The 57671-nt window shown below is 40.6% G+C and carries 47 protein-coding genes and 4 pseudogenes (1 of these 51 cut by a window edge); 44 read left to right on the top strand and 7 right to left on the bottom strand.

Translation table 11 applies throughout. From position 1 onward, the window contains the following. The 12 genes and pseudogenes from MHB64_RS19860 to MHB64_RS19810 form a co-directional block, all read left to right on the top strand. Nucleotides 1-896, top strand: partial view of a hypothetical protein gene (locus MHB64_RS19860; protein ID WP_341135216.1) — the 3' portion only. Its footprint begins 382 nt before the window's first position; the window shows 896 of its 1278 coding nt (coding positions 383-1278); its start codon lies off the left edge, out of view; its stop codon occupies nt 894-896. Nucleotides 897-1017: 121 nt separating this feature from the next. Then, nucleotides 1018-1428 carry a DUF6855 family protein gene (locus MHB64_RS19855; protein WP_094869311.1) on the top strand — a complete coding sequence of 137 codons (411 nt, stop codon included), beginning with the start codon at nt 1018-1020 and terminating at the stop codon, nt 1426-1428. Between the two features lie 182 nt (nt 1429-1610). Next, nucleotides 1611-2120 (top strand): annotated as a pseudogene (locus MHB64_RS19850) (FAD-dependent oxidoreductase); the annotation flags it as partial. Next, a pseudogene (locus MHB64_RS19845) lies at nt 2119-2499 on the top strand (malic enzyme-like NAD(P)-binding protein); the annotation flags it as partial. The pseudogenes MHB64_RS19850 and MHB64_RS19845, both read left to right, overlap by 2 nt. Nucleotides 2500-2956: 457 nt before the next feature. Beyond that, nucleotides 2957-3211: pseudogene (locus MHB64_RS33925) on the top strand (alpha/beta fold hydrolase); the annotation flags it as partial. A gap of 23 nt (nt 3212-3234) precedes the next feature. After that, a complete protein-coding gene (locus tag MHB64_RS19840) occupies nt 3235-4851 on the top strand; it encodes an AraC family transcriptional regulator (RefSeq protein ID WP_094876263.1) in 1617 nt (538 codons plus the stop codon). A gap of 114 nt (nt 4852-4965) precedes the next feature. Then, on the top strand, nt 4966-5970 hold the full coding sequence (locus MHB64_RS19835) for an ABC transporter substrate-binding protein (RefSeq protein WP_256989749.1): 1005 nt from the start codon (nt 4966-4968) through the stop codon (nt 5968-5970). After that, entirely contained in the window at nt 5971-7026 is a 1056-nt protein-coding gene (locus tag MHB64_RS19830; RefSeq protein ID WP_341135215.1) for an NAD(P)/FAD-dependent oxidoreductase, read from the top strand. A 383-nt stretch (nt 7027-7409) separates the two neighbouring features. Beyond that, entirely contained in the window at nt 7410-9212 is a 1803-nt protein-coding gene (locus MHB64_RS19825) for an SgrR family transcriptional regulator (RefSeq protein ID WP_256989757.1), read from the top strand. Between the two features lie 141 nt (nt 9213-9353). Continuing rightward, nucleotides 9354-9827, top strand: coding sequence for a hypothetical protein (locus tag MHB64_RS19820; RefSeq protein WP_143812103.1), 474 nt, complete (start codon nt 9354-9356; stop codon nt 9825-9827). 183 nt (nt 9828-10010) lie between these two features. Then, complete coding sequence (locus MHB64_RS19815) at nt 10011-10613, top strand: YkoP family protein (protein WP_445671617.1); 603 nt, start codon at nt 10011-10013, stop codon at nt 10611-10613. A gap of 78 nt (nt 10614-10691) precedes the next feature. Next, on the top strand, nt 10692-11342 hold the full coding sequence (locus tag MHB64_RS19810; RefSeq protein WP_179281547.1) for a polysaccharide deacetylase family protein: 651 nt from the start codon (nt 10692-10694) through the stop codon (nt 11340-11342). 21 nt (nt 11343-11363) lie between these two features. On the opposite strand, the gene MHB64_RS19805 is transcribed toward MHB64_RS19810, so the two are convergent. Continuing rightward, a complete protein-coding gene (locus tag MHB64_RS19805; RefSeq protein WP_341135214.1) occupies nt 11364-12203 on the bottom strand; it encodes an AraC family transcriptional regulator in 840 nt (279 codons plus the stop codon). A gap of 271 nt (nt 12204-12474) precedes the next feature. Between MHB64_RS19805 and MHB64_RS19800 the strand changes: the two genes are divergently transcribed. Then, nucleotides 12475-13347: a chitosanase gene (locus MHB64_RS19800; RefSeq protein ID WP_341135213.1), complete on the top strand. Its 873-nt coding sequence runs from the start codon at nt 12475-12477 to the stop codon at nt 13345-13347. 89 nt (nt 13348-13436) lie between these two features. Continuing rightward, entirely contained in the window at nt 13437-16025 is a 2589-nt protein-coding gene (locus MHB64_RS19795) for a metallophosphoesterase (protein ID WP_341135212.1), read from the top strand. A gap of 95 nt (nt 16026-16120) precedes the next feature. Here MHB64_RS19795 and MHB64_RS19790 read toward each other — a convergent pair whose 3' ends face one another. Beyond that, complete coding sequence (locus MHB64_RS19790) at nt 16121-17470, bottom strand: lytic polysaccharide monooxygenase (RefSeq protein ID WP_341135211.1); 1350 nt, start codon at nt 17468-17470, stop codon at nt 16121-16123. A 584-nt stretch (nt 17471-18054) separates the two neighbouring features. On the opposite strand from MHB64_RS19790, the gene MHB64_RS19785 reads away from it, so the two are divergent. From MHB64_RS19785 to MHB64_RS19750, 8 genes are all read left to right on the top strand, one after another. Continuing rightward, the gene (locus MHB64_RS19785; protein WP_341135210.1) at nt 18055-19380 is read left to right on the top strand and encodes a glycosyltransferase family 2 protein; all 1326 of its coding nucleotides are present in this window, start codon (nt 18055-18057) and stop codon (nt 19378-19380) included. Nucleotides 19381-19424: 44 nt separating this feature from the next. Further along, the gene (locus MHB64_RS19780; RefSeq protein WP_094869319.1) at nt 19425-20525 is read left to right on the top strand and encodes an acyltransferase; all 1101 of its coding nucleotides are present in this window, start codon (nt 19425-19427) and stop codon (nt 20523-20525) included. A 4-nt stretch (nt 20526-20529) separates the two neighbouring features. Next, a complete protein-coding gene (locus MHB64_RS19775; RefSeq protein ID WP_280786618.1) occupies nt 20530-21666 on the top strand; it encodes a glycoside hydrolase family 18 protein in 1137 nt (378 codons plus the stop codon). A gap of 131 nt (nt 21667-21797) precedes the next feature. Then, nucleotides 21798-23438 (top strand): alkaline phosphatase, encoded by a 1641-nt coding sequence (locus MHB64_RS19770; protein WP_094869320.1) that lies wholly within the window; start codon nt 21798-21800, stop codon nt 23436-23438. A gap of 728 nt (nt 23439-24166) precedes the next feature. Next, nucleotides 24167-24787 carry a DsbA family protein gene (locus MHB64_RS19765; RefSeq protein WP_094869321.1) on the top strand — a complete coding sequence of 207 codons (621 nt, stop codon included), beginning with the start codon at nt 24167-24169 and terminating at the stop codon, nt 24785-24787. Between the two features lie 124 nt (nt 24788-24911). Next, nucleotides 24912-25733: a cytoplasmic protein gene (locus MHB64_RS19760; RefSeq protein WP_341135209.1), complete on the top strand. Its 822-nt coding sequence runs from the start codon at nt 24912-24914 to the stop codon at nt 25731-25733. A 4-nt stretch (nt 25734-25737) separates the two neighbouring features. Further along, nucleotides 25738-26136: a nuclear transport factor 2 family protein gene (locus tag MHB64_RS19755; protein ID WP_341135208.1), complete on the top strand. Its 399-nt coding sequence runs from the start codon at nt 25738-25740 to the stop codon at nt 26134-26136. A 154-nt stretch (nt 26137-26290) separates the two neighbouring features. Next, nucleotides 26291-26458 (top strand): hypothetical protein, encoded by a 168-nt coding sequence (locus MHB64_RS19750; RefSeq protein ID WP_179283624.1) that lies wholly within the window; start codon nt 26291-26293, stop codon nt 26456-26458. 52 nt (nt 26459-26510) lie between these two features. Here MHB64_RS19750 and MHB64_RS19745 read toward each other — a convergent pair whose 3' ends face one another. Then, nucleotides 26511-27557, bottom strand: a complete 1047-nt coding sequence (locus tag MHB64_RS19745; RefSeq protein WP_341135207.1) for a DUF418 domain-containing protein — start codon at nt 27555-27557, stop codon at nt 26511-26513. Nucleotides 27558-27722: 165 nt separating this feature from the next. Here MHB64_RS19745 and MHB64_RS19740 point away from each other — a divergent pair, with 165 nt between their 5' ends. From MHB64_RS19740 to MHB64_RS19725, 4 genes are all read left to right on the top strand, one after another. Continuing rightward, nucleotides 27723-28892, top strand: coding sequence for a VanZ family protein (locus tag MHB64_RS19740; protein WP_445671616.1), 1170 nt, complete (start codon nt 27723-27725; stop codon nt 28890-28892). 172 nt (nt 28893-29064) lie between these two features. Beyond that, nucleotides 29065-29832 carry an ABC transporter ATP-binding protein gene (locus MHB64_RS19735; protein WP_341135206.1) on the top strand — a complete coding sequence of 256 codons (768 nt, stop codon included), beginning with the start codon at nt 29065-29067 and terminating at the stop codon, nt 29830-29832. After that, on the top strand, nt 29819-31738 hold the full coding sequence (locus MHB64_RS19730) for an ABC transporter permease (RefSeq protein WP_341135205.1): 1920 nt from the start codon (nt 29819-29821) through the stop codon (nt 31736-31738). Before MHB64_RS19735 ends, MHB64_RS19730 begins: the two co-directional genes overlap by 14 nt. A gap of 5 nt (nt 31739-31743) precedes the next feature. Then, on the top strand, nt 31744-32097 hold the full coding sequence (locus tag MHB64_RS19725) for a YxeA family protein (protein WP_094869328.1): 354 nt from the start codon (nt 31744-31746) through the stop codon (nt 32095-32097). A gap of 82 nt (nt 32098-32179) precedes the next feature. On the opposite strand, the gene MHB64_RS19720 is transcribed toward MHB64_RS19725, so the two are convergent. Further along, on the bottom strand, nt 32180-33571 hold the full coding sequence (locus MHB64_RS19720) for a sensor histidine kinase (protein ID WP_341135204.1): 1392 nt from the start codon (nt 33569-33571) through the stop codon (nt 32180-32182). Between the two features lie 6 nt (nt 33572-33577). Then, a complete protein-coding gene (locus MHB64_RS19715; protein ID WP_341135203.1) occupies nt 33578-34279 on the bottom strand; it encodes a response regulator transcription factor in 702 nt (233 codons plus the stop codon). An 88-nt stretch (nt 34280-34367) separates the two neighbouring features. Here MHB64_RS19715 and MHB64_RS19710 point away from each other — a divergent pair, with 88 nt between their 5' ends. The 14 genes and pseudogenes from MHB64_RS19710 (at nt 34368) to MHB64_RS19640 (ending at nt 48496) form a co-directional block, all read left to right on the top strand. Then, nucleotides 34368-34634, top strand: coding sequence for a hypothetical protein (locus MHB64_RS19710; protein WP_341135202.1), 267 nt, complete (start codon nt 34368-34370; stop codon nt 34632-34634). 165 nt (nt 34635-34799) lie between these two features. Further along, nucleotides 34800-35015 carry a hypothetical protein gene (locus tag MHB64_RS19705; RefSeq protein WP_341135201.1) on the top strand — a complete coding sequence of 72 codons (216 nt, stop codon included), beginning with the start codon at nt 34800-34802 and terminating at the stop codon, nt 35013-35015. A 123-nt stretch (nt 35016-35138) separates the two neighbouring features. Continuing rightward, nucleotides 35139-35681, top strand: a pseudogene (locus MHB64_RS33920) (hypothetical protein); the annotation flags it as partial. 305 nt (nt 35682-35986) lie between these two features. Continuing rightward, nucleotides 35987-36850, top strand: a complete 864-nt coding sequence (locus MHB64_RS19690; protein ID WP_094869335.1) for a MurR/RpiR family transcriptional regulator — start codon at nt 35987-35989, stop codon at nt 36848-36850. Between the two features lie 573 nt (nt 36851-37423). Next, a complete protein-coding gene (murQ, locus tag MHB64_RS19685) occupies nt 37424-38329 on the top strand; it encodes an N-acetylmuramic acid 6-phosphate etherase (RefSeq protein ID WP_036688725.1) in 906 nt (301 codons plus the stop codon). Nucleotides 38330-38386: 57 nt separating this feature from the next. Next, on the top strand, nt 38387-39841 hold the full coding sequence (locus MHB64_RS19680; RefSeq protein ID WP_341135199.1) for an ABC transporter substrate-binding protein: 1455 nt from the start codon (nt 38387-38389) through the stop codon (nt 39839-39841). 104 nt (nt 39842-39945) lie between these two features. Continuing rightward, on the top strand, nt 39946-40848 hold the full coding sequence (locus MHB64_RS19675; protein ID WP_042189608.1) for a carbohydrate ABC transporter permease: 903 nt from the start codon (nt 39946-39948) through the stop codon (nt 40846-40848). An 18-nt stretch (nt 40849-40866) separates the two neighbouring features. Further along, nucleotides 40867-41727, top strand: coding sequence for a carbohydrate ABC transporter permease (locus MHB64_RS19670; RefSeq protein WP_042129105.1), 861 nt, complete (start codon nt 40867-40869; stop codon nt 41725-41727). After that, the gene (locus MHB64_RS19665; protein WP_341135198.1) at nt 41727-42947 is read left to right on the top strand and encodes an anhydro-N-acetylmuramic acid kinase; all 1221 of its coding nucleotides are present in this window, start codon (nt 41727-41729) and stop codon (nt 42945-42947) included. The genes MHB64_RS19670 and MHB64_RS19665 overlap by 1 nt, the downstream gene beginning before the upstream one ends. Continuing rightward, entirely contained in the window at nt 42948-43919 is a 972-nt protein-coding gene (locus MHB64_RS19660) for a GNAT family N-acetyltransferase (RefSeq protein WP_341135197.1), read from the top strand. Nucleotides 43920-43921: 2 nt separating this feature from the next. Next, a complete protein-coding gene (locus tag MHB64_RS19655) occupies nt 43922-44629 on the top strand; it encodes a PIG-L deacetylase family protein (RefSeq protein ID WP_341135196.1) in 708 nt (235 codons plus the stop codon). A gap of 98 nt (nt 44630-44727) precedes the next feature. Next, on the top strand, nt 44728-45870 hold the full coding sequence (locus tag MHB64_RS19650; RefSeq protein ID WP_341135195.1) for an exo-beta-N-acetylmuramidase NamZ family protein: 1143 nt from the start codon (nt 44728-44730) through the stop codon (nt 45868-45870). Nucleotides 45871-45887: 17 nt separating this feature from the next. After that, entirely contained in the window at nt 45888-47450 is a 1563-nt protein-coding gene (locus MHB64_RS19645) for a glycoside hydrolase family 3 protein (protein WP_341135194.1), read from the top strand. 128 nt (nt 47451-47578) lie between these two features. Continuing rightward, nucleotides 47579-48496 carry an N-acetylglucosamine kinase gene (locus MHB64_RS19640; protein ID WP_341135193.1) on the top strand — a complete coding sequence of 306 codons (918 nt, stop codon included), beginning with the start codon at nt 47579-47581 and terminating at the stop codon, nt 48494-48496. 96 nt (nt 48497-48592) lie between these two features. On the opposite strand, the gene MHB64_RS19635 is transcribed toward MHB64_RS19640, so the two are convergent. Further along, nucleotides 48593-49801: a GNAT family N-acetyltransferase gene (locus tag MHB64_RS19635; protein WP_341135192.1), complete on the bottom strand. Its 1209-nt coding sequence runs from the start codon at nt 49799-49801 to the stop codon at nt 48593-48595. Nucleotides 49802-50293: 492 nt separating this feature from the next. Between MHB64_RS19635 and MHB64_RS19630 the strand changes: the two genes are divergently transcribed. Then, nucleotides 50294-51283 (top strand): aldo/keto reductase family protein, encoded by a 990-nt coding sequence (locus MHB64_RS19630; protein ID WP_341135191.1) that lies wholly within the window; start codon nt 50294-50296, stop codon nt 51281-51283. A gap of 8 nt (nt 51284-51291) precedes the next feature. Here the strand turns inward: MHB64_RS19630 and MHB64_RS19625 are convergent, their stop codons facing one another. Continuing rightward, nucleotides 51292-52191 carry a LysR family transcriptional regulator gene (locus tag MHB64_RS19625; protein ID WP_341135190.1) on the bottom strand — a complete coding sequence of 300 codons (900 nt, stop codon included), beginning with the start codon at nt 52189-52191 and terminating at the stop codon, nt 51292-51294. Nucleotides 52192-52435: 244 nt separating this feature from the next. On the opposite strand from MHB64_RS19625, the gene MHB64_RS19620 reads away from it, so the two are divergent. The 3 genes from MHB64_RS19620 to MHB64_RS19610 all read left to right on the top strand — a co-directional run bounded on the left by MHB64_RS19620 (nt 52436) and on the right by MHB64_RS19610 (nt 57625). Further along, on the top strand, nt 52436-53278 hold the full coding sequence (locus tag MHB64_RS19620; protein ID WP_341135189.1) for a sugar phosphate isomerase/epimerase family protein: 843 nt from the start codon (nt 52436-52438) through the stop codon (nt 53276-53278). A 456-nt stretch (nt 53279-53734) separates the two neighbouring features. Continuing rightward, nucleotides 53735-54334, top strand: a complete 600-nt coding sequence (locus MHB64_RS19615; RefSeq protein WP_445671643.1) for an ankyrin repeat domain-containing protein — start codon at nt 53735-53737, stop codon at nt 54332-54334. A gap of 168 nt (nt 54335-54502) precedes the next feature. Continuing rightward, complete coding sequence (locus MHB64_RS19610) at nt 54503-57625, top strand: ATP-binding protein (protein ID WP_341135187.1); 3123 nt, start codon at nt 54503-54505, stop codon at nt 57623-57625. The last annotated feature ends 46 nt before the right edge of the window (nt 57626-57671 follow it).

The raw sequence follows: 57671 nt of genomic DNA, 5'->3' as shown, positions 1-57671 counted from the left end.
ATTTTATTGAAAAAATAGGTAGCATACCAGTCACTCCTGGTGGACGGATCGAGCTTCGCTTCGATGCGGAAGGCAGGCTTGTTTTTTACAGTGTATATGGCCAGTTTCCTTCCAGCTCCTTTGTGCACAAAGAGAACTATATTCTCACACTTCAAACGATAGAGCCCCAGGCGAGGAAACAACTACAACTTATAGAATATCCGGTGTACGAGACGAAGCAACTCCTGCTGATCTATGGGATAGAAGAGATCTACATTACAAATGACGGAACAACCACCATCCCATTTGAGTTTATATCAGGTACGAGAGCACGATTCAATATAGATCAGGTAATGCATTGGGAGCAACAGAATACGGAGCTGGAGCCTTTCGAAAGGGCGGAGAAACGTCTACCTGAGGTAGTTACCATTGAGCAGGCAATAGCTCGCGAACCGCATCCGGACTCACTTCCTATCACAGACGCAGAACAAGCCGTATGTATAGCCGCAGTCGAAGCTGGTTTAAGCCAGCTCTATCCGGATGAATCCGGAGAATGGATATTGAAGACTTTACAACGGGAAAGAGGACATATTCAGGCAACACTGAGGATGAAGGCGCCAAGTAATCGTATATTCCAGCGTAAGATCCTCCTGTTCATCGATGTGCAGAATTATAAGGTTATAAATTATATGGATAACAAACCAATGCTCGATATGTTTGATGAGTTCAAGAGCGAAGAGGAAATTGCTGTAAGCCATGACGAAGCTTATGACAAGCTCAAGGGATGGCTCGAATTAACGCCAGTCTATGTGTATGATCCTGGGCAGAAGAAGTATGTGCTGTGCGGGAAGTTAGATTGTAATTATGCTGTGAAGGCCACTAGTGGAGATGTGGTGGAGATGAGTAGTTTGGAATGATAGTGCCAGCTTCCTTATACTGAGTAGGACGAATAAAGGTAATGAAGTATAGTAAGGTGATGCAAACTAATAAAATGATTACAACTTACTAATTTTGTGAGTTACTTTGGGAGTTGAAAATATGTCGACAACTACAGGAACCAAGGAAAATCCTTGGAAATTAAAGACACCACCGCAAACATCCGAGTATGAAATGTACAAGGTCGAAAAAGACGGTAAAGAAATTATAGTTTGCATTGTAGGGAAAACGGTTTTGCATTATGACTACCGCTGTATTGAAGATCTGCACGCCATGCTTATACAAAATGGTGATTGGATGGAGTTAGGAAGTGCTGATGAGCAAAAACCAGCAAAAGAAGGTACCGTTGAAGCATGGGGGCGTTCACCTGAAAACCCTGTTGGCGGTTGGTATGGATTAAAGAAGGGACTTCGGGGGCGATTTGGAATGTATATCCCACCATTGCTCGAAGAATTGGGTCTTGCGGAAGTAGAACATAATCCAAGAAACAATCGGATGAAAGCGATCTTGTAAACGAAGGAGAGCCTAAAGGCTCTTCTTTTTTTGAGCCATGCCCTAACCGGTGGTCTTTCATACACATTGCAGTGATTACTTTAGTTACAAAACGTTTTTTTTAGTTACATAAACTTTCAAGGGCAGGGTCTTTGCCGTTAAGCTGATTGTAAAAATTATTCACAAGGTGGCAAAGCTATAACATGAATAAAAAAGTAACCACTGCTCTTATTCTCGTTCTCTCAGTTATGCTTGTTATCACAGGATGTGGCAACAGCAACAGCAACAGCAGCAACGGAAACGGGAACAAGAACACCAGCAAGAACACCAGCAAGATCAACGAGACAAAGGAAACTGAAGCCGTTTCGGGAGCATCCAAAGCTAGCTATACACCGTACGATCAACTAAAAGATAAATATGACATCATCATTATCGGTGCAGGCGGTGCCGGAATGTCTGCTGCACTTGAGGCGAGAGCAAAAGGGATGAACCCGGTTATTTTTGAAAAAATGCCGGTTGCCGGCGGGAATACAACAAAATCATCTTCGGGAATGAACGCTTCTGAAACGAAATTCCAAAAAGAGCAAGGCATTGAAGACAGCAATGATCTGTTTTATGAAGAGTCCTTAAAAGGTGGCCACGATACGAACGATAAAGAGATGCTTCATTTCTTCGTAGACCATTCCGCAAGTGCGATTAATTGGCTGGATTCTAAAAAGAATGGCTGCTGATCCGATTGTATTTGCCATGGCCAATCCTACTCCGGAGATTGATCCTGAAATTGCGGGGCCTTACGTCAAGGTTATGGCGACAGGGCGCTCCGATTTTCCTAACCAGATCAATAATGTTCTCTGTTTTCCCGGTATTTTTCGTGGAGCCCTTGACTGTGGCGCCACTGAAATCAATGAAGATATGAAACTGGCTGCTGCTGAGGCGATTTCTTCGGTGATTGACGTCAGCGATCTTCATGAAACTTATATTATGCCGAATGCGTTTGATCCACGAGTAGTGGAGCGTATCCGGGAAGCGGTTATTCGTGCGGTGCTCAAGAGTGGTGTGGCAAGAATAGGCGCGTTAATGGAAAACAATTAAAGCTGGACATCCATTCAAATAGAGACAATACGTCCGGTTCGGACTGATGTCTGCGATGGATTAGTGGTTATGGATATTGATCGTTTAGGCCGGGGAGAAAGAATAGCCATAAGCGCTCTGAGTTAATGCCTCTTATTATTAAACTAAGTGAAGAAGTGATTCAAACCCTTAGCTGTCATATAAGGGTTTTTTCTTTTTTTTGAAGGGAATGAAAAACTCGATACACAACAAAAAGTTCTAAAAGACAAGAAGGTGATGCCCCATGACAATAAACAACATACCCAATAGATTAGCCAAGTCATTCCATAGTATAATAGAAAATCAATCAAAAAATCAGTGGTGAGTTTACAACAGCAAGCTATACTGTAGATATTCAAAAAAAAGCACATCAAGTGTGATTTTTATAGCAGGATTAGGTGATTGCAGTGAGACACGGAACAAAGTCCAAGAACGCATAATGCAGGAAACGTCAACATTTTCTTACGATAGAACAAATATCGGTAAAAGCCAAGCAACGTCTGTCCACCGAACATGACTTGACTGGGTAGAGGAGTTGTCTGATTGGTAGCAAGATTATTCGCAAGTCTTTATCCACAGCTTGTTTCTTGTATGATCCTCGTTGACGCCTTATAAGGAATTGGCATACGCAGAAGTTTTGCTTGAAAAGCTTGCTGCGAAGAATCAGGAATATTTTGAAAATCCGATGTTGAACAGAGGAGAATAGGGGGAGAGAATTTGAAAGCACAACCAAATGATCTTGGATGGATCGCTCAATGGGAGTCCACTCAACCGATACCAGCTAAATGGATCACTGTGGAAGCAATTCATTATTTTACTTCAAATACATTAATCATTATTACGGATGGTCAAGCGATTTGGAATATGAATGGGCATCGTGTTCAAGTCTCTTTCGGCAATTTAATTGCTATTGAACCAAACTCATTTATTGAAGTTTTAGAAGGAGGAAATCTGGATTTAGCAGGTTGGCAAATTCAATTTGATACCTATTCCCCGTTCATTGCAGAAGGTAAGGTGTCTAAATTCAATTGGCATGTCCCCGTTGGAAATACCTATCAAATTATACAGTTGACGGGCGGTTTTTTGACGAGTATTAGTGATAGTTTGAATGAGAATTTGGCTAGTAGTGTCAGCGAATCGATGGTCAGAAACCAGCATCTATTATATGGATTGTTGAAACACTTATATCAAAAACAATCGGGTGATGAAGAGACGACAGAAAAAGGAATTCTTCGTTCTATTGACTATATCCAGGAACATTATAGTGAGATGATAACACGCGAGCAATTAGCGCAAATTGCAGGGATAAGTCAGTGGCATTATTCTCGGAAATTTAGTGAGCAATGTGGGAAGCCTCCATTAGACTATCTGGCCAATTATAGGATCTACCGTGCGAAAGAAGAAATATTATTAACTTCAGCGAAATCGCAAGAGATTGCTAAAAAGGTTGGTTTTGAAGATGTGCACTATTTTAGTCGTCGCTTCAAACACTTTGCAGGTGTGTCACCCAGAAATTATGCTCAACAATTGCATCAACGATATATTTTATCGATTTCACCACTCTGTGCTGAAGTTCTAATCGAATTAGGGATAATACCGCATGCTGTAATGGTAACACCGTTACTAGTACCTCAACATCAACGAGAACTATTTAAAAAGCATCACGTTAAACTGTTGGAAGTGCCCCAATATGATACGAATATAGAGTTGATTCAACAAGAGCAGCCAGAATTAATCATTGGACATTTTTTAACAGAAGATATTAAGAAGAAAATGCGCACAATCGCTCCAATCATAACAGGTCTAACTATGGATATAGATATTCTCCTTAGTCAATTGGCCGCTTTATTTCAGATGAAGGAAGAAGCGGAAAAACTCCAAACTCAAATGGAAAATGAGATAAACGAAGCACGGCAACAATTACAGCCCATCGTTCAATCCGGTGCTACAGTAATGGTGTTACGAGTAGAAGCTTTCGGATATCGATATTTAGGAGGGAACTCAAGCGGAGTCTCTCAATTACTCTACACGAAGTTGGAACTATCACTTCCAGAGTTTTTAAAGACAGGCGAGGCATGGTTTAATCCTTGTTCGATAGAGCAATTGTATAGGGCTAATCCTGACTATCTTTTCGTAGAGAAACGTGTGATGGAGAATTTTAGTGCTGAAGAAAATATGGATAAACTTATGGAAAGCGAACCGTGGAGAAATTTAAAAGCAGTCAAAAATAATCACGTTTCCTATATTGATACAAGTCTTTGGGTAGATGGTTGTGGAGTCAATGGGCAGAAGATTATAATTGATCAAATTGTTAGTAACTTAATAAGCCATTAATAGTGTAGAGCACAATAATCCAATTAAATTCGCACCATTCCCTATGGAATGATATCTTCTTATTTGATAATCTTTGATAATGATAATTATTATCAATACAAGGGGAGAGAATAGATGATGTCAAAACGTATATTTACGTTGATAGGAATAACGCTATTAGTGTTTGTCTTAACGGCATGTTCCAAATCAGCAAATAAGCCAGAAGAAGCTTCCACGGAGCAAAAAGTAAGTAATAATCAAACAAACGTAAGTGATGATAAAGAAACAAGAGTGGTAAGTGATATATTTGGGGAGGTCACCATCCCGGCTAATCCTATAAACATTCTTGTCACGAGTTCGAGTTATGCAGAGGATTTAATCGAGATGGGCATTATCCCACAGGTGAGTGTAGTCGTTCCTGAGATTGAACCTGATTATCGGACACCCTATTTGGAACAACACGGAGTTGAACTGATCTCACAAACACAATATGAATACAACCTCGAGCAACTGCTCAGCTTATCACCGGATATGATTATTACGCCAGGTGAAGGCTTGGATACGAAGGTGTATGATGAGTTGTCAAAAATTGCGCCGACAGTCGCTCTAAACGCAGGTGTAGGGGTACATGATGCGGTGAAAGAGCTGGCAGTACTTTTTAATAAAGAAGCCGAAGCGGACAAGCTGTTAACTGCTCTTGATCAGAAGGCGAGTGAGGCCAAAGAAAAAATTCATCAGGCAATTGGCGATAAAACCGTACTCGTGCTTAGAGTAGAACCTAGCCGGTACCGTTATTTAGGTCCAAAAGCAGATGACGATGTTAGTGAATTCTTTTATAAAACGCTCGGGCTGAATAGTCCTGAAGTTACTAAAGATTCCGATGTGTGGTTCACACAGTTTTCATTAGAGATTTTACCGGACATCAAACCGGATTATATTTTCCTGGAAACAAGAAGTATGGTGGATCTTGATAGCTCAGAATCATTAGCAGAATTAGAAAAAAATCCGCTGTGGAAAAGCCTGAAAGCCGTCAAAAATAATGATGTCTTCCCAATACGTACCAATGATTATATTCAAGCCAAAGGTCCAATTGGAACAAGTAAGCTTATTGACTATATCGTAGAAAAGTTGGTGCCTTAAGTGAACGCAAAACAACTCGATATCTATGATATTACGATCATTGGTGGTGGCCCCGCAGGCATGTATGCAGCTTTTTATAGTGGTATGAGAGCCATGCGTACAAAACTAATTGATGCCAAAGAGGAATTAGGTGGATTCATGCGCACCTATCCTGAAAAGTTAGTGTGGGATGTTGGCGGCGTTGATCCAATACGCTGTGAACGCTTAATAGATTCTTTAGAGAAGCAGGCTAGAACTTTTGATCCAACCCTTGTACTAGGACAGGAAATTGCTCATATGGAGCGGCAGGATGATATATTTATTCTGACATCCAAAACAGGCGGACTTCATTATACACGTACTATATTACTATGTGCTGGTCGCGGAATGACGCAAGTTCAAAAGCTGGATATTGAAGGTGCAAACCGTTATGAATTGAATAATCTCCACTACACCGTTACAGATTTATCGAGATTTAAAGATCAACGTGTTCTTATTTCTGGCGGAGGAGATTCCGCAGTGGATTGGGCAAATGAAATTGTGAGTTTGGCGAAGCAAGTCATTATGGTACATCGACGAAATGAGTTTACTGCACATGAGCTGCCTGTAGCCCAAATGAAAACATCCGCTACGGTCATGACACCGTATAGTATCTCTCGCTTATATGGCGTAGGTGAACGCATTGGAACTGTAGCTCTTGAACACGCTGAGACTGGTGAAATAGAACAAATTGAAGTCGATGAAGTGATCGTGAGTCATGGATTTGATCGTGATTTTGGGGATTTACTGAACTGGGGCTTAGACAAAGAAGATTATGGTGTGTCTGTTGATCAGCGGATGCGAACCAGTATCCCCGGGATTTTCGGAGCAGGTGATTTTATTACTTATGGCAGTAAGGTTCGTTTAATTGCTGGTGCCTTTAATGATGCTGTGTTAGCAGTTAATAGTGCCAAACTTTATCTAGATCCGTCAGCTTCAGATATGGCTGGTGTTTCTTCTCATAACGCTCGTTTTTTTGAGAAAAACAAAGCCATTGGAAACGAGGCTTGTGGAAACCTCAATGTCATACAGTCCTAATAGGAGTTGAAAATGAATACATCCCAAAAGACGACGTTCGAGTCGTCTTTTTTTACGTCTATCCTGCAGGAGTTGGTCATGAGGGTTTTGGAAGCCGAAAGCCAGTTTACGAATGGATAGCTGATTTTTGTGTGGTGTTACTTCTTTTAACTTTCCATAAGCAGCTCTGAATTCGCCTCAAAAGTCGCCAACTTATTTCTGCCTCTCGATATTCTCTCAGTTTCTCAATCAGATATGGATGTTCCAACATATGTTCTCCCCCGCTTCCTTATTTCTGTAAGACTTATTATGCGCTGTTCAAAAGGGGATAAAAAGCGTATACTTTCCACACATGATTTCCTCTTTTGAGGAATATAACCGAAAGGAGGCAGAAAAAGGTGATCATGACTGAACGGTATTTTACGCTTTACGACCGCTTCGGTGGGGGGATTAGTGAGGGAATGCCCGTAGAAGCAACCTTGGAGGAGCTGGCGGAAGCGTTGTTCTGCACCACTCGGAACGCGAAGCTTATCCTGCGCAGGCTGGAGGAAGAAGGTCTGATTGATTGGATTCCGGGGCGCGGACGTGGGAATCGCTCGCGGATCGCTTTCAAGACGGACAAGGAAATTTTCCTGCTAAGCTTGATCCAGAGCTGGGCAGAAAAAGGGGATTATAAGCAAGCTTTTGAATGGCTACAATTGTTCGGTGAGGGAACGCTTGCCAAGCCCAAATTCCTTGAATGGCTAAACGGTCAATTTGGCTACCGAAAAGAGGAAGCACGTGATGGTATCTCTACGAGTGACATACTGCGCTTCCCGATTTACAGTCCCATCACGACCTTTGACCCTGCTCAAGTAAGATTTTGCGCTGACGCACATCTGTTGCGGCAAATTTACGACCGCCTCCTCCGGTTTGATGAAGCTGCGGGCAAAATTGTTCCGAGTATCGCTCATCATTGGACGTCCAATGCAGAAGCGAGTGAGTGGACCTTCTATCTACGCAAGGGGGTGCACTTCCATAATGGGCACGAACTGACCGCAAGAGATGTAGCCTTTACGCTGGAGCGTTTGCGCGGAGACACCAATAACCGCTGGTTGCTGCGGGGAGTAGAACGGATCGAAGCGCTAGGCCCGCGTGTAATACAATTGCATTTGAAGCAGCCAAACCGAATCTTCGACAGGTACATGTGCTCCAGCGCAGCATCCATCCTGCCTGCCAACTTGGGTGGTATGGAAGAGACGGACTTCTGGCGGCTGCCGATCGGCACCGGCCCTTTTCGGATCGTCTCGCAGTCATCGCACTGCATCGAGTTGGCTGCCCACACTGCCTATCATGAGGGAAGGCCCTATTTGGATGGTGTGGATATGATTACCATGCCGGAGGAATGTCTTCAGTCAGCAATTAATATTCCCGAGGTGCTGCATCACGAGTTCGTCGAGAATCATCCGCTGGGAAACCATAACGGAGACTGGCAGACGCTAAAGCAATTATCCAATGGCTGTACGATGCTAACCTGGAATCTTCGACGGCCGGGTGCACAGCAGTCGGAGGCGTTCCGCCGGGCGGTACGCATGATTCTGAATACTGGCGACCTGGTCTCGGAACTGGGGGGTGATCGCGTGCTATCTGCCTTCGGTTTCCACCCGGAAGCGAGCCAATCCCGCTCTGTTGAACCGTTCCGTCTAGATCGTGTAAAAACTGTTCTGCGTGAATCGAATTATGACGGTTCAGTCATCCGCTTCACTGCCCATGAGAAGTTTGAGGAAGATGCTCGATGGATTGTGGAAAGACTTGAGCAGTGGAGTATTAAGGTAGATCTAAAGATCATTTCATGGGAAGATAAACCTGGTTGTGGCAGTCCACATCACGACGAAGATTTGATGATCGTAGGATTCGTCTTGGCTGAAGACGAGGTATGTGAGATTGAAGTTTATGAGCATGGGGACAGTCCTTTCCGGGCGTATTTGGACGATGAGCTTCTGAACTGGATTAACGGAAGAATTGACGATGCCTTAAGCGCCGATACGGAAACTGGCAGACGCCAGCATTTGAAGGGGATTGAGGAACATTTAAGCGACGAAGCTTCGGTCATTTTTCTCCATCATAAAGAGTTTCGAACATACTTACATCCTTCAATCCGTGGCGTCCATTTGAATACACTTGGGTGGGTCGATTTTAAAGATATCTGGCTGGAAAAGCTGAGCTAAGCAAGTATCCTTGAACACGTTAGACAAAATTCAGAGAATTGACAACATGAAGAAGCGGCTTTCCTTGAACAGAGATTTCTGCAAAGGGGAAAGCCGCCTTTTTAGTATTTTACCAGTTAGGTCAGGTGAAGAGGAGGCATTATGTTGCGAAAATTACTCATTATTTTGATATTAAATGTGATTAGTATTTTTGCTGTAGAAGGGATGACTTTTAAATATAGTCCTGGTGGAAGTATTTCAGGGAATGGTAACCCAGGTATCATAGCTTTGGTTGTAGGATTATTGTTGTTCACCATTTTATTATTTAATGTAGGTGCTTTAATTAGGGGGTTCAAAAGTAAGAATAAAAGTAAACTTGTCCATGTTACACTCCCTTTAACCTCCATACTTATTATAGGAATAATGATTTGGGGAGAAACATCTAAAATTCGTTCATTATCTAACAATCTCAATGGATTTACTAACCATAAAGACTCCGTGGTGTATCGTTTCGGTTGGATTAACCAATACACAAATAACCTGTTTTTTAATGGGTACATTTTTTTCGGTGGTGTGGCACTAACGGCTTTCATCGTTTGGGTAGTGACTTCCCCACGACAACTCAAAAAATACTAGAAAGAGTAGCTAATGAAAAAAGTTATACGAAAATTTAATATAATCGCAGAGAAATTCCACTGTATGGCGTCCAATAGATGTAGACGTTAAGAAAGTTTTAATGAGGTTCATTATGTTCCTTTGTTGCAGCCGATCCGTTATGCACAATGTATGAAATGAGAGACTATAACCGTTTTAAGGAGGGTGGATGAGTTGGGTTTCAAAATACGTAAAACCACGGTGCAGTCCGTCTGGATGATGTGGGAAAAAGCTTTTGCGTTGCTTTCACATTTTCGTGGAGCGCATAAGTCGCACTTTGGTATATGTACCGTGATGTTAAAAAAGCACCGGGGACAGCCTATTATATGCCAAGACGCCACGGTCATCAACCAAGGCGAGTGGGTGGGAGAGCTCCACCTCGATAATGGAAGTATCCTGAAGTTGATCCAGTCCGAAGGATCGGATCGTGCTGCACTCCAAACGGCTCGCATGCTGCGTAAATCAATGCAGCAAATCAATGAAGCCTTCGAATCGCAGTCCGAGTTCAGGCAGGTCAAGGCTTTATTAGGTATTACACTGCTCCATCGGGGATTAACACATGGTCTTGGTTTTGAACAACAAAATATAAAGTCCGGTTTTTTTGAACGCATCACCACCATTTATCTTCGATTGCTGCTGTCTGCCATGCATCCGGAAGGCAGACAAAGAATCAGTCGGCGAACCGAACAACTGGTCCCGATGTTACTGATTCATTCACGGGCCTCACTGAAGAATCGGTTCTCACCCGGACAGAACTATTCTGGATAAGTCTTAAGCTTGTTATATGGAGGTGTAATTATTCTTACATATCTTATAGGAGGAATACTATGTACTGCCACCCTTTACATGTTTATTCCGAGTTTGATTACGCGAGTGAGCGGCTTTGGTGTCTTTCGCAAAGGAACGGTAAAGAAACAGGTGGCATTCACTTTTGACGATGGACCACATCCGGAATATACGCCGGAATTACTGGATTTATTGAAGTTACATCAAGTGAAAGCCACTTTTTTCGTGCTTGGATCGCGAGCGGAGCAGTATCCAGACCTGATCAGAAGAATGGATCGGGAAGGCCATCAGATTGGCATCCATAATTATTGTCATACCTCTAACTGGCTGATGCTGCCCCGTACGATTAGGCGAGAACATCTGGACCGCTCCGCTGATATTATAGAGTCTATTGTCGGAACCAGGCCCACTCATTACCGTCCACCTTGGGGATTAATCAATCTATTTGATTTCTTTCGATACAAGCAGTATCGAATTGTTCTATGGTCGCTGAAGGCAGGCGACTGGAACACCAGGGTCTGTCAAACCCGGATGCAGGCCATTCTGTTAGATGGAATCACCGATGGCTCCGTTGTCTTACTTCACGACAGCGGTGAGACTGTGGGCGCGGACCGGCATGCTCCTTATTTTATGCTGCAAGCTTTAGAGGAAGTGCTAAATCAACTGCAGGCAAGAAACCTGCAATTTGTTCGTCTTGACGAAATGTCTTGACGCATTCCAGTATTTTTACTGTTATGACTTAAATTGTTTGCGGAAGCAGAGCGGCGAGATACCCATCATTAATTTGAAGGTCCGTCCAAAATGGGAGATGTTATCAAACCCAACCATACCTGCAATTTCAGTAACATTAAAAGAAGAGCCAACGAGCAAATCACGCGCTTCTTTAATGCGGATGTTATTAATATATTCAATAAAACTGAAGCCGGTGGCCTCTTTAAAAGTTCGGCATAGGTAGGAAGAGCTTATGTCGAACTGCCGTGAAATCTCACAGAGCTTAAGCGGTTCCATATAATGTTGATTTACATAATTAACGATGTCCAGGACTTTCTTGTGTGTGCGATTGGATTCCAACATTGGAGCTACACGGCTGTCAAATAGTTTACGATTAAGATAGAGAAGCAACTCCACCAATATTATTTGTTGGTACTGTTCATATCCACGATCTTGCTTCTTTCCCTCCTGGATCATCTTCTGAAAAAGCTGTTCGATGAAATACTGATCCTTCCCGGTCATCTTCAAAGCGCGGTAATCACTTTTGAACAATTCGAGCAGTTCCTCACATTGACCGCCAGTGCAGAAATGCTGCAGGAATTCTTTTTTAAACAGCAGTGTAACCCGTTCATACATATTGCATCCAGAATTGACCAGTTTGTGCATTTCATGAATATCCATAAATAGCAACGTACCGCCCGCAACCTGGTAGGTTCTGTCCCCTATAAAATAATAAAAATCCCCGGATATTAAATACAGAATCTCATAGGCATCATGATAGTGTCTTGAAGGCATGCTGGTGTATAGCTGTTTCTTGCGGCTGATCTCAAAAAGAGTAGACTCATAAAATACCGGCTTCATTCAGCACCTCCTAAGAGGATTGTAGACTTAATCTAGGGTTTGTAGCAACATATGTATAAAATTTAATAATTACAAGAAAATACGTGCTGTTTAGTCAAACTTTATGAGATAAGCTTGAATTGAATTACCAAGTGTTGGAAAAAGGAGGGCTGTCATGCTCAGATAGGTTGGGGATAAGGTTCGCTGCCACTCAAAGTTAAAGCGCTTAAACTATTTAATTAAAGGAGAGATTGCGGTGCTTAATTCAACGAATAGTAAGGTTTCCAAGAAGATGAAATTTTCATTGTTGATTCTGCTCAGTTTTTCAATGATTTTTTCTTATGGCTATCTGTCCAATGCATCTCAACAGAAAAGTTATGCGGCAGGGAACCCGGATTCTAATTTCTCACCGGCAACACTTCAATTCTTGCGCGACAACACAGGTCTGGATGGTGAGCAGTGGAACAATATTATGATGCTTGTCAACAAACCGGAGCAGGACGATCTGAACTGGATCAATTTTTACGGATATTGTGAAGATATTGATGATGACCGCGGATATACGATTGGAATATTCGGTGCGACTACAGGCGGCTTAAATGATACCGGTCCCGACGGTCCGGATCTGTTCAAGGCATATGATGCTGCCAAAGGCGCGAGTAATCCTTCGGTTAAAGGCGCATTGGCCCGGATCGGTGTTAAGGGTTCGATGAAAGGGAAAATCCTCGAAATCAATGAAAGCGAAGAGAGCTTCTGCAGAAAAATCGGCATTTTGCAAAATGATCCCGAGTGGAGAGAGGCTATGTGGAAAACATTCTACAATATCTACATTAAATACAGTGTGGAGCAGGCCCGCAATCGCGGCTTTAACTCGGCATTAACGATTGGTTCCTTCGTGGATGCTGCGCTAAACCATGGTGCTACCGGCGGCTCCGAGACTCTTCAAGGGCTTTTGGGTAAATCAGGAAGCAGCACAGATGAGAAGACTTTCATGACCAAATTCTATAAAGAACGGACCAAGATTGTGGATACTAATGAGTACAACACTCCGCCTAACGGCAAGAACCGTGTGAAGCAGTGGAGCAATTTGCTCAACATGGGAGAGACAGACCTGAAGGGTGCAGATTCGGCAGTCCTTCAAGTCACCGATTGGGAACTTCAATAACAGGAATGCAAGAGTAGACAGAACCGCCGTTCTTCTTGGTGACGGCGGTTCAATGATAAGTAAGATTAATTTAGAGGGAGATGGGCTGAATGGATAACAACCAATCTTATCTCAAAAATAGATTTTACAAGGTAATCAGTCTAATGGTTATAGGTTTGCTGCTTGCCATGGAGTTGACCGGTATTGTCTCAGCAGGAAGGGAGGAAATTGAGGAAGACCTTACAAGTGAAGCAGCGGCAGTTCAGGAAACGATTGCCCAGTGGATTTTTAAAGACAAAGGCGAAAATGGTGTATTTCCGGCTACAGACGGGGTATATCAATCGTCTTCATCCATTCGTGATGTAGGAACTAATACGGATGCATACACCTATGATTCAGGTGAGAACAGCGTACGCAACCAGGGCTGGCATGAAGGAACGGGTCTAAAGTACTGGCTTGCCACGCTTTCTACCCAAGGCTTCGAAGGTATCTTCCTCTCATCACAGCAAACCTCTTCAAGTACAGGACCCAGGGATTTTAAGGTGCAATACAGTATAGATCAACAGGAATGGACAGATGTTACGGGCGGCAACCTTGTTCTAGCCCAGAACAATTTTAATTGTTCCAATAATTCCTGCAAATTAACGAACCTCGCTTTGCCTGCTGGAACAAACAATCAAGATATACTCTATATCCGCTGGGTGGTAAACTCTGCGAAAAGCGTAAGCGGGGGAACGGTGTCCAGCTCAGGCTCAAGCAGAATTAAAGATGTGGTAATTAAAGGAACACGCAGCAGCGGCGAACCTGGGGACGCTCCCACACTTGAGGTAAGCAAAACTCCCGCTTCAGGGGCTGCAGATGTTCCCCTTAACGCAGAGATCACAGTGAAGTTTAACAAAGCCATCAGCCTCGACAGTAGTTATCAGGTTGTAATCACAGAAAACAATGTTCCTCTTAACAACATCTCTGCTTTGCTCCTCGGTCAAGATACAGTCAAAGTCAGCCACCCTAATTTCACTGCCGGCAAAACTTACAACGTGACCATCCCAAAAGAGCTTGTTAAGGGGACTACGGATGGCCGGACACCGGAGAACGATATTACCTGGAGCTTTAAGACGAAGTCTCCGGATACCGGCATCAAAACACCAACGCTGCTGAACATGACTTTTAATGGGGACCCAAAGACAAGTATTGCCTTTGACTGGTATACAGCCGAAACCGTCAGAGGTACAGTAGTGCAAGTAGTGGAAGCTTCCAATGCGGGAGGAAGCGAGTTCCCGAAACAACTGGCAGCTTCTTATGAGGGCAGCGTAACAGTTATTGAAACCTTAATGACATCAGGAGACAGAAGCTCCAAGAAGTATAAAAAGTTCGCTAGCCACAAGGTTATTGCAAGCGGTCTTAAGCCTGGAACCAAGTATATCTACCGGGCCGGTAACGGTGATGCGGACGGTTGGAGCGAGGCGGGTTCTTTTACCACGGACAAGGCGGATAATCAGGACTTCCATTTCCTCTATGTAACCGACACCCAAGGTTCAAGTAAATCGAATTTCGATCTGTGGCAGGATACTTTTAAGCGAGCTATTGAGAAAACGATAGATCCCAAGTTTGTTCTTCTTACAGGGGATCTAACGGATGACGGTGATCTGGAGCAGCTGTGGCAGTGGTTCTTGGGTGTGCCGAAAAAAGAATTTGCCAATGTACCATTTGCACCGATTATCGGTAACCATGAGATAGAGGATTATCCGAATAATAACTTTTATAATCATTTTAATCTACCAAAAGATGTTGGGACGGGTGCTCATGACGGGTCGGTATATGCTTTCGAATACGGCGATGCCCTGTTTATGCAAATCAATTCCCAGTACGAAGGAGAGGTCAAGCCGTACAAAGCAGATATTCAGTTCACGAAGCAATTGGAATGGATGCGGAATCAGGTGGCAAAGACCGATAAGAAGTGGAAATTCGTCTCTATGCATAAGGGAGCTTATTCCTCTGGGGATAATGCTTCGGCAGAAAGCGACCGGGTAGAGTTTTACCGGAAATACCTGATTCCTGTATTTGATGAGCTGGGTGTGGATATGGTGTTTGAAGGACATGACCATATGTATATGAGGTCTTTTCAAATGTTGAACAACGTTCCGATTAAGAATGTTATTACCGATGAGCAAGGAAATGTGCTGAATCCCAAAGGGACCGTGTATCTAATGGGCAACTCAGCCGCTTCGAAATTCTATGCTATTAATCCAGATGCAGACAGTTTTTTTGCAGCAAAAAACGATCAGCCCAACAAGAAAATGTTCGTGGATGTATCCATTACAAGCGACGTGCTGAAATTCACATCCTACACAGCAGTTAAAGATAAACCCATTGCCGTCTATGACGCTTACAGTATTAAAAGGACTGACGTTAAACCCGGCATAGTCCAAAATCCAAGCGCAGTAAGACAGTCCGGGAACCGTGCAGTTCTTTCGTGGAAAGCGCCTGTAAATAGCTCTGAGCCAGTGCGAGGTTACCGGATTTACGAGAAAAATGATAAAGTCAGCACGAACTGGAGCGTGTATGTGCCGGCGGTAAACAGTCAGACAAGTTACAGCTATACATTAAACGGCATAGATTCTGCTAAATCCTACAATTTCGTTATTAAAGCAGTGGGGACAAGAAGTAATTCGCTTCCAGCAGAAGCAGGAATGCAATGAATCCTCAATTGTATTAAAAAGCAAAAAACCACGAAGTACAGTTTCACTGTATCTCGTGGTTTTACCCAATTTAGGGATTTGATTTTTTCACATCATTATTTCAATAACCATAGCGCCGGGGAATTGGCAGGCTCCCAACTGGTTATCGATGTATGGGCTTGACGACATTCATACACAGAACCATTATAGGTTACCAACGCACCGACTGTGTAAGAGGTATTAGGTGCCCAAGCTGGGGTTGTAGACGCTGTCGCAGTTGTTCCATTGATGGTGCTGGCCACTGATTGATTGTCTGCGGCGTCGAAGGCATATACACTGAACGTATATGTTGTTCCTGCACTAAGACCTGTTACTGTATAATCCGTTGTGGCTCCAGGTACAGTGGTGATTAATGTCGTTCCTCTATAAATACGGTAGCCTGTAACACCAACATTATCCGTTGACGGATTCCACATTAACTGAATGCTGGAGGATGTTGGGGTCCCCATAACATGTAAGCCGCCGGGGGCTGTCGGTGCTTGCGTATCATTACCGACGGGTGCATTGGTAGTAACACTGACGGAATTGCTTCCATTTGAGACATTGCCAGCAGCGTCTCTTGCCTTGACACTAAAGGTATAGGCAGTATTCGCGGTTAATCCAGATACGGTGTAATTTAATGTTGTGCCGGATACGGTAGCAACCAAAGAAGATCCGTTAAATACTTGGTACCCTGTTACACCGGTATTATCCGTGGATGCGTTCCAGGCCAAGGAAACGCTGGTGGATGTTTTTGCAGTTGCCGTCAAAGCAGCTGGCGCGGAAGGCGCTTGGGTATCGACAGGGTTGCTTCCGCTAAAGTTGACATCAATGACATTATAGAAGGCGTTCGGAGTATCTGCGACTTCCCACACAGCCAAGATGACGTGGTATCCACTACGTTCCGGAACGTTAAACGTGTCTGAGTAAGAGAAGGGTGGCTGTACACCTCCATAGTTCACCGAATAGAAAGGAGTCAGGTCGAATGAGTCTCGAGTAAGAGCGGCATTAGGATTCCAGTTAGGCTTTGTAATATAGTATTTCCAGCTTGCCGTCGAATGAGCGGCAGTCAGTTTCCAAGTGAAAGTATTTTGTCCAGCAGATATGTTGACTTTAGACCAGCGTGTAGCCGATTGTTCATCAAGCTTGGGAAAAGCTCCGTTAGCGCTTGCAATCTTCCCGTCTGCTGGCCCTGCAGCAGGGAACCCCTTAGGTGCCTCTAGACTTTGGGGCTCATAAACAATCGGGCCACAATCTGTATTTTGTCCGGATTTACAGAGTGCTGCCCTGCTAGCAGGTCCTTCAACATAGCCGTGAGAAAAGGACCTTTCCGGAAATAGCATTACAACCAATGAAATAATCAACATGATACTCCCATAAGCTAGCAGCTTTACCCAAGGTGAATGAGAAATGCGAAAAGATGACATTTTATTCCTCCTCTTTTAATGAAATATGCACTGCGAATGAATGATGCATTCAGACCCGAACGTCTTATCTCAATTACAACTCCTTTCTTTGTTGAACGTAATTATATAAACTCATAAGAGCTCATATATCGACATGAAAGGTAGAGAAAAAAGTGTGTAGGGCTAAATTCATTGAATGATAACAATTGTTGTAACTTCATAGTGATTATATGAAAATAAATGGAATTTGTCTACCATAAATAGAAGAAATATGCTATTTTCTAGTATGAAACGACTTCCTCAGAACCCGATTTACATTTCTCCTATCTTCCTCTTTAATACTTGGAATTTGAAATTTTCTTCTTTCTTCTTTTTTTGTGAAATGAAAATTAATGTATGTAAAATAAAGAGGAAAACTATATATTATTCAGAAAATTACAATAACAACGCTTTCAAAGGTTGCTATTTTTGGTTTTATTTACTATTATTAGTTGGAATTACTAACAAAGGATGTAAGTGATTGAAATTAGTGTGGGATTAACTGTCTGGAGAACAGTTCAATTCATAGAATTATAAGCTTTAGATAGATAAAAAGGAGTGAGGAGATGCAATACTTTTTTTATTTGTTAACCTTCATTTTTATTGGGTTTCAAACTCTTTACACAGTCATCCCTTTATTTTTCAGTAAAGTTAAGAAATTGAATAACGAATGTGATGAAAAATCGATTTCCGTTTTAGTTCCTGCTTATAACGAGGAGCTCACCATTAAGAACTGCATAGATGCAATGGAGGGCCTAAATTACTGTAATTATGAAGTCATCATTATTAATGATGGTTCAAAGGATCAGACGTTTCAAAAATTACATGAGCTTTTGGACTTATCGATAAGTGATAGAGAAGCAGAGGGGAAGCTTTCATACGCTGCTATTAAAGGGATTTATTTTTCGGAGAAATATGAAAAAATATTTGTAATTGATAAAGTCAATGGCGGAAAGGCAGATTCACTTAACGCCGGTATCGATTGTGCGAATACTGATATTGTGATCACGTTGGATGCAGATAGCATGCTGGAAATTAACTCGCTTAAATATGTAAATCAATATTTTCAAGATGATAAGATCATCGCCTTAGGGGGTACGGTAAAGATCGTACAGGGCGCTGAGAAAAGGAACGGCGTTATCCAAGATAAATTTACTGGTAAAGGTATTATAAAAAGCCAAGTTATCAGTTACATCCATGGATTTTATGTTAGAAAACTAACACAATCCGTTTTTAATTCAATTGTCGTTATTTCAGGCGCATTTGGTGCTTTTTATAAGAGTATATTGGTGGACGTTAACGGGTTTAGAAGTACTGTAGGCGAAGATATTGATATTACTTTAAAAATTCACGAGTTCATTAAAGCGAATAACTTGAATAAGAAGCTCGTCTACGCGCCAGAAGCCGTATGCTACACGGAATGCCCAGAAAACTTAAGTAACTTTTATAAACAAAGAATACGCTGGCAAAAAGCCTTTGTAGATTGCATTTTAATCTATTGGTCCAAATTATCACGAAAGTTTAGCATTGGTGTCAGTCTCTTTTTTGCTATCGATGGTTTTGTTCTAGGTACATTAACAGCATTTACAAGCATTTTTTATCTTATACAATCACTCTTTTTAGGTACCAATTTATTTAAGGCTTTTATTCTCATGTTGTCTGTAATTGTCATTAATGCGCTGCAAATCGGAATTTCTCTCTATTTATGCAAAAAATATGGCAGCAATTATTCAGTTAAAGATTATTTTAGAATGTTTTTGTTTAGTCAAGTTGAATTACTAACCTATCGAAATCTGCTGCTTTATATGAATATCGTAGGCACGTTTAAATACTTTGATAATGACGAGGGCTGGGGATTCGTTGAGAGAAAAGGTGTTTCAAGTATCAGCTAGTCTGCTACTGTAACTATCAGCAAACCACTCATCAGGAGGTATTTATGAATCATATATTGAAAGATAAACGAATTGTATTTATAGATGTATTAAGAATAATATCCATCATAGCTGTTATCATTTTGCACTACACTGCAGACTTGCTTACAAGGACAAATGATTTCAATACAACCTCTTGGTGGATTAGCAACATTTTTAATTCGATATCTAGATTTGCTGTGCCAATATTTTTTATGATAAGTGGTGCGATGATCCTTCGAGTGGAAGTGAAATCATATCGGCAATTTTATATTAAAAAAGTACTTCCTTTAATCATTTCCTTAGTTAGCTGGTCACTTATTTATGCCGTTTACACCCAATATATCATTCAAAAAAGCAGCATGGGCGTTTATGATTTTTTCATTCATTTTTCGTACGGTTTAATTTTTGATAAGAATTATATACATTTATGGTTTCTGTATGCGATTATTGCGATCTATATAACAGTTCCATTAATTAGTAAGCTGGTAAAAGTGTGCAGTGAAAAGGATTTAAAATATTATCTGTTGATATGGTTTTTGGTTAGTGTGGTTTATAAATTCATCTCCGACCTCGTATACAGATTGACCTCTGAATATATTAATATTCCCATAACTAACATCCCCTTGTTCATGGGTTATCTAGGATATTTTATCCTGGGATATTATCTCTTCAACTATACGATATCCATCAAAGCTAAAAATATTTTCTTTAACTTAGGCATTATATCCTTTTTTGTAACGCCATTAGCGACCTATTTTTCTTCCTTATCTAGTGGTGTGTTAGATGAAATGTTCTATGGCAACTATTCACTCTCAACATTTTTTATGGCTATTGGAACGTTTATCTATTTTAAAGAAAAAGAAACCGTGATTAGCGAGAAGTTGAATTACAAAGTCAAAAAAATAATCAGCTCCATTTCCAAGGCTAGCTTTAGTATCTACTTAATTCATTTGTTAGTTGAAATATTGGTATCCAGAAGAGCAGAAATACAAGCTACTCTACTCCAATCCATAGTTAACCTTACTTTTAATGTCATTATTGTATTCTTATTTAGCTTTATCACGGTTAAAGTCTTAAATCTAAATAAATATATTACACATGTATTATTTGGGGGAAGAAGTTAACATGATGAAAATAAGTATATATACAAAAATCTTCATCGCTATATTAGCTATAGGCATGGGAATTTACTATTACAATCTCAATGATTCAGACAAAAAAATAACCTCCGTGTACATACCGTTATGGAAAGACTTTAAAGATCTTAATCTAAAAGACAAAAACATTGATATTGCTATTCTCGCCTTTGCTAAAATTGATAAAACCAATGTATATTTTGATCTGGACCCTGCTAAAAATGAGATCATTAAAGAAAATATAAAAAAGCTGCAATCAAATAATAAAAAAACGAGTTTCATCCTTGGTGTTGGCGGATATAAAGCGGACGGATTCTCCGATGCTTCTATGGATGGAAACCGGTACTCTTTTACTGAGAGTATGATCGCAATGGTTAAGGAGTTGGATTTAGATGGGATCGATATAGACTGGGAATATCCAGCCTTTGATTCCTGGAACACAACTAAAGCCAGACCAGAAGATACCAAGAACTTTACTAGTCTTATGAAGGAACTTAATGAAAAACTGGATAGACTGCCGCGTAAAAATAAAAATTACTATTTAACCTTTGCTGCTGGAAATGAAGATTGGTTCTTCAAAAACGTTGAGGTTAAAAAAGTAGAAAAGTACGTGGATTTCATTAATGTGATGAGCTATGACTTGACTGGAGCTTGGTCAGAAACAACAGGGTATAATTCAAATTTATTTATAGATAAGAATAGTAAGAGCAAAACCAGCGTGGATCGTATTATTCGTTTATATTTAGATCGTGATGTTGATCCGAGTAAGCTTCTACTAGGTGTTCCAGCTTATTCCTATGGATGGGAGAATGTTAAAAGTGATGAGAATAAGGACGCCTCATTTTTACTGGGTAAACCCATCAATATCGACAAAGTAGATTTAAGCTACAAGACAATAAAAGAAAAATATATGAGTCAAGATCGATTTAAACGATACTTTGACGATACAGCTAAGACGGCCTATTTGTATGATGGTGATACTTTTATTACGTATGAAGATAAAGAAGCCTTGCAGGCAAAAGTTAAATATATCAAAGATAAAAAATTGGCTGGTGTCATGGTGTGGGAGTATTCTCAAGACTCCGAAGAAGGCATAGTAAAGTATTTATCTGATAATCTGAACAAGTAGTTATTGCTAAATGGTCAAGTCAAAATATGCATAGAATTTAATATATAAAAAGAGAATTGGTGCTGCTCCCGCAAACAATCCTCCTTTAAACTAGAAACGTACTTAATAAAATCTGCTAGAGGAGGATTCAAATGCGCAAAAAAGTTATCGGAAGAATTTGCAGTACAATTATGGTTTGCAGTCTGCTTGCAGCAGGGAACGGAACGGCCTATGCCAGTGGCGCCAATAACTCTGATGCGCCTACAAACAAAACGGTCAAGAACGTGATCCTGTTTATTACGGATGGGATGAGCTTGTCCGATGTGAACTTGGCCAGATGGTATCAGGGAGGGCAGGCGCTTACGATGGACAAGTATTTCAGCGGGCTGGTGAGAACCTACTCTACGGATTCACTTACCACAGATTCCGCTGCGGGAGCTACGGCTTATGCCACAGGCCATAAGGTCAAGAGTGAGACGGTATCCATACTGCCCGACCGAATCACGATGCCGTTCGTGGACGCAGTTAAGCCAGAGGACGTGAACAAACCTCTGCTTACAATTATGGATGCAGCGAGAATGGCAGGGAAAAGTACAGGAACGGTATTTACTTGTGAATTAACGGATGCGACGCCGGCTACATTTTTAAGTCATGCATATACGCGTGACAATGCGCAGTCAATTGCAGAACAGATGGTCTACAGTGGTGTAGATGTTCTTCTTGGGGGTGGGTCCGGGTATTTGGTACCCGGCAAAGAAGATATTAACCGCAAGGATGGAGAAGATTTAACCAAAGTCTTGAAATCAAATGGGTATGAATACGTAACGGATAAAGCAGGTTTAATGAATTCTAAAACGAATAAAATCTGGGGTCTGTTCAACCCCGAAGCACTGGATGCTGATTTTGACCTGAACCCGCAAAAGCAACCGAGCCTTGCTGAAATGACCAAAGTTGCTGTAGAGAAGTTGTCACAGAACGAGAAAGGTTTCATTCTGATGGTCGAAGCAAGTCAGATTGACTGGTATGGTCATGATAACGATCCGGTGGGGATTATGAGTGAGACATTAGCGTTTGATAAAGCCTTCAAAGCCGCTGTTGACTTTGCAGAAAAAGACGGAAATACAGCAGTCTTGTCCGTTTCAGATCATGCTACTGGCGGGCTCAATATGACGAACTATGATTCTACTAAAGACCTAGTCTCCTTGATGAAGAAAGCAAAGCATACCAGTTATTACATTGAAGACAGTATTAATGAGAACAATTTTAAAAAGGTCCTTGCGGATAATTATGGACTTAGTGATTTAACCAAAGAAGAAGCGGATCAAGTCAGATTAGGTATGAAGGATAACCTTTCGCCGGTCATCGGTAAAATCTTGGGAAATAAGATAGGCGTAACCTTCTCTACGGATGATCACACATCGGAAGAAGTGGGTTTGTTCGCCTACCATCCGGCTAATTATAAACCGACCGATTTCGTGAACAGCGGTGTAATCCAGAATACGGATGTGAATAAGTATATTCAAGAAGTAACCGGACTAAATCTGGCTGAGCTTCAGGATACGCTGTACGTATCCAGTGATAAATTCAAGTCCAAAGGAGCTACGATCACCCTAGACAAGACCGATAAGACGAATCCGGTGGTTGTAGTGAAAAAAGCAGGTCAGGTTCTCAAGCTGCCTATTGATAAAAACATCGCCATTCTGGATGGCAAAACAACGAAACTCAATGTGCTGACGGTAATGATTAAGGATAAAGTGTGGGTTTCGCAGGATGCCGTAGACTTGATTCTCTGATTATTAAAGTTTAGGGTATGATTCTTCGTCGAAAAGTTAAAGCGCTTAAACCCAAAAACCCCTTATAAAAAAGGGGTTTTTGGGTTGGGAAAAGAAATTTCGACTTGAATTGGAATCAGGAAAGTGAGTGATCGTGAAAATCTCCCCGCGGGAGGCTTTTGAACACTTTCAAATTAATGTAATAAGTTAGCGGCCCAAAACCGAAAATAGCGGTTGACGAATCCAAGCGAGCATAAAATGAGGATGAAAATGGAAAAACACCTGCAAATCCTGTGTTGTTAGATTAGCGTAGTTATAACTTCATAAAATTATCTCTATACATACCAAGGAAGTACATCTGAAGGTTTTTAGATTGAGCCCAACAATAGGAAGTTAATTTTTTCGTTAATAAGAATTGACTTTCACACTACCTGTAACTACAATAGTTACAGGTAGTAGTAACAGTCCCTGTTACAGATAAAAAAGCACTTCATACTCAAGCACCTGGTGCTTTCTAGTCTGAAGGTCCAGCTGAAGAACTAGAGAGGGGGCATCTCCATTTTTAGGTAATAATGAATTTTTTTTGGCGTCCCTTCTTTTGAAGCAATAGATGTTGAAGGGCATAATAAGGCGCTGAAAAAGCACAATAGATTAAAGAAGATGCAATTCTACGCGCTAAAAAGTTAGCAGAGAATTTCTAAGTAACAGCGAGACTGCTTAATAATAAAAAATAAAGGTAGGCGTTTTTAATGGAGATAAAACAAGACACCCTTATATATATATGGGATGCATATTGTGGATGGTGCTATGGATTTTCAGAAAGTATTAAAGGTTTTCACAAAAATCACCCTGAAATTCCGTTAACTGTTTTATCCGGAGGATTATTTTTAGATAATCTGCCAATAAAAAAATTCTCATATATATCAGAAGGTAATAAAAGAATTAATGAACTTACTGGTGCGGAATTTGGTCCTTCATATCAGGCGTTGTTGTCAGAAGGTACTTTTACAATGAATTCAAAGGATGCTGCAATTGGCTTTTCAGCTTTACGTTCATTAGCACCGAACCGTTTATTAGAATTTACTTCTGCCATGCAAAAAGCGTTTTATTATAATGGAAAAAGTCTGAGTGACCCTGAAACATATCGTAAGATAGCTATTGATCATCATTTGGATCCTGAACAAGTACTAGAGCGACTAAAATCTCAAGAAACTATAATAGATGTTCAAAATGATTTCAACACGGTTCAACAACTTGGTATAAATAGCTACCCCTCTCTACTTCTACACAAGGATAACCAATTAATTACTATTGGTGGCGGAGTAATGACGTCGGATAAAATTGAAGCACGTTTTAAAGATTGTTATTAAGGATTTTAATTTAAGGTATAAAACATTTATCATTCCACAGAATATATCGGCTGAGAGGAAGAATAAAGCTCCTGAAAAAGCGTTAGAAATTAAAGATGGTTCAATAAAAAGGAGATAAAATTCTATGTTTAAAACAATCGAAATAAATCAAAATGATGTGAAATTGACGATATTTAGTTCTGAAGAAAAAAGTTTTATGGTGACTGCAACCTTAGTTGAAAAAGCAGGACATGCATTCTTAATAAATGCGAAATTTACTCAATCCGATTCGAAAGAAATTGTTGATTTCCTAAATGAAAATAACTTGTCTTTAGATAAAATTTTTATTATTCATGGAGATCCGGACTACTATTTTGGGTTAGAAAGTATTAAAGCAGCGTATCCAGAAGCCATTGCGTATGCCACAGAATCTACTGTTGAACATATTGTTCATTCTGTTTTAGGTAAATTAAAAGTTTGGAAAGATGCACTTGGAGAAAACGCGCCAAGTAATGTTGTATTGCCTCAAGTATTTGCAGAAAAAACTATTGACTTTCAAGGTTTAATATTTGAACTTGTAGGTTTAGATAATTACAGAACTAGCTTGTTTAACAGAGAATTGAAATTATTGATTGGTGGCATTGAAATATTCAACGAAATACATGTTTTCTTAGCAGATACTAGCTCAAAAGAAGCAATGGAAGCTTGGATTGAGAACTTGAAAGTGTTACAAGGATTAAATGCTAATATAATCGTACCAAGCCATGGTTCAATAGAAAAATCCTTAGATAATCAAGCCCTTATTGCAACTAGCAATTATCTAAAAACTGCAATTAAAGCCTCTGAAGAAAGTAAAACTTCTACGGATTTTGTTGCAAAACTTGAAGCAGCATATCCAGGCTATGCAAATAAAGGCGTATTAGAATTAAGTGCAAAAGTTGTAACGAAAGAAATTCCTTGGGGGTAATGTTATGAATATTTATCAAAGATTATTACATGAAACGTATGTATTAACCGGTGAAGGAAAATTGGATGCCTTCAAAATGTATTTAAGTGATAATGTATCTTGGACAGAAGCTGCTGGATTTCCTTATGCGGGTACTTATGTAGGTCCAGATGAAGTAGTGAAAAACGTACATGAACGCCTTGGAACCGAATGGGATGGCTATTCTGCAAAAGATGAAATCTATGCGTTTAATAATAACACTGTTATCGTCTACGGAAAATATAGTGGGACGTATAAAGCAACAGGAAAATCATTTATAGCAGACTTTTGCCATCTATATGAATTTGATGAGAATGATAAGGTTAATAAATTTATTCAAATCGTGGACAGCGCAACTGTCAATAATGCATTAAGTTCAAATTAGTTGTTTGTAACTTAATTTGTATACGGGGTAGCGGCAGGATAACCGCATTTTCCTGACGCTACCCCATCGCTATCAAGCTAAGGTTTTACACTACCTATAAAGCAAAAAGACGTTATCCTCTCTATAGAATTTTTGGAAAGGATGGCGTTTCTTTATGAATTTTTCGATTCTTGACGAACTTCCGGTAAAGATGCACGCTGCAACTGAGGATAAAGATATCACGATGAGACAAATTCATCGAACATGCGGTTCAACTGTTGGTGTGAACAGAGCGATAAGATTGACCACGAAGCTGTTAAAAGTGGATGAAAACGATGCTTAATTGGAAAAATGAGAACATCAACTACCACCGCTGCCCAAGTTAGCGAGAGTTTTTATCGTTTTGTAGTTTGTTTTGTTCCATAGGTCAACAAGCGCCAACCCTTTTCTAAGGGTCCCATAGAAAAGAACTTGAACCAGATGGTACTAAAAATGATTTGAATCAAATAAATCAGAACAGCGATGTAGAGAATATCTTTTGGTGAGACGACTTCGAGACCTATAATTGAAATGATTGCTGTCCCTATAATGCTTTGAGCTACATAATTTGTAAATGCCATTTGACCAACTCGTGCTATGGGTCTCAAAATTTTCACGATACGTTTATTCTCTAATAGTAGAAATAATGTGGTTAAGTAAAACAAAGTGGTTGGAAGTGACCCTATGGCTGTAACTGAATCTACATAGCTGTTCCCGCTTTGAGAAGCGTTCCAAATCCATAATGAGAAACCAACGAACAAAAGAAAAGATACAATCTGAATCCATCTAATCGGTTTGTACAATTGTTGTATGCGTGTCAGCCAACCTGATTTTGCGGTTAAAAAGCCAGTTAAAAACATGATGAAGATTTGTATAGCGTCATTAGAAAACAGATCTAACACAGTTGATAACACCCCAAGCGAGGGTGAAAATATTTTTGACATCAGGCAAAGGATATAAATTAATGTCATGCCAACAAGCCATTTTTTAAGGGTAGAAATCTTCGCGTAATAAAAAGGGATCAACAACAATCCGATAATGGCGTAAGCGGGGAGAATCGATCCCCAAAAGATAAATATATGAATGATTCCCATCAGCAAGAGGATTAGTAAACGTCTAGCCATACGCTTTCTTGGTTGATCTCCCCGGCTTTCAGCTCTTGAGGCGAAAATGTACAGGCCTACTCCAAAAAGGAATGAAAAAATAGAAAAGAATTTTTTTTGTACGAAGATGGTGATTAAAGTACTGATGATTCCATTAATACCACTATAGTCTGGCAAGGGATCTCCTTCCATAATAAGTTTAAAGCCCCCAACATTTATAAGCAGTATGCCAAAAAGAGCAAGTCCGCGAATGATGTCGAGTGAAATAATTCTTTCTTTTTGTGAGATGGAGGGGTTCATTATAGTTCTCCTTTGAAAATAATTTTATTTGCCTAGAAGTCACTATAAGTTGCGAACCTTACATTAAATGAATGTCAACATTACAGAATCCTTAAATCTGATAAAATGTTCCAACTCCAGTTGAATTAGAATCCGTTTTATGGTTAATATGAATACTAAATAATTATGGGGTGTGAACTAGAAATGTCAGCATATACGCAACCAATCTTTGTGGCAGCGATTTTTTTTGTTGTTTTAGCATTCGCCTTATTTATCCCATGGCTCGTGTATACCTATAGAAAGTTTAATTATCTGCCTTTTTCAACTACATTAATTTCGTTTTCATTTATCTTTTACTTTCTAGCAGCGTTATTTTTAGTTTTGTTGCCGTTGCCAGAAACTCGCAATACTTGTTCGCTACAAAAACCGGGTACACAACACTATTCCCTTATACCTTTTCAATTTATTGTGAGTACCTTTGATAATAGTGGTGTAGTTCTGTCACAGCCTGCAACGTATAGACTGTTATTTAGCCAACCATCGTTCTATCAAGCCTTTTTTAATTTTTTGCTGTTATTACCTTTTGGTGTTTATTTGCGATACTTTTTTCAAGACAAGAAACACTGGAAGCAAGCGCTAGGGATCACCTTCTCACTAACCTTATTTTATGAGGTCACACAGGTAACCGGCATTTACGGAATTTATAATTGCCCTTATCGTATTTTTGATGTGGATGATTTATTGTTGAATACTACTGGCGGGGTACTGGGATTCTTTATTGCTCCAGCCGTGTTGGCGTTATTCCCCTCCAAGAAGAAAATTAATGAGAAAGCAGAAACATTATTGGCTCTTGATGAAGTGAAAGGGATGTCTGTGTTGCTGGCAGTTATGATTGATATATTTATCAGCAACATAGTGGTTAAAGTGGTGTTGAGTATGACCAACGTGAATATCGTTAGTGAATTTATTGCGACGACAGTGACGCTTTTTATAACACTTTTTATAATTCCGTGGATTTGGAACGGAGCGACCATCGGTACGAAAATTATGCGCTATCGCTATGACAGTAAAGTAAGTCAAAAGGAAACAAACAAGCGATTATTTAAACGCTTTGGTGCGATTTACGCGATATACTTCATAACAGTCATTGCGAATACGTTAAATAACGTGGAGCTATCAATGGATTCTCCATTTTATAAGGCATCCATATTCTTAACGCTGGGTGCTGGATTGACCTTGTTCATATTATCGATCGTGCTGTTCATCCATGCGATATTAGTCGTGTTTGGCAAACAGAAACGCCGCTTCTATTTTGATGATGCTTCTGATTTATATACAACGAGAAAAATAATGTAGAGCTCTCGGCTCAAAACTTACCTAAATCTTGAATAAAAGGGGTACTCCGTAGTCTTAAATGGCTACTGGGTATCCCTTTTTTTGGATTTAAGCTTATTGTAAGGTTGGCATGAATTTGCTGTAAGGTTCAGAGCCTATAGTATAAGTATCAGCAAATTATGAGGTGAAATGAATGGAACCATTATTAAAAGTTGAAAAAATAAAAAAAGTATACGGGAAGTTAAACGCTGCTTATACAGCGTTAGAAGATGTGTCTTTTGACATTCATGCAGGTGAGTTTGTAGGGATTATGGGCCCTTCCGGAGCGGGGAAATCAACCTTGTTAAATTTGTTAGCTACTATAGATTCTCCAACTGAAGGCAAGATTTATATGAAGAACAAGAGTATTCATGATATGAAGGAAGCCGCTTTAGCAGACTTCCGACGTGATCATCTCGGCTTCATCTTCCAAGACTACAATTTACTCGATTCCTTGACTGTAAAGGAAAATATATTGCTTCCCTTGGCGATTGCTAAAGTTCCAGCAAAGGAAATTAATCATCTCGTGACTCAGATCTCTAAAGTATTTGGGATTGAAGATTTACTGGCAAAATATCCTTATCAAATTTCTGGGGGTCAAAAACAAAGAACCGCTGCGGCTAGAGCGCTTGTGACAGAGCCTGCGCTAATTTTGGCTGATGAGCCAACAGGTGCGCTTGACTCCAAATCAGCAACCGGTTTATTGGAAAGCTTAAGTACGCTAAATGAAAATAACCATTCGACCATTATGATGGTGACCCATGATGCATTTGCCGCAAGCTTCTGCCGCCGGATTATTTTCATCAAGGATGGTTCCTTTTCAACAGAAATATATCGTCAGGATCAAACACGCAAAGCCTTCTTCCAACAGATCTTAGATGTTCATGCAGCCATTGGGGGTGAGGTAGATGACGTTATTTAGTCTAGCCAGAAGAAATATAGCACGAAACTTTTCTCAATATTTTTTATACATTGCTTCGATGGTGTTTAGTATCATCATTTACTTTACATTTGTGACCTTGAAATATAGTGACACGATAGCAGAACAGACGGCTTCATCCCAAAAACTAGGATCACTAATGAGTGGAGCCGCAGTCATTCTCTTCTTTTTCGTGGTCATATTTATAGTGTATTCCAATTCGTTTTTTATGAAAAAACGTAAAAAAGAAGTGGCATTGTATGCGCTGCTTGGTGTTCGTAATCGTCAGATAGGCTTTATGCTCTTTTTTGAAAATCTATTATTAGGATTATTCTCTTTAGTAGTAGGGATTGTACTTGGGTTCCTTTGTTCAAAAGGGTTTATGACGATTTTGATTCATTTAATGGGATATAACGTTATAGCACCCTTTACATTTTCAGCGGCGGCAGCAAAGAACACTGCTATCGTATTTCTGATTATTTTCTTAGTCACATCCTTTCAAGGCTATCGCTTGATTTATCAATTTAAACTGATTGATTTATTTCATGCTTCAAAAAAGGGAGAAGTGGCGCCCAAATCATCGATGATCGTTGCTGTACTTGGAATATTGCTAATTGTCTTAGGGTATTGGCTCGCGATGCAGGATTTATTCACTTCTAACGTATGGGCTCAAATTGGTTTTCTTATGACGGTATTCATTATTTTAACAACGGTTATTATGGGTACTTTTTTATTGTTCCACAGTGTGACTGGATTTGTGTTAGCGATGATTAAGAAAAATGAAAAGTGGCTGTGGAAAGGCCTTCATGTAATGACTATTTCACAGCTGCTCTACCGTATCCGTGGGAATGCCCGAACATTAACTGTGATTGCGGTGTTAAGTGCTACGACAGTAACTGCCGGTGGAGCGGTATATAGTCTTTATTACAATACGAATGACTCGGCGAAAACGATTAATCCGAATACCTTTATGTATCAATCAACAGATTCAGAAATGGATAGGCAAGTGAGTGCTGTGCTATCAGATACAAAATACGATAAAAAATTTGAAGCACTATCCATTACGTTTCATACGAAAGAGTTAAACTCACCATCCACATTCGATAGCTCTGATAAAAGAGAATATACAGTTATCGATGAAAAAACCTACAACCAATTAGCGAGTGTACAACATAAAGAAAAATTAAATGTAAATGATGGCTACGCGGTTATTTTAGATATCGGATATGACAAAAGATTCTCACCTATATATACAGGAAAAACTATAACAACAGGCAACGGCCATCCACTCACATTCCAAAGCTTTAACACGCAAACCGTATTGAATGTAGGTACAGCAGGTATAACCGTAGTAGTCTCAGATGATCAGTATGAAATATTGCAAAATGATGGGAAAGTGCAGCACTATCGTGTCCTCGGGGTAGATCATGCCTCAGTAGATTTATCTCAAAAAATTGCAAATCAATTACCAGAAGAAGCGCTATTTTCAAGTGGTCCGCAAGATTACCAAACAAGCTTGGAAGGTGTCGGCTCTCTACTGTTTATCGGAAGTTTTCTGGGTCTCGTATTTCTGGCTGCAACAGGCAGTATCATTTACTTTAAGGTATTAACTGAGGCAGAAGAAGATAAATCTCAGTACAATATGCTGCATAAAATGGGTGTCAATGCAAAAGAAATGCGAAAATCCATTGCGTCACAGGTATTCATTATCTTTGTAGTACCGCTCACAGTTGGGTTATTGCACAGTGTAGTAGCTTTAAAAGCCTTCTCTAGTCTAATGATGATGGACTTAGCAAAACCTGTGTTGCTCTGGATGATTGCTTATACCGTAATTTACGGATTGTATTATTTGTTAACCGTAGCTTCTTACAATCGTATTATCACACTAAATAATAGAACAGAAGGATGATTGAGATGAAAAAATTTCTAATTACTATTGGTATTTTGTTTGTTATAGGAGCTGCAGGTGTCTTTGCTCTAGCTAAATTTGACTTCAATCGCTTTAATGCCGATAATTACTATTTACAAATAACAAAGGATGGGGAAGCCCATGAATATAAACTGAACGATGGTACAGTGATGACTTCCTATTCGTATACACTGGAGGCTACAAATGCCAAAGGTGAAACCATTCCACTCCAATTTAATGCACAAAAAAATCTTCGCAAAGGAGCTTACTTGAAAATGTATGTAAAAAAAGGTGATCAAGTATCCTCATTCGATGAAGTGAAATTAGAGGATATTCCGCTAAAGGCACTAAAAAACTAATAGATTGAAGAACGGCTGTCTCCAATAAAGTAAGTGGAGTACAGCCCTTTTTTCTGCCTAATGAGTAAGTAAGGCAATTGTATTATAAAAGTATGGTAATGGTGGTTCCGGTATTTTCAACGCTCGTCAAATCGAGTTTCCCCTCATGAGCCCAAATAATGTCTCTTGCTATGGCCATGCCTAACCCAGTTCCATGTGTGCTTGTAGTATTTGTACCCCGATAGTAGCGCTCAAATACCTGTTCCAGATCTTTAGACGGAATACCCTGGCCATTATCAGAAATTGTAATTTGGGTATGCGGATGAATGGTTTCCACTCGAATCTTCACCACGACATTTTCATCGTTATGCACCAGCGCGTTGTAGATAAAGTTAAGGATCGCTCGTTTTAGTAACTTTTTATCTACTTTATATACGGCTGTAACCTCATTTGCCTCAAACTCTATTTGCCGTTCACCAAAGGTAGGGTCATTTAAAAGTTCAATCGTCATTTCTCGTAGAAACTGAACGAGATTTACTTCTTCAAATTGCAGGGATAGCTGGTGATTACGCAAACGCGTCGTTAAATTGAGGTCATCTAACAAATCTTTCATATACATCGATTTACTCTTGATAATTGCTGTGTAGTCCTGTAATTCTTGTGCTGTTAAATCTGTGGCACTGTCGTTTATAAATTCTGCATACCCTTGAATAGAAGCGAGTGGTGTTTTCATGTCATGTGAAACATTACTAATCCATTCCTCACGCATTTGGTCGAGATGCTTACGTTCCTCTTCATGTCGATCGAGCTTTTCAGATAGCTCATTCATATTACGAAACACATCTTCATACACACCTTTGGGAGTAGGCATTTTCTTAAAACGTCGTTCCCTGAGCTGTTGAATACCTTCTATCAATGTATGAAGTGGTGCAGTTAACTTTTTCCCAAATAAAAATCCAATGATAATTACAATAAGAACATCAACGATAAGAAAAATGGAGAGAAAAATATTAACATCTTTGAAAATTTTAGCGTAGTCATAGGTCATTACATAGCGGCCTATTTTCGGATTTTGAATCCCTAAAAAGTAGCTGAAATTTTGGGCTGTGCTGACAAAAACAGTCGTGCTTGCATCTAATTCTTTATACTTATACATTTGTACGATTTCAATAGGAGAATACGCTGTTTGCAATTCTTCAGGGGCATAAAAGGCTGCTACTTGCTCCCCTTGGTCATTCAAAAATTGTACCCAGGCGCTCATTTCCTGTAGTTTTTTGAGGCCATCTTCGTTGACAACGGGTCTGCCGGATTGTAGTTCTACATATTGTGAAAAGGTCCGGCTAAAGGTTTCTGCAGATGCTTCTTCAGTGCCGAAATTATTGTTTTTTAGCTGTAAAAAGAATATAAAAAGGAATAAAATCGCATTTACTATACCAACGATCACAACAATAGTCATGACCGATCTTAAAAAACGGAGTGTCAATTTCCATTTCAACTTATCTCACCCCTTGGTATGTAATTTATAACCTAACCCTTTAACCGTTAATATAAAGGCGGGCTTTGAAGGGTCAGCCTCAATTTTTTCGCGTAAGCGGCGAATATGTACCATCACTGTATTATCGGAACCAAAAAAATCTTCACCCCATACCTGTTCAAACAAGGTTTCTTTACTTATGATCTGATTCGGATGATGCATGAAACAGCTCATTAAACCGACTTCTTTGGCGGTAAGCACAAGGGGTTCGCCATTCTTTTTTAATTCTGTCTCGTTGGCACTAAGCTCAAAGGGGCCAACTTGCAAACTTTTCGGAGCCTTTTTTTCCTCTGTAAAGCCAGCTCTTCTCAGCTGTGCTTTTACCCGATAAGCGACTTCTTTTGGACTAAACGGTTTAGTGATATAATCATCGCCACCTATCGCCAGTCCTAACAGCTTATTAATTTCCTCATCCTTTGCAGACATAAATAAGATCGGTGCATTTGATGTTTCCCGAATTTTTCTGCATAAGTCATATCCTTCTCCATCTGGCAGCATAATATCAAGCAAGATAAGTTCAGGATTATACTCCTGAAACTTGCCCCATCCTTCTGCAACTGTCCCGGCCGTTACAACGTCTGCAATACCTTCTTTATGTAAAACTGCCTTCATCAGACGAGCTAAATCATCTTCATCGTCTATGATTAATACCCATTTATGACTTGCCATTTGTTTCCCTCCAAATCCGTCTTTATGTACATTATTACATTATAAAGGACTCTTTATTTCTTGCGCAAAAAAATCGCAAAAGAAAGGCTTGCATGAAGATGGATATTACTTAAACGAACATAGCAAAGCAATATTCGGTGATTTATTAAAATTCATTCTAGATATACCCAAATCAGGTAAGGAGGAGAAATTGTTTCGCCCCCTGCCTTCCATGGCATTGATCTGCACTGTATATGGCCCTTTGAAGATGTTCGCTAAAATGATGGAAGAAAGTGAGTTACTGTATTGGCTTGAGCTCGAAGAAGAACTTACAGACAGCTTTTGGAATGCCATTAGATTGCAGGGAGTCTGCTGATTTTCCGACTAAGGAGCATTAGGTTCCTTTGTCACTACGTTCAGAATGAAAGTTCATTCCGAGAAATGAAAGGAAGGTATTAAGTGAAAAAGATAAGGGACTGGAGAACCTACTTTTTTACTGTGGATTATTCTTACAATCGTCGCCTTGATAACGATGCCGAATATGGAAAAGCTGGTGCAGGAGAATGGACAAATAAAGATACCTGATACTGCACAAAGCGCTCTGGCAAATATGATGTTAAAAACCATGAATGAGAGTAACAAAGAAACATTTGATATCATTGCGGTATTTAACAGCGGCAGCAATAAGGCCCTAACCGATACAAAAAAGTATTCTATTGCCTCAGTCATCAAGGCATTGCAGGATAAGAAATCCTAGCTTGGAATCACCGAAATGACTACACACCTAGATGGCAAGGAGTTGGAGAAGCAGTTAGTGAATAATTTGGTACAAAGCAAACCAGAGCTGGCAAACGACCCTAATGTTCAGCAAACTTTGGCAATAGCGGAAAAAACCGCTGTGCTGCAATCAGGCGTGACTCAAATTAATGATGGACAAAAGCAATTGCTGGGTGTTCTGAATGACCTGCAGAACCAGATGGGGAAGCTGGAATCTGGTCTATCTACTAGTAGTGAAGGTCTTGATAAAGTAAGCGGTGGTTTGAAAGATGCGCAAAAATTCTTAAGCGATTTTAGCAAATCCAAGACAACGGAAAGATTCTACATTCCGCAAAAAATTCCTGATGATGCGGTATAACGAGCTTGAAGGGGATGTTGGATCAAGAATTGAGTGGCATCACGTTATATGGTTGGTGTAGTATTGTCTGCTGCCTTTATTCTAGGAGGTACCTGCGCCGCGTTGATTCCTTCGGGCGTAATGACACTTATACAGGTAGCATTCGTATTAATCATTGCACTATTATTACTAAGTGTAGCGGCCATGCCGGTGTTCTTGACTGCATTAAAGCAGCTTGCTAGCAAATTAAATGGTTCAAGCAACGGTGCTACACCAAAGAATGCAGTTGACAAATCGAGTCATATTTAGACGGCAGTAAAATTTAAAAATACATGCGTTATACGTATGCTGAGAACAATAGAAAGAATCTTCGGGGACCTTTGTGGTCCCTTGTTTCACCATATCAGAAAGTATATAATTATCGACTATACCTTACAACTTTATTACGCTATAATCAACGTAAAGTCACCAGATGACCTAAGAGTAGGATAATTTTAATAGATTAATTAATATTAGCTTTTAATATGCCAAAGCGTATTTTGTTATTGAAATAGGTTGTTTATATTGTTTATGATATTATTTAAGGTGTTAATTAAATCTAGAGTAGGTAGATTATGAGTCTAAATGACAACGTATTAATTAAAATTCGTGAGATGCGAGAGAGTTTTACACCAGTTGAACGATTGGTCGGAGATTACATTTTAGAAAATACGGAAGAGATCCCTCATTTGTCGATTAAGGAATTGGCTCAATCGAGTAAGACAAGCGATGCATCTGTCCTTCGTTTCTGTAAGACGATGGGTTACAGCGGATACCGCAATTTTATTGTGAGTATATCGGCATCTTTGGGTTCTCGTGATGAGGATTCAAAGGCTCAATATACAGATATTCAGCCAGGTGATGATCTCTCGACAATTATATCAAATATTTCATTGAATAATTGCAAGTCCATTGAGGATACGCTTAGTGTTATTGATCGAAAAGAAATTACAAGAGCTGTAGAATTACTATGTCATAGTAAGCGAATTGTTTTCTTTGGAATAGGTGCTTCGGGACTCGTTTGTATGGACGGGGAACAGAAGTTCTCGCGAATTAATAAGATGTGTCATGCCTATACAGATGGTCATAGTCAGCTCACGGCAGCAACTTTACTTGAGAAAGAGGATGTTGCCATTTTCATTTCTAACTCTGGAGCAACTAGTGATATTATTGATGCACTGGAAATTGCCCAAAAGAATAGAGCGAAATGTATTGCGATTACGAAGTACAATAAAAGTGAGCTTGCGGAGCGGGCGGATATTGTACTGAGCATATCCACACCTGAAATAACAATCCGCAGTGGGGCTATGGGCTCGCGTATTGCGATGCTTACGATCATCGACATATTATTTGCTGGTGTCGCAAGTGCAGAATATGAAGAAGTAAAAACCTACTTAACAAAAACGCATAATATATTAAAGAAAAAACTTAGAAATTAGGTTCTGATAGAATGAATGTGGAGGAAAGCATTGATCATGGATCAATGCTTTCTTTTTTTTGTATTTCATTCACTTATTCGTGTACTAAAATGTACTACTTATCAATCCATGTCAGATTATCTACATGATGAATACGTTGATCTAATGAATATAATAAGTAGTTTAATTCAATAATTAATAGCTTGGCACACAATTATGAGGAAGAAAATGAATGGAATCGAAGACGAAACATCATCTGGTTGAACACGGATGATGTAACTTTATGTTTCGTTTGGAGCGATAATCAGCAAATAATACATTTTTTAAAATCGCTTTAACCTTAGAGCCATAGCGATCAAACCAATTGGTAAGAATTTAAATTGCATCTTGTAAGCGCTTTATAAATGTGGTATAACATAGTATGTAAGGAATGAAATAAAACATCAGAATTTAATTTCTTTATGAAATTATATTTCAAAATCTATTGACGAAGCGATGGTGTTGTATTAGTATAAGAACATAATAATTGTAAGTTAATCTAACGCGTTTTGTTAATTAAATGACAGATTAAGGCTGGGAAGAAGGAGGATGGCTATGAATGACTACCTTGCGGGATTGACAACAGAGGCTGTGAATCCAGACACATTAATGATTGATGAATGTACTACGGAAGAAATGATCCAGTTAATGAATCAACAAGATGCACTGGTCCCCAGAGCTATAGCTGAGGAGATTCCGCAGATTGCAAAGGCGGTAGATATTCTACATCATAGGTTGTCTAATGGTGGAAGAATGTTTTACATAGGAGCTGGCTCATCAGGAAGATTAGGTGTTCTGGATGCTTCCGAATGTCCTCCTACCTTTGGTACAGATCCTTCCTTGGTGCAGGGCTATATTGCTGGTGGTGATATTGCTTTGCGTACTGCGGTTGAAGGCTGTGAAGACGATATGGATGAAGGGATCGCATTAATCGAAAGCATTGGTGTAACAAACAAAGATGTACTTATTGGGATTTCGGCAAGCGGTAGTGCAAACTACGTTATTGCAGCTTTAGCGAAAGCAAAGGAACTTGGAGCAGCCACTATCGGTGTTTGTAACAACAGAGGCTCAAAGTTCGAACCCATTGTAGATGTTTGTATAACACCTGTTGTAGGACCGGAGGTCATTAGCGGTTCGACTCGATTAAAGGCAGGAACTGCTCAGAAGTTGGTGCTTAATATGCTGACAACATGCACAATGGTCAAGTTAGGAAAAACGTACAACAACTTGATGGTTGATCTGAAGGCTAGTAATTTTAAGCTCGTAGATCGCTCGATTCGTATCATCATGAACACGACAGGTGTAGATACATCAACCGCCGCAGAAACACTTGAAAAAGCATCTATGAACTGTAAGCTGGCAATTATGATGATTAAATCGGGGTTAGATGCAAAAGAAGCAGAACAAGTACTTAATGCAAACGGAGGACGCTTGAAACAGGCAATCGCATCATTGGTTTAGGTGTGAAAAGTGGAATAACAGGATGGATGCTATTAATAATTGAGGAGGCTGTTTTCGATGAAAAAAAGATCACGTGGATTAACTCTGTTTTTGTCAGGAATCATGATGGTATCACTATTATCGGCTTGCGGAGGAAACGGAAATAACGCTCCAGCTTCTACAGATTCCGGTAACTCAGGAAGCAGTAACGGTGGTTCTGAGACCAAAAAAGATACGATTACAGCACTTTTACCTCCAGTATCAGCGAACTATCAAGCACGTTTTACTGATATGGAAAAAGAATTTAATACACTTCATCCTAACTTGACTCTGAAAATTGAACCAGCGAGCTGGGAAGATATGACGCAAAAACTTGATACTCAAGTAAATGCAGGTTCTCCTCCAGATATTGCTTGGATCGGTGCAGCTGGACTTTCAAAATATGCAGCACTTAATGTACTAATCGACCTTAACAATGTCCTTTCTGACGAAGTTAAAGCAGATTATGACGAAGTTCCAATGAAATATTTCCAACTAGGTGATGCTCAATATGGTCTACCGGCGTACATGGAAATCCACACCATCGGTGGTAACAAACAATTCCTTGAAGAAGCCGGAATTGATTGGAAAAGCATTCAACAAAACGGTTGGACTTATGATGAGTTCCGCGATGCGATCTCTAAAGGTGTAGTGAAGAATGATAAAGGTGAAACTACTCGTTATGGTTTCGTGTTCGCAACGTCTGGTGTAGCATCTAAAGATTACCTAGCTATTCTTGCTAAAACTGCAGGTCTACCAGATTACTTCGATAAGGACCTTAAATACACGTATACAAGCAATAAATTCCTAGGTCTACTGTCATCTATTCGTCAAATGATCGACGATGGTTCTATGCCTAAAGAGCTAAGCTCTATCGATGCTGGTAAACGGTGGAACATGTTCCTAACGGGTCAAACGATGATCACTGGTAAAGGTTTATCTGCATTTGAAAACTCTGCTCGTCTAAACAATGAGAAGATTAAAGCGAACGATGGTTCAGCTGTTGCGGATTCTATCGAAGTTGATTACATTTCACTGCCAGTGCCAACATTCAACGGTGCTGATTATATCCCTACTTCAATCGTTGATGGTTATATCGCACTTCGTGGTAAAAAAGCTCCTTCTGAAGAGCATATCAAAAATATTGCCCTAGCGATGAACTTCTTGTCTTCGGGTTCAATTGCTGCTAACTACAGTAATGAATTGTTCTTAACACCAATTACTGAATCTGCACGTAATGCAGAAGTACTTGAAAAATTCCCTCGTAACGAAGATAACGTTGCTGCAGGTAAAGCTATGATGGCAAAAGCGCTTCCGGCTCGTACAGATATTCCTACTGATCTAGCTGCTGAAGCCATCAAAATTGAAACAGAAGTTATTATTCCTAAACTACAAGCATTACTTGCAAATGAGATTTCTCCACAACAAATGTATGATGCAGTGAAATCAGCTGCAATTAAATCCTTCGGTGAAGATGGCGTTGTAGTTGACTAGTCTGTTATGAATTAGCATGTGAAAGCTGTGCGTAGCTAGAACGTACAGCTTTCCTTCTAAATGAGCTAGAGCTTGTACTGTTTTTAGAAGAGAGGTGCGACCCAATGAATCAAACGTTAACTAAAAGAAAAAAATTGAAGCTCGAAAGTGACTCAGGTTGGGGATACGCGTTTATCGCAGTAGCACTTATTGCGTTTTCTTTATTTACCGCATATCCAGTCATCAATGCTTTTATTATCAGCTTACAAAAATATGGTCCATTAGGATCCACTTTTGTCGGCATGGATAACTTCGTTAACTCGTTTTCAGATGAACTTTTCTGGAAAGCGCTGAAAAACACGTTAGTATATACGCTATTAACGGTTCCATTTAATATTCTTCTATCATTTTTAATTTCAATTTTGATTATTCCTTTCAAGAAAAAAACACAAACGATCTTTAAAGCACTATATTACTTGCCGGCCGTAGCATCTGGTGTAGCGCTTTCTGTTGTGTGGCTGTGGATCTTCGATCCGTTAAAATCAGGTATTGCCAATAAGCTCGTGAGTTTTTTAGGTATTGAAAATCAAAACTGGCTTGGTTCCAGTGCAACTGCAATGTTCTCACTTGTGTTAATGTCATGGTTATCAAGTCATGGTACAGCAATTATTATTTATATAGCCGCATTACTCGCTATTGATAACAGCTATTATGAAGCAGCTGAAATTGATGGCGCGTCTTTCCTGCAAAAGCTTTGGTTTATCGTTGTCCCTTTCCTTAAGCCAACAACGCTATTCCTACTTGTTACTGGTGTTATCGGTTCCTTCCAAGTATTCCAAAACGCTTATCTTATGACAGGCGGTGGACCAGACCATGCAACAACAATGGTAGGTTTGTTAATCTTTAACAATGCGTTCACATATTTTGAGTTTGGTGAGGCAGCGGCACAATCATTAGTACTAGCAGCGATTATCGGATTTATATCATTCCTTCAATTCAAGTTTTTAGGTAAAGATGTAGAATACTAGGAAAAGGAGCAGAATACTATGGGTTTGTACAACAACAGCTTAAGAAGCAAAGGGTATCTGTTCATACGTAATGGCGCAAACATTACGTTCCTTATCCTTTTTGCCGCAGCTACCATATTCCCGATATACTTTATGGTCATCTCCTCGTTCGGTGATCCGGTAGAAGCTGGTGCAATGAGCTATTCTATCTTACCATCGAAGATTTCATTTGATTCCTATAAATTCTTCTTTAACTTCAGCCCACATACATGGGACTGGTTATTGAACTCCTTTATAGTGGCAGCGTGTATTACGGTATCTAACGTATTTTTTGCTACACTCGCTGGATATGCTTTTGCAAAAATGAAATTTAAAGGAAAAAACATTTTGTTCGCTATTTTGCTGGGATCTATGATGATTCCTGTTCAAGTCACTCAGGTTCCACTATATATTTTGATCGTAAATATTTTTGAATTACAAAATACGTACACGGCGTTGATTATGCCGAGCATAGTAACGGTATACAACATCTTCTTGGTTAAGCAGTTCATGTCCTCCATTCCAGTTGAAATTATTGAATCAGCTAAAATCGAAGGTTGTTCCCAGCCTAAAATCTTCTGGTATATCATTATGCCTTTATCTAAAACAATTATGGCAGTACTAGCAATCCTAACGTTCATGGCGGCATGGAATGACTTTTTCTGGCCTTTCCTAGTAACGAATACAATGGATATGCAAACCATTCAGGTTGGCTTGAAAAACTTTCGCTTTGCGAATACAACTTACTTTGCACCGATGATGGCGGGGGCAACCATTTCAGCAGTGCCAATGTTTATTTTGTTCTTCAGTTTACAAAAATACTTCCTTGAAGGGGTAACAGTTGGAGCGGTGAAAGGTTAATGGACAAACAATCAAAAGTTGATGCAACATACTTAGTTGGCTTGATGTCCGGTACATCAGTAGATGGTATTGATGCAGCAGTAGTTAAGCTTTTCCCATCAGCCGAAAAAGAGCATGGAGTAGAGATTGAATTACTGGCTTTTGAAAACACACCTTTTGAGGTGCAAGTTAGAAACTCCATATTTGAGCTTTTTGATCCCGCTAGCGCTACGATTGATAAGGTTGGCGCAATGAATATGTGGCTTGGCGAATTATACGCCCAAGCCACATTATCCGTTATAGGGAAATGCGGCCTTTCGCCTTCGCAAATATTCGCAGTAGGATCGCATGGTCAAACAATCTATCATGCTCCGGATGAGAATGTTATGGGCGGCTATAATCTGCATTGTACCGTTCAGATTGGGGATGGTGCGGTTATCGCCAATCGCACAGGAATTCCTTGCGTATCAGACTTTCGAGTTGCTGACATGGCAATGGGTGGACAAGGAGCTCCGTTAGTACCATTTACCGAATACTTATTGTTTAACAATCCGAAGAAAACACTTCTGATGCAAAATATTGGCGGAATAGGCAATGTGACTGTTTTGCCTGTAAATGCCTCACCAGATGAGGTATTTGCTTTTGATACGGGTCCTGGAAATATGATTATCGATGGCCTTGTATCGCAATTATTTGCACCAATGACCATGGATGTTGATGGCGAAATTGGTGCGGGCGGTCAAGTGATTGATGAGCTATTGAAATGGATGCAGCAGGATAAATATTATAGGATGCCGTTACCAAAATCGACAGGCAGAGAACGGTTTGGCCAACAATACGTGGCACAAATTATTGAAATGATGAAGGTTAATCACTGGAAAGCAGAAGATGTTGTTGCAACAGCTACGTACTTAACTGCCTGGAGCATCGTCGATAGCTATGAACGGTATATTGCACCGCAGCACCAGGCTGAGCAATTGTTAATTGGCGGCGGTGGAAGCTATAACAAGACACTTTTGCGTAATTTACAGCACTTATTTGCACCGCATAACGTGCAGGTGCTGACGCAGGAGGATATCGGTGGTAATAGTGATGCTAAGGAAGCAATTGCTTTTGCTCTGCTTGCGTATTACACGATGGAGCGCTTACCAAACAATATCCCGCTAGTAACTGGAGCTTCACAGCCAGTAGTAATGGGCAAAATTTCCTGGCCCTATATTGGACGTTCACAGGAGGCTTAAATGGTGCAAATCAGAACCTTTTCAATTGAAGATCACTCTGCAGTTGTAGAACTTTGGAATCGTGAGGCTACAAAATATGATTATAAGCCATTTACAGAGCGAGAGTTTCAAGATACATTCATCGACCATCCTTATTTTGACGCTGACTGTATATGGGTAGGCTGTGACGAAAAAGGGATTGTTGGTTTTGCAGCTGGCTGCTGCGGTGACGATCTCCCTCTTGGAGATGTGGCCGGTTATATTACGAGTGTTATTATAGATACCCATGTGGCTTCTCTGGAGCTTTACGATGCTTTTCTATTGCGTTTAGAAAAAAGATTCCAAGAACTTGGGAAAAGACAAGCGGATGTATTGTTTTTCAACCCTGTTAAGCTGAAGTGGAGTATTCCAAGTGCACCTCAGCATGAGCATAATAATGCCCCGGGCATCAGTAAGGACCTGCCATTATATGAAGCTTTAATGGCTAGAGGCTACGAAGATCGAGCGACGCAATGCGGCATGTATTTAAAACTAGGAAGCTTTATAGTTCCAGAAGATATTTTAGATAAGGAAACCCATGCAAATAGCAAGGACTATTACATTACGTCCTATGTCCCTGATTTACATACTGGGCTTGAAGCAACACTTGCTGCCCTGCAAAATCCGCAGTGGAAGAAGGATGTTGTTACTTATGTGAAGGTTGGCGCACCACTTGTAATAGCTGTGTACGGCAACGAGGTTGTGGGCTTTGCAGGTCCAATTATTTCGCAGCCTGATGGAAGAGCATTTTTTTGCGGTATCGGAGTGCACCCAGAGCATGAGGGTCATGGCCTTGGCAGTGTATTATTTTTCAGAATGGTTGAAGCTTTTCAAAATGTGGGCTGTCAGTATATCTCTCTATTCACTGGAAATAATAATCCGGCTCTTCGAATCTATCAAAAAGCAGGCTTTACTATTGAAAAACAATTTTCTATATTGCGGAGGGAACTTTAAAGATGAGCGAAAAATTCACAGTATTAGCAATTGGAGCGCATGTTGGTGATGTGGAGCTAGCTTCTGGTGGTGTGCTCGCTAGTCATAGTTTAAAGGGAGATCGCATTGTGACATTAGCGTTAACTGCGGGTGAACGAGGGGTCCCGGCAGGACAGGATATGAAGGAATATCGTAAGCAAAAAGTGAAAGAGGCACAGGTTTTTGCGGATATGCTAGGCGGTGAAGCCATTGTATTCGATGATTATTGTGACGGAGAGTTGCCTGACAATCAAGAAATTCGTATGGAGGTTTGTGATGTAATTCGTCGTGTGAAGCCTAACATTATTATTACACACTGGAAAAACAGTATGCATAAGGACCATGCGCTAACACATCATATCGTAAATGATGCCCGTTTCTTCGCAAGTCTATCATCCTTTGAACGAGCGCTCCCCGCGCACTTTGCAGCAAGATTATATTACTCCGAAAACTGGGAGGATGCGGTTGATTATGTCCCTTACGTATATGTGGATTTCGATCAAGCGGCATTTGATCTATGGATAGATGCTTTAAGCAAGCATTGGTTTGTGACGAATAGCAAATCTTTCAAATACATGGATTACTACAAAGCACTAGCAGTTGTTCGCGGCTGTGAAGCAAGAAAGACATATGCAGAAGCATTTATGGTACCTGCTGAAACGGTGAAGGTTAGGCAGTCTAGTCTTTGGTAACTATTCAACTAGCTAAGAGGGAGTGTTTCTATGTATAGCAGGAAACATTCCCTTGTTCTATTCATTTATGCTAAAAAGCAGCTAGGAGGCAGCTTCATATGGTGTTAAATGGGATTGATTCTATAACGAATTATCGTTATTTGTTCGAAGGTAAGCGCGTAGGATTGATTACAGCGCCGACAGGTCTTACGAAGGATTTTGCATCAACGATTACTATATTACATGAAAATTTTAATCTTGCTGCGATGTTTTCACCTGAGCATGGCGTTCGCGGAGATTTGGATGCAGGGGCAGTAGTAGACACTTACATGGATCCTTTTACGAATGTTCCAGTCTATAGCTTGTATCGTAAAGACTCCAAGCGTTTAACAAAAGAAATGCTGAATGAAGTAGACATCATTGTATACGATATTCAAGATGTTGGTGTACGTTATTACACATTTATTTATACGATGCTGTATGCACTTGAAGATTGTGCAAATGCAGGTGTAGAATTTGTTGTTCTTGATCGTGTTAATCCGCTTAACGGGGTAACGGTAGAAGGGAATGTCTTGAAGCCCGGCTTCAAATCATTTGTTGGAAATTACGAGCTAGCCGTGCGATACGGCTTAACAGCAGGTGAGGTAGCAACGATGGCAAATGATCAAATGAATTGGAAAGCATCGCTGCATGTCGTTCGTTTGGAAGGCTGGGAACGGAGCATGTCCTTTCCGGATACAGGATTAACCTGGGTTCATCCTTCACTTGGAATACCACGATATGAAACGGCGTTATTATATACAGGAACATGTTTATTTGAAGGCACAAACTGCTCCGAAGGACGTGGAACAACGTTCCCTTTTGAAATGATTGGTGCTCCGTTCATTCAAGCGCAGCAATTGGCAGATGAGATGAATGCAAAAGGTATCCCGGGCGTGCTTTTTCGTCCAGTTCATTTCAAGCCAACGTCATCTAAACATTGTGGCGAGCTATGCGGCGGGGTACAAATTTACATTACAGATATCCAAGTACTGAGGCCTTTAGAAGTTGGGGTAACCTTATTATTTACGATAAGAGATTTGTACGAGCAATTTTCATTCCTGCCTCCTGTGAAGGAGGGCTCTCGTCCATTTATCGATTTGCTGGGGGGAGACAACATGTATCGTACGGAAAATATGCAAGCTAAGCAGCTGCTTGAACAGTTTGCAGCGGAAAGCAAGCAATTTGCAGAAATAACACAGCAGTATCATTTATATCGCTAGAGGAAGGTGAGTAATTGATGAGAATAATAGAACATATGAGCTTGCGCGAAAAGATTGGACAAATGTTCGTAACAGGCTTCCCTTCAACCGAGATCACTCCTGAGCTGAAGGAAGTTATTGAGCATTATAAAGTCGGCAATATTATTTTATTCTCACATAATATCGACAATAAATATCAATTAGGCGAGCTTGTTACTGAGCTGCAGCAATGGTACACGACACATACTGGTATCCCGGGTTTTATTACGATCGACCAAGAAGGCGGTCGAGTCACTCGTATGCCTAAAGACGCGACCAATGTTGCTGGAGCCATGGCAATTGCTTCTTCAGGACGACCTGAAAATGCGTATGCAGCAGGCAGAATGACTGCCAGAGAATTGAAAGCATTAGGTATTAATTTTAATCTAGCTCCAGTTATGGACGTTAACAATAATGCATTGAATCCAGTCATAAATGTTCGTTCATATGGTGATTCTGTTGCATCAGTATCCCAGTATGGAATTCAAATGATGAAGGGATTGCTCGATGGAGGCGTCATGTCCTCACTTAAGCATTTTCCAGGTCATGGTGATACAAATGTCGATTCACATATTGGCTTGCCTACCATTGAAAAAACACTTGAGGAATTAGAGCAGCTTGAGCTGCTGCCGTTTAAGGCCGCAATTGAGCAAGGTGCTCAAGCGATTATGAGTGCACATATTTTATTTCCGAAAATTGAAAAATCCGGTGTGCCCGGAACTATGTCTCATATCATTATTACAGAGATATTAAAAGGAAAATTAGGATATAAAGGGTTAGTTGTATCGGATTGTTTAGAAATGGACGCGATCAAACGATACTATGGTACAGCAAAAGGAGCGTTAGGAGCTGTTAAAGCAGGTATTGATTTGGTATTCATTAGTCATACTCCTGAGACAGTGAAGGAAGCGATTCATTTGATCGAAGAAGCTGTAGCCACCGGTGATTTGGATGAAGCGCTAATTGATGCAGCTGTTACAAAAATTTTAGCTTATAAAGCACAATATGCGACGATTGAGGAGCTAGATTATGAACTAGTTGGCTGCGATGTACATCGCCGAGCAAATGAGCTAATGCGTACGGAAACGATCTGCCTCATTAAAGGTGAGCTCCAGCCCATTCATACCGGTGACGAGCAAGTGTTATTTATGGGTTCCTATTCCTACCGTACCGATCTTGCGTCCAGCAGCTTGAATCAAGCTCTTAGCTTTCCGCAATATATGGGGGAGCATTTTAATACAGCTTATGAGATTATCGACATTGACCCGAGCGAGGAGCAAATCAACGCTGCGCTGCCAAAGGTACAAGGCTACAAGCATATTGTTATCGGCTTGTTCAATGCGCGTGAAAACAAAGGTCAGCTTGCGCTTGTGCAGAAGCTGCTGGCTGCAGGCTGCAAAGTAACGGCCATTACATTAGGTCGCCCGTATGATTTACCGTTAATCGAAGGCGAGTTCTGCGGAATTGCGGCATTTGAGTATACACTTGATGCATTCAAATCACTCCTTCCAATTCTAAATGGTGAGGTTGTACCCACCGCCAAGATTACGATACAGATGTAGACAAGCATAAAAGCCTTCGGCGTCCTTTCATGGACGGCAAGCGTTTCTGCGAGAAAAATAAGGATAATATATCGCGTGAAACATATAAATTCTTATCTTTGAAAAAAGTACAACAAGGGGACATAGGTATGGCATTTATCGTTGGAATTGATGGGGGTGGCACGAAAACAGCTGTCACCATTACGCATGACCAGGAAGACTCTTTATTCACCTTTACTGTAGGGCCTATTAATTATAACGGTGGTGATGCTGATGCGATTGCCGCCTCCTTTGAAGAAATTTTTAGTCAAACGAAGCTCTACTGCGGTAATTTACAAGAAGTTGCTCATATATGTATAGGTGCGGCAGGAATAAGTAATCCGATGGTCATCCATTTGTTGGAGCAGCATGTGAGAAATAACGGTTATATCGGGCCATTAACGATTACAGGCGATCAAGAAACCGCATTATACGGGGCACAAAATGCGATGCAAGGCATCATTCTCATTGCCGGTACAGGATCGATTTGCTTTGGGGTCAATGAAAAAGGAGAGCAGCATCGCACAGGAGGCTTTGGTCATCTGATTGATGACGAAGGAAGCGGTTATAGCATTGGACGCGATCTATTATCCGTATTAGTTCAAGTGGAGGACGGAAGAATAACCGATACGATCATCCCGGCGATGGTATATGAGCAGCTTGGATTAAGCACTGTGAAAGAGATTATTGGCTTTGTTTATGATAAAAATACGACGAAAAAAGATATTGCGCAGCTCGCACCGATTATGACGACCGCATGCAAGAAGGGCGATGCACATGCAATAGCGTTAGCGGAGAAATGTGCAGCCAATTTATATGAGCTTGTTGTGCCTGTTATTGAACGGCTTAAGCTATATGAAAGTCCGATTGCGATTGCAGGAAGTGTGCTGCAAAAGTCTCGCTTTGTGAAAGAAGCCTTGGAGCGAAAGCTCGCACAGAGCTACCCGCAAACAAAGCTGATTTTGCCGATTAAGGATGCAGCCTACGGTGCTGTCCTGTTAGGAAGATCAAAAATGAACAACAACTAGTTTTTGTTGCTATGGAAAAATAAGGGTGTGTCATAAGTCCGGGCAGTTGGACTTGCGACACACCCTTATTTTAAAATGGTAAGAATCAAAAATGGCTTAAAATTTATCGGTCAAATAAAACACGGCTTGTTGTTTCGGAAATAGAGCTTGAAGGATGTTAGCCTGCTCAGTACTGTCCTTTGCTGCGCCTGCTTCATTATAGCCGAACATGATATAAGTCATTAGCTCGCGTTCATCTACTTCTATTGAAGTATAGGGATTGGTATGATTACTAGCATCGGAAACAGAAAGCTGCTTTTGCTTATAATCCAAGTAGATACAGTCCTCATTGCTGCGAAGTGCAATATGCAACTCCTGGTCTGCAATTATGTTGCTACGGTTTAGGCGATCTTCTAATTCAGGCTGAAGCTTATGGAAAGTTGAACTGAGATTGATCATTTTCCACATCGCCATATTGATTTGAATTGAATTTGCTTGATGCTGTTGGTAATAGGAATATAGCTTATGGTCCTCTGGGAGCATCGCTAATATTTGCTTTGCATTTTGGCGCAGCTGACATAAGGCATGAAACAAAGCTTCAACGCCGTTTTCGGCTTCGTTCAAATACAATAATTCATTAATAAATACTTGTTCAGTATCTTTCTTTTCAATGATGCCATAAGCGACGATTTTTCCATTTCTGCGAAGGAGCAAGCAGTCAACGTTCTTCCATTCCGGCCAGTTCAATAAATCATTCCAATACGTTCTACTTCGGATCACGGTGTAGGTGCGATTCTTATTGAATTGTTCATAGATGAAACGGATATCATCGAGATAACAGGCTTCAAAAGGAATGATTTCATCACTGCTTTGCTGCTGCTCCAAACTTGCTGGTTTTTCAATTGCGAAAGCAGTCTCGGGAATAAGTCTCCAGCCAGCCTTTTCATAAAACGCATGCTTGCTAGCCAAAAGCAAGCTTATATCATAATCGGTTTCTTTCATATAGTTGGTCTGTGCATGAAGAATTTTGTGTGCAAGCCCCAGCCCGCGGTAATTCAGATCTGTACCGACACTCCCCATTGCACCTGTTTTCAAGATCGCTTGACCGACTCTAATATGAAACGGAAAAATTTGTACATTGGATGCAATCTTACCGTCTACCATCGCAAACCATGTTGTATCTGGATCATATGTGGTATCTAGGTCTAATCTTTCTTGGAAAAAAGCTCGGCCTACGGAAAAGCATTCATCTAAAATATCGTAAATCTTTTCAAGCTGCTCTTTAGTTGGATGGTTCATTACGATGATGTTTGGTGTCGTCGTCATCTTTCATTTCCTCCTGCGCCGTAATGTTGGGATAAATTTAATAAATGAAAAAAACGTTTTTTTTTGGAATTTAATTTCTTATTTATAGTTTAATATTGAAATAAAAATTCGTCAATAAAAGGAACGTGTGGAATCATAGAAGTGATACAAAATTTAGATTGCTAACATAGTCTAAATGAGTATTAGGAAAATAGCGACTTCGGCTGGGGATTAAATTTCGGTCACCCTGTAAGCTGGCTGTTTTGGCTCGAATTATTGTACTGTTAGTTGTGGTGCGGTAACAAGGCTTGGAGGTTAATACTCACTGGAGTATAGGCGAAGTTAGAGTTTCGAAACAGAATATTTACCGAAAAAAACGCCTAAAGGGCGTTTTTTTATTATCTTTAAGATTCTCAGTAATATTTTTTTTGAATTAAAGCACATATTAAAGAGTATTTCTCGTATTAATAGCTCTTTGTTACAATCAGATTGTTACCTAAAGGAGGTTATATAATGAACTATCGTAAATTAGGAGCGAGTGGTTTATATCTAAGTGAGATTGCCTATGGCAATTGGATTACACATGGCGCTCAAGTGGACAATAATAATGCCCATGCTTGTGTTCGCGCTGCATTGGATGTAGGGATCACAACATTTGATACTGCAGATGTATATTCCGATACGAAAGCTGAGATGGTGCTGGGCCAAGCATTAAAAGGAGTGCACAGAGCTGATATCGAATTGTGTACCAAGGTGTGCCATCCCACAGGGACAGGACGTAACGCAAGAGGTCTGTCTCGCAAACATATTATGGAGGCGTGCCATGCTTCATTGAACAGATTACAGACCGATTACATTGATATCTATTATGCGCATCGCTTTGACGCAACAGTATCCCTTGAAGAGACATTCTTGGCTTTTTCGGATCTGGTGCGTCAAGGTAAGGTTCTCTATGTCGGGATAAGTGAGTGGACGGCGGATCAGATAACAGAAGGTGCTATTTTGGCGAGGGAATTGAAGGTGCCATTGGTGGCTAGTCAACCTCAATATTCGATGTTATGGCGCGTAATGGAGGCGGAGGTAGTTCAAGCTTGTGAGCGGGAAGGGATTGGACAGGTGGTCTGGTCACCGCTTGCTCAAGGGATTCTTTCAGGCAAATATATGCCAGGTCAAACATTACCGGAGGGTTCTCGTGCTTCAACAGCTGCGGGCTCACCTTTTATGAATAAATTGGCGGGTCAATGGCTTCGGGCTGAGGTGCTTGCGGCGATCTCGAATCTCTCTTCCATCGCCAGCGAAGTTGGGTTGACGGTTCCGCAGTTGGCTATAGCATGGGTGTTGCAAAATCCACAAGTCTCATCTGCAATTATTGGGGCATCCAAGCCTGAGCAGGTTATAGAAAATGCCAAAGCTGCGGGAATTCGTCTGGATAGGGAAGTGATGATGCAAATCGATAGGGTGCTAGAAGGACTCGTTGAACGTGATCCTAGAAAAACGGGCTGAATATTATATCATTCACCATTAATAGCTTCTGAACTCATTTGTCCTATGATCTCTAGCAACGCGGATAAGGAGGCACGATCGCAATCGGTTCTCCAAGCGGCATAAAGGGGAATCGATGGTGTGCTTTCTTCAAAGGCACGAAATACGACACCTTCGCGCTGAAAAATAGCAACGGAAGAGGGCACAATGGAAACTCCAAGATTAGCGGCTACCAAGTTTACAATGGTGTATATCTGAATGGCTTCCTGTACAACATTCGGATACATGTCGTGTTGGGCACAAAAGCGCATAATGAGGTCATGAAAAGGAGCTCCTAAATGACGTGGGAATGATATAAACGGCTCTAAAGCTAAAGAACGAATGGATAACACCGGTAAATGAGCTAGGTGATGCTGCTCTGGCAAAACGGCAATAAGCGATTCATTGACTAGGGGACGATGGTCGATATGTTTGCCGGGCTCTATATAACGTACAAATCCAATATGAATCGTTCCTTCATGTAAAGCCTGCCACTGCTGAGCAGACGTCATTTCATGTAATGTGAGTTGTACTTGTGGATAACGTTCCCGAAACATTTTTAACATATCAACCAATACTCCACCAGCTGCAGAATCTATAAATCCAATGTTCAAATGTCCGATAATTCCTTGATCGACTAATTGTGTTGTTTTAATAGAGCGTTCCAGTTGAGATAAAATGGATTTAGCCTCCTCTAGAAATACCGCCCCCGCTGGCGTTAGACGAACTTGTCTTTTGTGCCGTTCTAATAGTTTCACACCCATCTCATTCTCCAGAGCTTGAATTTGCTGGCTTAAGGGAGGCTGTGTCATATTTAGCTTCTCTGCTGCACGGTTAAAATGCAGTTCCTCTGCTACTGCGATAAAGTATTGCAATTTTTTTATGTCCATACTGTTCAATCTCCCTTGAAATGTTTCTCCAAGCAAGTATAAGGATCTTTGAACGAAATTGAAAGGAAGGGCATGTCGTCTCCCCATAAGTCTCCCACCCCATCTTAATTTTTGACAAAAAACATTATTGCAATTGGATCGTAGAATTTGTTAAAGGGGACTAGAGATGGTTTTATTCGAGTGCACGATGCGCTAGACTAGATATGACGAACTGTTTAGATTGGTCATAAGGGGGAGAACGACGATGATAAGAGGATTAACAACAGCAGGCTTGGGTGAACTCAGCTCTATAGAAGAATATATCAGGCTTGCGAGCCAATTCGGCTTCCAGTCGATAGACGCAAATCCATTGGAGTTCGTACAGCAGTATGGCAAGGATGGGGCTGTTCAATTGCTGGAAAGTCATGGCATCGTGTTAGGATCATTTGGTTTAGTGGTAGATTGGCGCACGACAGAGGAAAGCTTTAGGGAAGGGTTGAAATCGCTTACCGAAATGGCTGAGGCCGCTGTTGCATTAAATTGTACGACATGTTGTACATATATTTTACCTTCGACAGATCTACCGGCCGCATCGTTTATGATTGCAGCCACAAGACGTTTAAGACTATGTGCGGAAATATTAGGCGCTTATGGAATTACATTAGCTTTAGAGTTCGTAGGCCCTCATCACTTACGTACACAATGGGCAAATCCAACGATCTGGACGATGGAAGATACGTTGAGCTGGATGGAGACGATTCAAGTAAGGAATATCGGCTTGTTACTGGATTCCTACCATTGGCATACGAATGGCTTAACGAGCGAGGATCTGCTGAAATTACAACCGCATCAAATCGCGTATGTCCATATCAATGATGCTAAACCTCTTTCGATAGAGGAATTGCTAGATTTCGATCGACTGTATCCAGGGGAAGGTTCTATTGATCTCTCAGGATTCTTGGGTAGCCTGAAAAAGATCGGGTATACCGGTGTGATCGCCCAAGAAGTCCTAGCACCAGCTTCCGCGCAAAGTTCATCTGAATTATTTTCTCGTTCCAAAGCTGGTTTCGATAAGGTATTCTCATCACTGGAAAGCGCACCGATATAGATTGAATTTGAAAATATTCCAAAAAGGGAAAAGTGGTGGAAGGGAATTTTGGAAGGAGCGGTAGCGTCAGACTTTGTCTGCGGATTTCAACCGTTAAGAACGGTATAAATCAAGAAATCTGCAGACAACAGCGGCCGGATGTCCAAACATTCTCTGGATTCACGACCAACCCGAAATAGGAAAATCATCAGATCAATCTATATAGCATTTGATGATCACGCGTGAACTAAGTTCTAATGAAACTTCTACCGAGTGTTGGTAGAAGTTTTTTTTTCTGTTAGCAAACGCTCTCCCCATGTGATAGTATTTCACTAAAATGCGGAGATGACGTTCGCTATGTACTTCTTCTTGTTAACATTCTTCCTCTTTATATCAGGATGTCAGACAGATGATTTCAAAGTGTTAAACAACCAAGGGCAGCAATCAACTCAGGAGGTGAATACTGAAATGGATAAGATGAACCAAACACTGTTAGCTGCGGTTAAGCAAGGCGACAAGGATCTTATTTCTAAGCTATTAGCTGATGGTGCAGATATTGATACTACAGACATTGATGGTAGAACCTCCGCATTAATCGCTGTACACACGAATCAACTGGATATTTTCAAATTATTGCTTGAACAAGGTGCCAACATCAATATCCGCGACAATCGCTCGGATAATCCACTTCTCTATGCAGGGGCTGAAGGGATGCTTGATTTTGTGAAGGTGTCTATTGCTGCAGGTGCTGATACATCCATTCTGAACAGGTTTGGGGGAACTGCCCTCATTCCTGCTGCTGACCGCGGTCATGTGGACATTGTGGAAGAGCTTCTTACAAGTTCTGATGTCAATATTGATCATGTCAATAATCTGGGTTGGACGGCATTACTTGAAGCTATCATACTGGGCGATGGCGGGAAGGCACATCAGACTATACTTGAATTGTTAATTCAGCATGGTGCTGACATTCAACTTGCGGATTCTAATGGAATTAGCCCCTTACAGCATGCACAAAATAGGGGTTACCGAGAAATGGTTGAGCTGCTAATGAATAAACGTAGTGAGTCGTTATAATTTTTAAAAAAAGGAAACTCCGACTATTTGGAGTTTCCTTTTTTTGTCCTTTAAATACAAGATTACTTACGTCCACTGATCTCGTAATATAGTATAATCAGACTATAATGTTCAATAGTGGAAGATGGGAATATAGCACTATTAAATTTATCGAAGAATGAGGCGTGCATGAGAACTTCGGAGAATAAGATTAAGTTAAGTCATTTAGTATACATAGTAGTGTTTATCGGTCTGTTGATTGTGGTGCGCTGGGGCTGGCATAATCATTTTTCGTTGTCCAATCCACCTGCTGTGAAGCAAGGTGTGTTAGATTTACGTGGGGTGGATATTGAATCACTAAGCTCCTTTCCGCTGGATGGTGAATGGGAATTCTATCCTGAACAATGGGTGAATACTACCACTATTAACAATGCTACGAAGGGGCAGAAGCTTCAGGTGCCGGGGAACTGGACTTCTAAATTCATTCCAGCAGATCAAGAGAAAGCATATGGATACGGAACTTATCATTTGCGTATTCTACTGGATCAACCCTTGTCTGAGCCACTTAGCTTTTGGTTTCAATCGGTCTATACGGCTTCTGAAGTGGAGATTAATGGAACAATTCTCTCGCGATTCGGTAAGTTATCTGAAGAGAAAGAAGGCCATGTTTCTGTCACAAAGTCATTCTTGATCAGTTATGTACCGACAGATCAGAACCAAATGGATCTATTTGTTCGAGCGTCAAATTATGGGTCTCCGTTAAAAGGAGGCATTGTTAGGTCTGTAGAGTTTGGCATTCAACATGAGATAGATACAGTCTACTGGAATTCAATTGGCTTGCAGCTAGTTGTAGGGGTATTGCTCTTGATCCACGGGCTCTATTTACTGATTATTTATTTGATGGATGTGCGAAAAACAGAGTTGATTATTTTCTTTTCGATGATGGTCGCAGCAGCTGTATCTATTGGGGTTGAACATAATGGACTATTGTTCCGGTTTCTACAAGTTGATTTTGCCTGGACATTGAAGCTAAAGGTTCTTTCTTACACAGGCTTTTGCTTGTTTCTGTTCCTGATGGGAAGAGAGCTCTTTGGGAACCTGCGGAAAGGTAAGGCTTTTTATAGTTATATCCTCTCACTCCTCGGTTTTACTCTATTTATAATCTTTGGTCCAGAAGAGACCGTGCTGTTTTCGATCGAAAAAGGGGTCTATATGATCCTGTATTACATTCCAGTATTTTGGACGGCTTATTATTTTATGAAAATGGTATTTATTCAAGCTGAGGGAGCTCTATTTTTATTATGTTCAGTACTAGCTGTGATTAATAATATAATGTGGGCATCTGTCTATTACGCAGGAACCTCACAATTTATGTTTTATCCAGTAGATTTAATTGCTGCACTTGCTGCCTTTTCTACCTATTGGTTTAGGAGATATTTTCATCAATCCCATCAAAATGTACTACTGAATGCTCAATTGGCTGAATCCAACAAATTAAAGGATCGTTTTCTGGCCAATACATCTCATGAACTACGGACTCCCTTGCATGGGATTATGAATATTGCTCAGAGTGTGCTTATAAGAAAGAAACATGAACTGGATGAAGAGAGTCAACGCGACATGGAACTGCTAATAATGGTCAGTCGGCGGATGTCGCTCATGCTGAACGATTTGCTAGATGTAGTGAGATTGCAGGATAAACGGATTGTGATGAACATCAAGGTGGTGCAAGTAAGGTCCTTGGCTGAGGGTGTACTGGATATGTTACGCTTCCTGACCGGTGGGACTAAGGTGGAGCTTCGCATGGACATTAATGAGGATTTGCCGTGTGTATATGCTGATGAGGAGCGATTGGTACAGATTCTGATTAATCTAGTTCATAATGCGCTTAAGTTCACCGAACAGGGAAGTGTTGTACTGTCAGCAGAACTAGTGGATGGGCAGGTATGGATCCATGTCACGGATACAGGAATTGGTATGGATGAGGCATTGAGAAAGCGTGTATTTATGCGTTATGAACAAGGAGCTTACGGTGAAGGTGGTATCGGTCTGGGTCTTAGTATTTGTAAAGAGTTGGTTGAGCTGCACGGTAGTGAATTATTATTGCAATCGCAGCCGGGCAAGGGAAGTAAGTTCAGCTTCAAATTACCTGTAGTTAATGAGAGTGTACAGTCTTCCATTTCTGATGTCCATATAGAAAAAGATGCGGACTCACTGTCACCTTTCAGTGAATGGATCACTGCTGAAGCTTCTACTATGGTGGCCGCCACCTATTCCACGAAGGAAGTAGAGCCACTCCCGAAGCTTGATACAGACGCTGATATTATTCGTGTTCTGGCGGTTGACGATGATTCGGTCAATTTAAAAGTTTTGCAAAATATTTTGTCAGATGGAACCTATCAGATAGTTACTACGACTTCTGCACGTGAAGCGCTGGATAAGTTAAACCATGAACGATTCGATCTGATCATCGCTGATGTGATGATGCCGGGTATGTCTGGTTATGAAATGACAAGATTAGTCCGCGAGCGGTTTACAATGTATGAATTGCCAATTATTCTACTGACTGCACGCAGTGAACGGGAAGATGTCTATGCAGGCTTCTTGGCTGGAGCAAACGACTATGTTACCAAGCCGGTAGATGCAATGGAGTTGAAGTATCGTGCCTTATCTCTTTCATCTATGAAGCGGGCGGTCAATGACCGGTTGAGGATGGAGGGTGCTTATTTACAAGCGCAGATCCATCCACACTTTCTCTTCAATACACTGAATTCGATCATGTCCTTAAGTGACTTTGATACTGCCAAAATGAGAGAGCTATCAGATGCGTTCACAACTTATCTGCGCATAAGTTTTGACTTCTTAAATGCAGGGAAGCTCGTTACGCTGTCACAGGAGCTTGAACTGGTGGAGAATTATATATATATCCAGCAGCAGCGTTTTGAGGAGAGACTCCATGTGAAATGGGAAGTAGATGCGAATCTTGAAATGTTGATGCCTCCGCTTACGATTCAACCTCTGGTTGAGAATGCTGTTCGACATGGCGTTTTAAGTCGGGCTAAAGGTGGAACACTGCGTATTCACATTGAGACACGTGCGGATGCTGTCCATTTTAACATTGTAGACACAGGGTTGGGAATGGACGAAGCTCAAGTCAGCAGGCTGTTAGATCCAAAAGGCTATAAGAATCAAGGTATTGGACTCCTTAATACGGATAGAAGATTGACACAACTATATGGACGTGGCTTGCAAATTCAAAGTGTCCCTGGTTTGGGAACGACGGTGTCATTTATCATTCCTGATAAAGATTGATTGTGATCAAGGGGTAACTCCTTGGAGTTATCCCTTTTTGGTGGTT

The sequence above is a fragment of the Paenibacillus sp. FSL K6-2859 genome, from assembly GCF_038008265.1.
Taxonomy (GTDB): domain Bacteria; phylum Bacillota; class Bacilli; order Paenibacillales; family Paenibacillaceae; genus Paenibacillus_AQ; species Paenibacillus_AQ nitricinens.
Note: the sequence above shows the minus strand (reverse complement) of the source record. Positions and strands in the feature narration are given on the sequence as shown.

What these genes read in the sequence shown, in the direction of transcription:
- MHB64_RS19775 (WP_280786618.1), top strand. Translation starts at nt 20,530, where the DNA reads ATGAAAATAAGTATATATACAAAAATCTTCATCGCTATATTAGCTATA.
- MHB64_RS19615 (WP_445671643.1), top strand. Translation starts at nt 53,735, where the DNA reads ATGAACCAAACACTGTTAGCTGCGGTTAAGCAAGGCGACAAGGATCTT.
- MHB64_RS19740 (WP_445671616.1), top strand. Translation starts at nt 27,723, where the DNA reads ATGGGGTGTGAACTAGAAATGTCAGCATATACGCAACCAATCTTTGTG.
- MHB64_RS19635 (WP_341135192.1), bottom strand. Translation starts at nt 49,801, where the DNA reads ATGACGACGACACCAAACATCATCGTAATGAACCATCCAACTAAAGAG.
- MHB64_RS19735 (WP_341135206.1), top strand. Translation starts at nt 29,065, where the DNA reads ATGGAACCATTATTAAAAGTTGAAAAAATAAAAAAAGTATACGGGAAG.
- MHB64_RS19725 (WP_094869328.1), top strand. Translation starts at nt 31,744, where the DNA reads ATGAAAAAATTTCTAATTACTATTGGTATTTTGTTTGTTATAGGAGCT.
- MHB64_RS19790 (WP_341135211.1), bottom strand. Translation starts at nt 17,470, where the DNA reads ATGTCATCTTTTCGCATTTCTCATTCACCTTGGGTAAAGCTGCTAGCT.
- MHB64_RS19670 (WP_042129105.1), top strand. Translation starts at nt 40,867, where the DNA reads ATGGGTTTGTACAACAACAGCTTAAGAAGCAAAGGGTATCTGTTCATA.
- MHB64_RS19655 (WP_341135196.1), top strand. Translation starts at nt 43,922, where the DNA reads ATGAGCGAAAAATTCACAGTATTAGCAATTGGAGCGCATGTTGGTGAT.
- MHB64_RS19825 (WP_256989757.1), top strand. Translation starts at nt 7,410, where the DNA reads ATGACTGAACGGTATTTTACGCTTTACGACCGCTTCGGTGGGGGGATT.
- MHB64_RS19770 (WP_094869320.1), top strand. Translation starts at nt 21,798, where the DNA reads ATGCGCAAAAAAGTTATCGGAAGAATTTGCAGTACAATTATGGTTTGC.
- MHB64_RS19785 (WP_341135210.1), top strand. Translation starts at nt 18,055, where the DNA reads ATGCAATACTTTTTTTATTTGTTAACCTTCATTTTTATTGGGTTTCAA.
- MHB64_RS19645 (WP_341135194.1), top strand. Translation starts at nt 45,888, where the DNA reads ATGAGAATAATAGAACATATGAGCTTGCGCGAAAAGATTGGACAAATG.
- MHB64_RS19835 (WP_256989749.1), top strand. Translation starts at nt 4,966, where the DNA reads ATGATGTCAAAACGTATATTTACGTTGATAGGAATAACGCTATTAGTG.
- MHB64_RS19705 (WP_341135201.1), top strand. Translation starts at nt 34,800, where the DNA reads ATGGAAAAGCTGGTGCAGGAGAATGGACAAATAAAGATACCTGATACT.
- MHB64_RS19760 (WP_341135209.1), top strand. Translation starts at nt 24,912, where the DNA reads ATGTTTAAAACAATCGAAATAAATCAAAATGATGTGAAATTGACGATA.
- MHB64_RS19680 (WP_341135199.1), top strand. Translation starts at nt 38,387, where the DNA reads ATGAAAAAAAGATCACGTGGATTAACTCTGTTTTTGTCAGGAATCATG.
- MHB64_RS19755 (WP_341135208.1), top strand. Translation starts at nt 25,738, where the DNA reads ATGAATATTTATCAAAGATTATTACATGAAACGTATGTATTAACCGGT.
- MHB64_RS19805 (WP_341135214.1), bottom strand. Translation starts at nt 12,203, where the DNA reads ATGAAGCCGGTATTTTATGAGTCTACTCTTTTTGAGATCAGCCGCAAG.
- MHB64_RS19745 (WP_341135207.1), bottom strand. Translation starts at nt 27,557, where the DNA reads ATGAACCCCTCCATCTCACAAAAAGAAAGAATTATTTCACTCGACATC.
- MHB64_RS19800 (WP_341135213.1), top strand. Translation starts at nt 12,475, where the DNA reads ATGAAATTTTCATTGTTGATTCTGCTCAGTTTTTCAATGATTTTTTCT.
- MHB64_RS19630 (WP_341135191.1), top strand. Translation starts at nt 50,294, where the DNA reads ATGAACTATCGTAAATTAGGAGCGAGTGGTTTATATCTAAGTGAGATT.
- MHB64_RS19795 (WP_341135212.1), top strand. Translation starts at nt 13,437, where the DNA reads ATGGATAACAACCAATCTTATCTCAAAAATAGATTTTACAAGGTAATC.
- MHB64_RS19765 (WP_094869321.1), top strand. Translation starts at nt 24,167, where the DNA reads ATGGAGATAAAACAAGACACCCTTATATATATATGGGATGCATATTGT.
- MHB64_RS19620 (WP_341135189.1), top strand. Translation starts at nt 52,436, where the DNA reads ATGATAAGAGGATTAACAACAGCAGGCTTGGGTGAACTCAGCTCTATA.
- MHB64_RS19640 (WP_341135193.1), top strand. Translation starts at nt 47,579, where the DNA reads ATGGCATTTATCGTTGGAATTGATGGGGGTGGCACGAAAACAGCTGTC.
- MHB64_RS19810 (WP_179281547.1), top strand. Translation starts at nt 10,692, where the DNA reads ATGTTTATTCCGAGTTTGATTACGCGAGTGAGCGGCTTTGGTGTCTTT.
- MHB64_RS19820 (WP_143812103.1), top strand. Translation starts at nt 9,354, where the DNA reads ATGTTGCGAAAATTACTCATTATTTTGATATTAAATGTGATTAGTATT.
- MHB64_RS19675 (WP_042189608.1), top strand. Translation starts at nt 39,946, where the DNA reads ATGAATCAAACGTTAACTAAAAGAAAAAAATTGAAGCTCGAAAGTGAC.
- MHB64_RS19665 (WP_341135198.1), top strand. Translation starts at nt 41,727, where the DNA reads ATGGACAAACAATCAAAAGTTGATGCAACATACTTAGTTGGCTTGATG.
- MHB64_RS19650 (WP_341135195.1), top strand. Translation starts at nt 44,728, where the DNA reads ATGGTGTTAAATGGGATTGATTCTATAACGAATTATCGTTATTTGTTC.
- MHB64_RS19660 (WP_341135197.1), top strand. Translation starts at nt 42,948, where the DNA reads ATGGTGCAAATCAGAACCTTTTCAATTGAAGATCACTCTGCAGTTGTA.
- MHB64_RS19690 (WP_094869335.1), top strand. Translation starts at nt 35,987, where the DNA reads ATGAGTCTAAATGACAACGTATTAATTAAAATTCGTGAGATGCGAGAG.
- MHB64_RS19610 (WP_341135187.1), top strand. Translation starts at nt 54,503, where the DNA reads ATGAGAACTTCGGAGAATAAGATTAAGTTAAGTCATTTAGTATACATA.
- MHB64_RS19750 (WP_179283624.1), top strand. Translation starts at nt 26,291, where the DNA reads ATGAATTTTTCGATTCTTGACGAACTTCCGGTAAAGATGCACGCTGCA.
- murQ (WP_036688725.1), top strand. Translation starts at nt 37,424, where the DNA reads ATGAATGACTACCTTGCGGGATTGACAACAGAGGCTGTGAATCCAGAC.
- MHB64_RS19780 (WP_094869319.1), top strand. Translation starts at nt 19,425, where the DNA reads ATGAATCATATATTGAAAGATAAACGAATTGTATTTATAGATGTATTA.
- MHB64_RS19730 (WP_341135205.1), top strand. Translation starts at nt 29,819, where the DNA reads ATGACGTTATTTAGTCTAGCCAGAAGAAATATAGCACGAAACTTTTCT.
- MHB64_RS19625 (WP_341135190.1), bottom strand. Translation starts at nt 52,191, where the DNA reads ATGGACATAAAAAAATTGCAATACTTTATCGCAGTAGCAGAGGAACTG.
- MHB64_RS19715 (WP_341135203.1), bottom strand. Translation starts at nt 34,279, where the DNA reads ATGGCAAGTCATAAATGGGTATTAATCATAGACGATGAAGATGATTTA.
- MHB64_RS19855 (WP_094869311.1), top strand. Translation starts at nt 1,018, where the DNA reads ATGTCGACAACTACAGGAACCAAGGAAAATCCTTGGAAATTAAAGACA.